The sequence below is a fragment of the Ruegeria sp. AG1 genome, from assembly GCF_056541705.1.
In genome coordinates this window covers 57,672-115,342 of record NZ_JBQFYU010000009.1, presented here as the reverse complement: position 1 = coordinate 115,342, position 57,671 = coordinate 57,672, and the positions used below count along the sequence as shown (strand labels likewise).

Sequence of the window (57,671 nt, the reverse complement as noted above, 5' to 3'; positions counted from 1 at the left end):
CGCGATGCCGACACACATTCGCAAGGGCACGGATTTCACCCTCATCGCCGCGCACGACAAGCAAGGGTTCATTCAGAAGCTGGACGGTGAAGAAATCACCGGGTTCCGGGATTTCATCAACCCGACCCAAGCAGTGCCACCCGCTGCGCAGCACAGTCTGCGCCTCGTGGTCAAATTGCTCTTGCGAGGTATAGAACGCGCCGGGCATACCCATCGGGCGATCCGCGGGCAAGGCGGCCAAGTCTTGAAGTTTCGTTCGCAAATGGGTCATCCCGGCCTCCCTTGTTGTTATGTCTTATGTGTCCCCCGGCACGCCATAGGAGGGCGCGGCGGAGGGATCGAGTGCGCGGCGCACGTAATCGTCCAGTTGTGGTTTGTAGACGTCCCAGGCGGTTGCAACCGCTTCAATGGGGCAATCCTCGGTCCAGTCGCAGCGCAGGTCGGCCACGGGCCAGCTGACTTTGTCGACCAGCATCAGACCCGCGGAATGCACGGGCCCGGCCTCGCCCCCGGCAGCAAGCCCAGCGCGGAGTGCCGCAATCAGCCGGTCACCCAAGTGACCCGTCGCATCTTCGAATGCGGACACGATGGCAGAGGGCACACCATCATGGGCCAGAAGATTGCCCCCCGATGCAACATCCCTGCCCTGAGCCTCGTTCCAGTTGCCCAGCACGTTTTGGCCAGAGTGGATGGCTGTGGTTCCGTTTCCGTCAATTGCCAGAAGCTGCCTGTACGCGATGTGCGCGGCCTCACCAGTGATTTGGCGCACCGCCGCCTCAGCCGAGGCGCCCTGTTCCATCAGATCGAGCGTCTTTGGACCAAGGCTCGGATCGGTGACATTCTGGCTTGCCACCGCACCAACGCCTGCACGCGCATAGGCGCAACGGGCTGCAACTGCCGGAGAAGAAGACGAGATCGCCATGCCAAACATGCCGGTCTGCGCGCATCGGGCCACAAGAGAGAAAGTCACGGGGCTAGTCCGGGATCACGGCGGTGGCGTCAATCTCCACCAGCCATTCGGGCCGTGCCAGAGCCTGCACCACCAGACCGGTTGAGACAGGATGCACGCCTTTGATGTATTCGCCCATGGTGCGATACACAGCCTCACGGTGACGGACATCGGTGATATAGACGACCACCTTGACGAGATGCTCCATTTCGCCGCCTGCTTCTTCGATCAATTGCTTGATGTTCTGCATCACCTTGTGGGTCTGCTCTGCCGGGTCGTGGCTGTCTATGTTCTTGGCATCGTCCAGGTTCTGCGGGCACTGCCCGCGCATCCAGACAGTACTCCCGCCACGAGTGACAACGGCTTGGCACAGGTCATTGTCGAGCGATTGTTCAGGGTAGGTATCGCCGGTATTGAAAGGACGGATGCGGGTGTGAGTCATATTTAGGACGCGCCTCCTGCGTCGATCTTTGACATCAGATATTGCGCAAAGTCGTAGTTCGGGCGTTCCAGATGGCTTAGGTGCCCAGGGGTTGCTGCTTCTGAACACAGGCCCCGAAACACCTTTTCGGTACAGCCGCGATCTTCGACATTCACGTCATCCAGAAGCGTCTTGAGCGCGGTGAAATTGTCTTGCGCATCCGGGTCATCCGCAAAGTCATTCGACATGCCACCGCCAAAGCGGATATGCACCTGACCCGGCCCTTTGGGATGCAATGACAAATACCAGAAATATCCTGGCGTCAGCGTGATCATCAGGCTTGGATAAAGCGCCAGAAGAAAGGTCGTGCGGCGTTCATCGCCTTTCAGCCGGTCATTGCTGGGGTGCGCCATGGCAATGCGCAGGGATTCATCCTTCAGAATCGTGTGGTAGTTGAAGGCCGCGCTGCCGGGCGGGCAAATCATGTCCTCCAGCCGCGACAAACCACCAATCGTGCCCGCGTGACACACCGGCAAATGGTAGCTTTCCATGAAATTCTCGGCCAACACCTTCCAGTTGGTGTCCCAGACGTGTTCTTCATAGAACGCCTCGGAATAGTTGGCCATGTCATAGCCTTCGATCATGGTCGCCACTTCGGACAGCTGCTCGGCCACGGGGGCTGCATTTGGATCAAGGCAGACAAAGACCCAGCCTAGCCATTCTTCGCAGCGGACCTGAGGCAGCGCGTAGTTATCTTTGCAAAACCCCTCATTCTGCTTCATCGCGGGCGCACCGCGCAGCTTGCCGTCGAGGTTGTAGGTCCAGGCGTGATAGGGGCAGACGATTGTCTTTGCATTCCCGCGCCCATGCAAAAGTGTCGACATGCGGTGCAGGCACACATTGCTCATCGCGCGCAGATCGCCGTCTCTGTCACGCAACACAACGATTGGCTGCCCGGCCAGTTCGCAAGCTACATAGTCTCCGACGGACGACAAGGCGTCCGCCCGGCCCACACAGTACCAGTCCTTTCGGAAGATGTGCTCAAGCTCTGCATCGACAAAGCTCTGCTCGGTATAGACCTCGGTCGGCATGGCCCGCGCACGTTCAAACGGGACCGAGGTATTCGCGCGCAGAGCTGCGATAGGATCAACGTGGTCTTTGGGCATGAACGAACCTCTTTGCCTGAGTCGCGGGCGGCCACCGCATTCACATACTGAGACGGCTTTTGCCGGAAACAAACCAAAAGTCTATCTTACCGGTGATTAGGTAAAATCTAATCGACATAAGATGATACAAAATTAGGGTTGCACAAGCAAAAGAAGCAACCGGGCCAACAGATACCCAGCACGGAAAAAAAGGTGACGCGATGGAAAACTTCGACACGGTGGTGATTGGCGCAGGTCAGGCGGGCATTGCCACAAGCGAGCATCTCCGTGCCCAAGGCATAGACCACGTCCTTTTAGAGCGGGGCCGCATTGCCGAACGTTGGCGATCCGAACGGTGGGATTCACTCGTTGCAAATGGTCCAGCATGGCATGATCGCTTCCCGGGCCTCGAGTTTTCCGGCGACCGCGACGCCTTTCCGCGCAAGGAATGCGTGGCCCAGTATTTTGAAGACTATGCCAAAATGATCGACGCGCCCGTGCGCACAGGCGTTACGGTGACGCGTGCGCGCCCGCATAAAAACCGCGCGGGCTTTTTGGTCGAAACCTCGCAAGGTCCCATAGAAGCGCGCCACCTCGTCTGTGCCACAGGGCCGTTTCAGAAACCGGCGATTCCGCCAATCATCCCCGAAACCTCTGACGTTCTGCAGATGCACTCCACCGCCTATCGCAATCCCGAGGCTTTGCCTGAGGGCGCCGTTCTGGTCATCGGCGGAGGTTCCTCCGGATCGCAGATCGCGGCCGAGTTGCACGATGCTGGGCGCGAAGTCTTCTTCTCCATTGGCCCCCATGACCGACCTCCGCGTCGCTATCGTGGGAGAGACAATGTCTGGTGGCTGGGCGTTCTCGGCATTTGGAATTTGGATACACCGGCGCCCGGCACCGAGCATGTCACGATCGCTGTCAGTGGCGCGCATGGCGGCAAAACCGTAGATTTCAGGAAGCTTGCCGAGCGCGGTATCACTTTGCTGGGGATGTCGTCGGGATATGAAAACGGCGTTCTCCATATCGCCGATGATCTCAAAGCCAATCTCGATGCGGGCGACGCAAACATGTTGTCCCTGCTCGAAGCCGCCGATGCCTACGTCGCGCGCACCGGCATCGACCTGCCAGAAGAGCCCGAGGCCTGGGTCATAGCAGACGATCCCGCCTGTGTGTCAGACCCCATTCGCGAGCTGGACCTTGAGCGTAACAATATCCGCACCGTGATCTGGGCAACCGGGTTCCAGTTTGACTATGACTGGCTGGAGGTAGACACGCTGGACGACCGGGGCAGACCAATCCACCAACGCGGTGTCTCTCCGGTGCCGGGTCTCTATTTCGTCGGGCTGCCGTGGCAATCGCGCCGCGGATCATCGTTTATCTGGGGCGTTTGGCATGATGCAAAGTTCATCGCGGACCAGATCTCTATTCAGAAAAACTATCTGGCCTATGCACCAAATTCTCCTTGAGAGGTGTTGATCAGCAAAAGAGAAAAAGGCCGTTCTCATGAGCGGCCTGATCTGCCTGGCTCGGTTTTAATTTGAAGTCGAAAGTCTGGCTGTGATTGCCTGACATGTTGAAACCGAATGAATCCGGGCGTGCGCATATCTAAACGTATCGCCCCACGCGGTACCCTCAATTGCAACGGGCCGATCAACTTCGAATACAGTTTCCAAACTCATTCAAAACGGTAGAACCTCTTTGCAGTATCTTGGAACACGCTGTTCTGATGCGCGTCAGGGATCAGTTCTTGAAGGCGCGACACCAGTTCATGGTAAGTCGAAGAAAGACTGTCGACCGGAAAGTTCGATCCGAACATGCAACGATCGGCGCCGAATTGCGACAAGCAGGTTGAAACGATTGGCGCGACGCTTTGGGCGCTCCAATTGTGATCAAACATGCCAAGCCCAGAGAGTTTGCAATGGACGTGAGGCAGTTTGGACAGGGAACTAAGCGCCTCTTCCCAGTGACTTAACCCCTCAGCGCTGCGGTCATGTGGTGAGCCTGCGTGGCAAAGAGCAACAGGCGTACTTGGTGCATGAGAAAGCACTTCGGCAGTTTGTTCCATCAGTTCAGGAAGCAATTGCAGGTCAAAGGAAAGGCCTCGCTCGCCCACGGCTTTCAGGCCGATCCGGAAATCCGGGTTTTCAAGCAATTTGTTTGTGCCGGTCTTGGCATCTTCGCCGGGCGCGCGCCCAACGATCTGACGAACACCCCGAACCGAGGGTAGCGATTGAAAGCGATCCAGCTGGTACTCTAGATCGTTGGCCGTCAGATCGCAAAATACGACCTGAACCAGCGGCCAGTCCGGATATTGGTCGGCCACGGATTGCACCCACTGCGCCTCGGCCCAGGGATCGGAGGCGCCGACCTGGATATGCACCGAGGCCGAGAAGCCCTGTGCGGACGCATCTGCACGAAATTCTGGTAGTAAATAGTCACGCTGGATCGGCGTGGGGTCGCCAAAAAACCGAACGGCGCCTTTTTCCATCAACCAAGGATACTCGACCGCGTTCAGATCCCACAGATGGTGATGTGCGTCTATCTTCATGGTGTTTCGATCCCAGCGGTGCGACCCAGTACGTCGACGCCCTGTTGTTTCCAGAAATGCAGCAGGTCTATGAAAATCCAGTTTTCGGCCAGTTTGTCCTTGGCACGGCGATAAATGTCGATCACCCTGAACTCGCCCGGTTTGCCAGTGGCCGGCATACCCATGAACCCTCCTGAGGGCGTTGCGGTGAAGTTAGGCCAGCCAAAGAAGCCGCCATAATGCCCTTCGGCTAGACGGCAGATATGCTTTGTCTTTGACCGGTCTTTGAAACCCGCGCGGAACGGTCCCGAGTGTTGCTTGGCATAGCGTTCGATCGTGTAGGTCGCGCCAATTCCCTCCGGCCCCCACCAGATCATGTCGTCGTGCCAGGTTCGGGCCAACTCTTCCTCAAGCGGTAGACCGCCTTGCCACTGGCCAAGGTCCGAGATCATCGCATTGATCAATGCCAGTGTTTTCTCACCCTCTGCAACCGGCTGTTCTGTAAGCAGCAGGCCATCATGCGGCATTGGGCCGGGTTGCACCAGATGCGCCGCTGTTTGCGGAGGAAACGGGTTCTGGCCGGCTTGTACCATCAGGTGCGGTATGTCGAAATACATCGCCGTTTCCGTGATCTTGCCATCGGCGACCTTGTAGAAGGCGCAATAGCGCAGAAACGCCAGCTTTCCGGTCGGGCGAATGCCTAGCCAGTGATGGTCGAACAGGCCCATCAAATGCCCCATGGTGACGACCCACACATCTGATTCATCGCGCAGCGAATTCTGCCCGGCGAACATGATATCCACCCGATTTTGCAGTCGAGTCAGACTGGATTTCAGGGGCATCCAGAATTGCTGGGCCACCTGTTCTGCATCATTGATCAAGTTGAACGGGTGAAAACCGCGCCACAGTGAATCAGGTGTACAGAAACGGCTCATGACGCTGGGAACGTCTTGGGGCGTCGCTGAATCCAATGCGGAATGAAAGTCAGAGATAACTTTTTTCTCTTTCTGGAAGGTCACGGTATTTTCCATTTGTGTCAGGGTGTTGCGCGTTTTGTGTCGCTGGAATGAATCAGGTATTTTCCACATTCTTGCATACGTATGCAAAAAAGTCTTGCCTGATTTGATATATGCGAATTACAGTTTTGCAAACGTATGCAAAACGAATCCTAGTTGGGGGCACCATGGCGGAAATTCAACTGCGTAACGTCGGCAAACGATGGGGTTCGTTTGTGGGGGTCCACAATTTTGACCTAACCATCGCAGATCGCGAGTTTCTGGTGCTGCTGGGTCCATCGGGCTGCGGCAAGACCACCACGATGCGGATGATCGCCGGGCTTGAGGACGTGACCGAGGGCGATATTTTGATCGACGGCAAGGTCGTAAACGATCTGGAACCCAAAGACCGCGACGTGGCGATGGTGTTCCAAAGCTATGCGCTCTACCCCAACATGAACGTCTATGAGAACATCCGCTTTCCGCTGAAAGTCCGCGGCATCGACCCGGCGACCCATGACGACAAGGTTCGTCGCGCCAGCGCGATGGTCGAGCTGGACGATTTTCTGCATCGCAAACCCGCCGAACTGTCGGGTGGACAGCGGCAGCGCGTGGCCCTGGCCCGCGCCATCGTACGTGAACCGAACGTGTTCCTGATGGACGAACCTCTGTCGAACCTGGATGCCAAGCTGCGGGTTTCAACCCGGGCGCAAATCAAGAACCTCAGCCATGAGCTGGCGGTGACGACGATCTATGTCACCCACGACCAGATCGAGGCGATGACACTGGCTGACCGCGTTGTGGTGATGAAACAGGGCGTGGTGCAGCAGGTCGGCAGCCCGACCGAAATCTATGACCGACCCGCGAATACATTTGTCGCCAGCTTTATCGGCTCACCCGCCATGAACCTGATGGAGGGAGAGGTCGCGGGCGGCGTGTTCCGTGCGGAGCACGTCGAGATCCCGGTCAACGCGCCCGATGGCCCCATGACACTGGGTTTCCGGGCCGAGGATGCCAGTCTTGCCGAAGGCGCAGGCCAGATCACCGCACCGATCTACACGCTGGAGCTTCTGGGCGACGCGACCATGATATCGGTCCGGGTCGGTGGGGCTTTGGTGTCGGTCAAGGCCGATAAATCTTTCCGCGCCGAGATCGGGGATGATGTCTCATTCTCGGTGCCTACAGAAATCTGTCACCTCTTCGAAGCTGGAAGCGGTGCGCGGATCGGGGAGTAACCCCGCCAACAGCCCTTCGGGGCATAACAGCGGTCCGGGCGTCGACGACGGACCCATCCTGACAGGGAGAAACGCATGAAACTCAAGACGATCCTAATGGCAGGCGCCATGGCCATCGCGGCAAGCGGTGCATCGGCAGCCTGTTCCTATGAAAACGAAGTGCCGCTGAAATCGCTGTCGGCAGGGTTCGAAGCCTGGAAAGCTGTGACGGACGCAATGGCCGAATGTGGCAATTTCAGCGCCTCGCTGGATCAGGAATTCCGCGAGAAGCAGCCCGAAGCTTTCGCTGCCAATCCCTCGCTCTATCAGATTGGTGGCGTTGCGAATGAAACCATGATCCCGCTTCTGAACGCGGGCACGATCCGCCCGCTGGATGATCTGGTTGCAAAATACGGGCAAGACCTGCTGCCCAATCAGCTGATCAAGGTCGACGGCAAGGTGATGGCGATCGCCATGATGGTGAACGCGCAGCACCTGATGTATCGCAATGATGTTCTGGCCGAGCTGGGCATCGAAGAACCTAAGACCTATGACGACGTTCTGGCAGCCGCCGCCAAGATCAAAGAGGCTGGCCTTATGGAATACCCCATCGGCGGCACCTTCAAAACCGGTTGGAACCTGGCTCAGGAATTCGTCAACATGTATATGGGCGAAGGCGGCACGTTCATCGGCGAAGGCAACATGCCCGCGATCAACAACGAAAAGGGCGTCAAGGCGCTTGAGACGATGAAGGCCATGACCGAGTTCATGGATCCCGAATACCTTGTGTCCGATTCCACCTATGTTCAGCAGCAGTTCCAACAGGGCAAGATCGCTATGGCGAACCTGTGGGCCAGCCGCGCCGCTGCTATGAATGACGAGGCCGAAAGCCAAGTGGTCGGCAAGGTCACCATGGCCTCAGCTCCGATGGGATCCGAGCGTCCCTCGACCACAATCTGGTGGGACGGCATCGTTCTGGCCTCGAACATGAGCGATGAAGAGGCCGACGCCGCCTTCCGTCTGGTCATGGAAGGAATCGACGGTGACATGGTCAGTGCGAACAATGACACTGCCGTCTGGCTGAACGCGGCCTACCAGCCTGGCGAACTGGCTGCAGGCGCTGCCGCCTCGGCGGAAAACGGTGCGGGGGCCTACCCGGCCAGCGCCGCCATGGGTGTTCTGCACAGCGCCCTGGGCAACGGTCTGGCCGATTACCTGACCGGCGCCAAGGACGCACAGACTGCGCTGGCCGATATCGAAGCGGACTACATCACCGCCGCGAAAGAAGCTGGTCTGATCAGCAACTGATCCTCCCTGGGGAGGGCTCCGTGCCCTCCCTATTTCCCCACCCGAGAACCATGAGAAAGGCAGAGCCATGAATTTCAGGACATTTGCCGCCTTTGTTGGCCCCTCTGTCTTTATGATGCTTCTCTTTATCGCTTTCCCGTTGGTCAGCGTGTTCAAGCAGAGCTTTTACATCACCCAACCCGTCTATGAGATGGTCGAGGTCGAAACCTGTACCCCTGGCTTCCTGACCCAGACCTGTGTGACCGAGCAGAAATCGCAGCCCAAGCTGGACGAACATGGCGAGGTGATCACCCAGACCGAATATGTCGGCCTGCAAAGTTATCGCAACGTGCTTGAACCCGAGCGGGCCTGGCGCGCGATCACCGAGGGCAACTGGTCCGTCCTGTCCACCATCAACTTCTGGAAGGCGCTGCGGTTTACGCTGACTTTCACGCTAATCACGCTGCCTCTGGTCATCGGGTTCGGGCTGGGCATCGCGGTTCTGATCAATAACGCCGCGGGGTCGATCCGCGGGCCGGTCATCTTCATCTCTCTGCTGCCCTTCATCATCACGCCGGTGATCGGCGCGCTTTCGATCAACTGGCTGTTCCGCGGTGACGGCATCCTGACCGCGTTACTGGAATGGTGGTTGAACCGAGACATCGCCCTGTTCGCGCAGGCCTGGACGATTGAAATACTGATGATGTTCTACCGCGTCTGGCACGTGGCCCCGTTTGCGGCCGTTGTGTTCTATGCCGGGCTGCAAACCGTCAATCAGGACAGTCTCGAAAGCGCCGTGATCGACGGGGCGACTCGCTGGCAGCGCATGAAATACATCGTCATTCCGCATCTGATGCCGCTGATCATCTTCGTGTCGATGATCCACCTGATGGACGCCTACCGGGTGTTCGAAGAGATCGTCGGTTTCTCCAGCCAGGCTTATGTCATCTCGCTGCAATGGCTGACCTTCGACTTCCTCGTGCCGGATCAGGCGGGCAACCGGTCGATCAGCCGGGCCTCGGCCAGCGCGATGCTAACCATGATCGGGATCGTCATTCTGCTGATCCTGCCGCTGCGCCGCACCTGGCGCGACCATAAAGGAGGCCACTGATATGTCCTCGCGCGCGCTTCGCCAACCTCTCAGCCTGCGGCTGACCTCGAACATCTTCCTGGCGTTCTGGTGCCTTGTCGCCGCCTTCCCGATCGTCTGGATTGCGATCATGAGCGTCAAATCCCCCGTTGACGCCTATGACAGCAACGCGCTGAACGTGATCTTTGGCCCGGCGACGCTGGCCACAGGGAACGGGTTGTCGGTTCTGGATATCATTCTCGGGATCGCGGTGATCTGGGGTGCGGCCATGGTCGTAACCAAGGTGCTGCCTGCGAAGATCAAGGAATACACCGCGCCGGGTCAGGCGTGGTTCGGTTGGGTGGTCGGAGTGCTTGTCGCCCTGATCGCCTTCCTGCTGGTGTTCTTTGTGGTTTTGCCTGCGGTTCTGAACGTGCTGAACCCGCTATTCGGCCCTCTGGGTCGCGACGTGCTGGGCGTGACGACCGAGCATTACAAAACCGTCTGGGTTGACCGGGGCTTTTCCAACAACTTCAAAAACTCTCTGATCGTGACCGCCGGAGTTGTGACGGTATCGCTGACCGTGGGCACGTTGGCCGGTTATGGTCTGGCACGGTCGGGCTCAACACTGGCCTTCTGGATTTTGCTGATTGCGCTGATCTTTCGCGCGTTGCCACATTCGGTTCTGGTGGCGGGCTATCTGCCGGTCTTCATCAACTCGGCCGAATGGCTGGCGCCTGTTCTGGGTGAGAACGCGCCGACGCTTTATGGCAAACCTTTCGCCGTGATCGCGGTGCTGGTTGCGATCAATCAGCCGTTCACGATCTGGATGCTGCGCTCGTTCTTCCAAAACATCCCGGCCGAACTGGACGAAGCCGCGCGGGTCGATGGCTGCAACCACTTTCAGGCCTTCCGCCGCGTGATCATGCCGGTGATGTGGCCGGGGGTGATTACCACCGGGCTGTTCAGTTTCCTGCTGGCCTATAACGACTTTCTAGTGACCTCGCTGCTGCTTGATGCACAGAACCAGACGATGGTCCCTGCCATTGCGGGCATGTTCAACCGCGAGACTACGACGACCGATCAGGTGGTCGCCGTGGCCGCTGCGGTATCGATCATCGCCCCGCTGTTCTTCCTTGTGATGATCTTCCAACGCCAAATCGTAAGCGGACTGACCGCTGGCGCAGTAAAAGGATAAAGAAATGAAGGGTTCCCGCCCGGAACAAGCCGTTCTGACCCGTGATACGGATCTGAGCAAAACCGAAGACACGCGCCGCGTGATCGAAACCATGGTGGACGGTCTGAACGACCACCGTATTGACGATATCGGCGAGTTCTTCTCAAAGGGGTTCCGCTGGATGGGCAATCAGGGCTGTGGCACCAAGACCGGCCTGAAGGAGTTTCAAGACAACTGGCAGCGCCCCTTCCAGGCCGCGTTTTCGGACAAAACCTGCATCGATGAGGCACGCCTCTATATGGGCGAATGGGCCGCCGCCTTTGGCCGACAAGAAGCCACCCATTCCGGCGAGTTTCTGGGCATCGCCCCCACCGGAAAGCGGGTTGAAATCCGTTACATGGATTTCTGGAAAGTTGTCGACGGCAAGATCGTCGATAACTGGGTGAATGTGGATTTCGCCCATGTGGCCGCGCAGCTGGGGGTCGATCTGTTTAACGGTGAGGGCTGGGAAGCCTATGACCGGGGTGACAAAACCGCGCCCCGCCCCGACAAGTAAGGATCAGGATTATGGCAATCGAGTATCTGAAACGCGGCAAATCCGACGCTGACCGGGCCGAAGATGACGCAAAGACCCGAGCCGTGGTCGAGGCCACGCTGAAAGACATCGAAACCCGCGGTGATGCCGCCGTGCGCGAGCTGAGCGAGAAGTTCGACAACTATTCCCCCGCCTCGTTCCGCTTGTCGCAGGAGCAGATCGACGATCTGATCGGCCAACTCACCGAGCGCGAGCTGGACGATATCAAATTCGCCCAGGAACAGGTGCGCAACTTTGCACAGGCGCAGCGGGACTCGATGCTGGATATAGAGGTTGAAACCCTGCCCGGCGTCATTTTAGGCCACAAAAATATCCCCGTGCAATCGGTGGGCTGTTACGTGCCCGGCGGCAAGTTCCCGATGGTGGCCTCGGCCCATATGTCGGTGGCGACGGCCAGCGTGGCGGGCGTGCCGCGCATTATCGCCTGCACACCTCCGTTTCAGGGCAAGCCGAACCCGGCGGTGATCGCAGCCATGCATCTGGGCGGCGCGCATGAGATCTATGTGATGGGCGGCATTCAGGCCATCGGCGCGATGGCGCTGGGAACCGAAACCATTGATCCCGTCCACATGCTGGTTGGCCCCGGCAACGCCTTTGTGGCCGAAGCCAAGCGCCAGCTGTTTGGCCGCGTGGGCATCGACCTGTTCGCCGGTCCGACCGAGACCATGGTGATCGCCGACGAGACCGCAGCAGACGCGGAACTCTGCGCAACCGACCTGTTGGGTCAGGCCGAGCATGGCTATAACAGCCCCTGCGTGTTGCTGACCAATTCGCGCAAACTGGCCGAGGATACTCTGGCCGAGGTCGACCGCCTGCTGGGCATCCTGCCCACCGCCGACACTGCGAAAGTGTCCTGGGCCGAGTATGGCGAGGTGATTGTCTGCGACACCTATGACGAAATGCTGAAAGTCGCCGACGACATCGCTTCCGAGCATGTGCAGGTGATGACCGATCGCGATGACTGGTTCCTTGAGAACATGACCTGCTACGGTGCGCTGTTCCTTGGCCCGCGCACCAATGTGTCGAATGGCGACAAGGTGATTGGCACCAACCACACGCTGCCGACCAAAAAGGCTGGGCGCTACACCGGCGGGCTATGGGTAGGGAAATACCTGAAAACCCACAGCTATCAGAAGGTTCTGACCGATGAAGCGGCGACGCTGATCGGCGAATATGGCTCGCGCCTGTGTATGCTGGAAGGCTTCGTGGGCCATGCCGAGCAATGCAACGTCCGCGTCCGCCGCTATGGCGGGATCAACGTCCCCTATGGCGAGGCAGCCCCCTATCGGGACGCCGCGGAATGAGTGACATCCATACGCAGCACAAAGCGCTGATCGCGCAAATCAGGGCGGCTATGTATGACTTCACAGAAACGGGTGTGCGGCAGGCGCTGGCAAATGTCAGCGCTCCGGATGCCCTGTTTCGGTTGTGCCACCCGTTCGGCGACAGCAACGGTAGTGATGCGTTTTATGACACCGCTTACAAAGGTTTGCTGAACGCGTGGCCTGATCTGGAACGGCGCGACTACATCGTCACAGCCGGGCCGGATGAACACGGCGCGGATTGGGTCGGTTGCGGCGGCTACTATACCGGTACCTTCACCGGACCGTGGCTGGATATCCCGCCGACCGGCCATCAGGTGACGATGCGGTTCCATGAATTCTATCGCTTCAGCGACGGCAAGATCGTCGAGATGCAGGCGCTGTGGGACATCCCCGAAGTGATGATGCAGGCCAACGCCTGGCCCATGGCCCCAAGTCTGGGGCTCGAATGGCATGTGCCGGGTCCCGCCACGCAGGATGGTCTGGTGCCGGGGCCATATGATGCCGCCAAAGGCCAGCAGACATGCCAGCACATCATCGACATGCTGGATCACCTCAAGAAACACCCTTCGGAAGGCGGGCCAGAGGTGATGGAGATGGAGAAGTTCTGGCACCCCCGCATGAACTGGTACGGTCCGGCGGGGATCGGCACCGGGCGCGGCTATGCTGGGTTTCGTAACTGGCACCAGATTCCGTTCCTGAACGGGATGCCGGATCGCGGGCAGTATGTGGATGACATCACCTATCACTTCTTCGGCGATGGCGAATATGCCGCCGTCACCGGCTGGCCGAACATGATCCAGACGGTAACCCATGACGGCTGGATGGGGATTGCGCCCTCGGGCCAGCGGATCACCATGCGCAGCCTTGATTTCTGGCGGCTCGAGAATGGCCTGATCCGCGAAAACTGGGTTCTGGTCGATCTTCTGGACGCTTATCGCCAACTTGGCGTTGACGTGTTCGCCCGTCTGCGGGAATTCAACAAGGCCCGGAATATGGGCCGAATTGAAATACCGGATGGAATGAGCTGATGACTGATCTGCCCCGCACCCCCTCTTTTTCGCTGAGCGGTAAAACCGCGCTGGTTACCGGTGCCTCCTCGGGTATCGGTCAGGGCTGTGCCGTCGCGCTTGCCGAAGCCGGGGCGCATGTGGTTTGTGCGGCGCGCGGGGCAGATCGACTGGCTGAGACTGTCGCCGCGCTGCAGGCGCAGGGCTGGTCGGCCGAGGCTGTGGTGGTGGATCAGGGTGACTTGCAGGCGCTGAAACAACTGTTCGAAGTCCGCCCTTTTGATGTGGTGGTCAATTCCGCCGGAACCGCCCGCCATAGCCCGGCAATCGACACCACGCCCGAGGATTTCGACGCGGTGACAGATATCAACCTGCGCTCGGCCTATTTTCTGTCATCCTACGCGGCCAAGGCGCTGCTTGAGGCCGGGCGGCCAGGATCGATCATCCATATCTCAAGCCAAATGGGCCACGTGGGCGGTGTGGACCGGGCGCTGTATTGTGCCACCAAACACGGGCTTGAGGGCATGGTCAAAGCCATGGCGATCGAATGGGGCAAACAGCGCATCCGCATCAACACGGTCTGCCCGACTTTCATCCGCACACCGCTGACACAATCCACCTTCGACAACCCAGAACGCGCCGCGTGGATCATGGACAAGATCAAGCTGGACCGCGTGGGCGAAGTCGAAGACATCATGGGCGCGGTCACCTATCTGGCCTCAGACGCCTCAGCGCTGGTGACGGGCACTTCGATGCTGATTGACGGCGGGTGGACGGCGGACTGATGGCTGAAAAAGTCACATCCCTGCAGGTTGCACAGCTGGCTGGTGTCAGCCAGTCGGCGGTCAGCCGAGTCTTCACGCCAGGTGCCTCGGTCAGCAAGAAGACCGAAGACAAAGTGCGCAAGGCGGCCGCCGAATTGGGGTACAGACCCAATGTTCTGGCCCGCGCCATGGTGTCGGGCAAAAGCCGGATCATTGGTCTGGTGGTGGGGTATCTCGAGAATTACTTCTACCCCGAGGCGTTAGAAAAGCTCTCCAACGCGCTGCAAGAACAAGGCTATCACGTGCTAATTTTCATGGCCTCACGCTCGGCCGGGAATATTGACGACGTGATGGACGAGATTCTGGATTATCAGGTTGACGGGGTTATTCTGGCATCGGTTCCGATGTCCTCGGATATTGCCACGCGCTGCCAGCAGGCCGGTGTTCCGGTTGTATTGTTCAACCGTACGCAGGATCTAGACGGGATCACCACGGTGGCCTCGGACAACTATGCGGGCGGGCGCAAAGTGGCCGAGTTTCTGCTGGCCGGAGGGCACAAGCGCATCGCCTATATCGCGGGTTGGCAGGGAGCCTCGACCCAGCGCGACCGCGAGGCCGGGTTCCGTGCGGCCCTGGCCGAAGGCGGGCATGACGTGTTCGCCCATGATGTCGGAGATTTCCATACCGAAGACGCCCGTGCCGCCGCCCGCCGGATGTTTGATGTTGCCCCCGGCAAAAGGCCCGACGCGGTATTTGTAGCCAATGATCACATGGCTTTGGCCGTGATGGACGTGATCCGCTTCGAATTGGGCCTGCGCGTACCCGAGGATGTCTCGGTCATCGGCTATGACGACGTGCCGCCCGCCGGGTGGCCCGCCTATAACCTGACGACAATCCGCCAGCGTGCAAATCTGATGGTGGCTGAAACCGTCACCGCATTGCTTGACCATATCGACACCCCGGCCACGGCCGAACCACGCAAAGTGGCCATTGACGGGCCGCTGATCGTGCGGACCTCGGCGCGTTTGCCGAAGGGGTGGAAACCACAAAGGACTGAAACATGAGGGGCTTTGATCCGAAATTCCGGGATTTCCCGGACTACATCATCGGGATCACCAAAGAGATCTGGGAAGATCGCGGCATCGCCACGCTGCATGACTATTACAGCAAGGATATCGTCGTGCGCTCGCCCGGTTCGGTGGTGCTGGGCAACCAGAACGTGATCGGCGCGACCATGGCGACGCTGGCCGAATTTCCCGACCGTCAATTGCTGGGCGAGGATGTTATCTGGTCCGGTACGCCGGAAGAGGGAATGCTGAGTTCGCACCGGATCATCTCGACCGCGACACATTTGGCCGAGGGTGTTTACGGTAAAGCGACCGGAACCAAATTGCGCTATAGGATTCTCGCCGACTGCCATGCCATCGACAACCAGATCAATGACGAATGGCTGATCCGCGATCAGGGGGCGATCGTGCGCCAGATGGGTTGGGACCCCAAGGAATACGCTGCCGATCTGATCGCGCGCGAAGGTGGACCTGAGAACTGCGTCAAACCGCTGACTCCCGAGATCGACCAGCCCGGCCCCTACAAGGGCACCGGCAACGACAATGAATGGGGGCAGCGTTACGCCGACATCCTGACCCGGATCATGAATGCCGATATGGGCACAATCGAAACCGAATATGATCGCGCTATACAGTCCGAGTATGTAGGCGGGGTCACCGGCCATGGCTGGGACTCGGTGGATCGGTTCTGGATGGGCTTGCGCGCCAGCTTCCCCAACGCCGAATTTAAGATCGAACACCAGATTGGCCGCGACGACCCGAACATGCCGCCCCGAGCCGCGATCCGCTGGAGCCTATGGGGCAAGCATGATGGCTGGGGTGTCTTTGGCGCGCCAACCGGTGCGCAGGTCTATGTTCTAGGCATCAGCCACGGCGAGTTCGGCGAGTTGATCAGCGGCCAGCCGCAGCTGCGCCGGGAATACACCCTGTTCGACGAGACCTCGGTCTGGAAACAGATTCTGCTGCAAGGACAGGAGGGCTGAGTGGCTGCGATGGGCCTCTCCCTGAACGCCAGTCAGGCGGCGCGGCGCTTTCACACGCATCGCGCGTCGCTGCGCGCACGGCGTTTGAACAACCGACCTCCCGGGGGACGGGATTGATCCCATCACCCCCATTTTCAAGGAGACCATCATGAGCACAATCCAACAACGCATCGTCCGCTACGGCGAGCTGCAGCCCTGCAAAACCGCTTTCATCGACGCCCATACGCCGGGCAGCGATCAGAAGGAAAACTTCACCATCATCGGCGGCGGCGTCTCGGAATCGCCTGACCAGCACGTCCACATCACCGACAAGATAGGCTTTAACATCGGCGCTGCGGGCCAGCCTCCGAAATGCCGGAACTCTCTGCACAGCCACACCACGGCCGAGGTGTTCTTTGTCGCCAAGGGCCGCTGGCGGTTCTTCTGGGGTCGCTATGGCACTGCGGGTGAGTTCATTGCCGAGGAAGGCGACATCTTCAACATTCCAACCGGCATCTTTCGCGGGTTCGAAAATGTGGGGCAGGACTATGGGATGATCATGTCGATCCTCGGCGGCGACGATGCCGGGGGTGGCGTGACCTGGGCGCCGCAGGTCATTCAGGACGCGCAGGCTCACGGGCTAATGCTGGGTGACAATGGCGTTCTGTATGACAGCAAGAAAGGCCAAGAACTGCCCCACAACGTGCGCCCGATGCCGCTGCTGACCGAGGAACAGTTGAAAGACTACCCCGAGGTACCGGTCGAGGATGTGGTGGGCAAATACGTCGCCCGCTACTGGGATCTGATGGCACTGTCGGCCAATAAACCAGCGCCGGTGATTGGCGAAAACGCTCTGATCAAAGATAAACCAGGGTTCGAGGTCGACTTCCTCGGGCGCGGCTCAAGCGTGACTGATCCGGTTATCGCTGAAAAACCGGTTGTTCTAATGCCCGCCAGCGGTCACTGGCGCATCTCGATTGATGGGTATGAAACCACTCTGTCAAATGGAGACACCGCCTTGGTTCTGCCAGGAGAACGCTATAGCGTTGAACCGTCGATGACCGGGCAGGCAGGTCTGTACCGGATTACAGCGACCAATGACCCGGCAGGAGCCACCTGGACAGGATGACCGCAGATCCAAACGACACGCATGCCATTTATGAACGGCAGGCGACCGACTATGACAAGCGCCGTTCAAAGGCCTTGTTCGAAGCGCGCTGGCTGGCGCGCTTCACTGCCAGCCTGAAGCCCGGCGATTGCGTTCTGGATTTAGGTTGCGGGACAGGCGATCCGATTGCGCGGTGGTTCAAAGCCGAAGGGTTTGACGTCACGGGTGTCGATTTCTCCGACGCGATGCTGGCCATTGCCCGGACCCGCTGGCCCGACGGGGATTGGCGTCATGGCGATATGCGCGATTTCGAACTGGATCAGACCTTCGATGGCATCATCGCCTGGAACAGCTTTTTCCATCTGACAGCGGAGGAGCAAAGGGATTGTATCGCCCGTATGTCCCGTCATTTGCGGCCCTGTGGAATGCTGATGCTGACCGTCGGTCCCCGCGCAGGAGAGGACAGTGGTACCGTTGGATCGGAACGCGTCTATCACGCCTCGCTGTCTCCGGCAGGCTATGCTGTTTGCCTTGAAGAGAACGGGCTGCAATTGACCGGGTTTCTGGCCGAAGACCCTGAAACCCAAAGCCACACAATCCTGATGGCTCACAAAATCTGAGGAGGCCCCGATGACCGTAAAGACCACGCATGTTGGATCCCTGCCCCGCTCGCAGGACGTGGTGGACTACATCTTCGCCCGTGAAAACGGCAAGCCCTATGATGCCGCAGGTTTTGATGCATGCATGACCAAAGCGGTCTCCGAGACGGTGCGCAAACAGGTCGAAGCCGGGGTGGATATCGTCAGCGATGGCGAGACCTCGAAGATTTCCTACGCCACCTATGTCAAGGACCGCTATACCGGGTTTTCCGGTGACAGCCCGCGCAATGCACCTGCGGATCTGAAGATGTTTCCCAGCTTTTTGCAGCGTCTGGCCGATGATGGAGGCACCCCGAAATATGCGCGCCCCATGTGTACGGGCGAGGTACGTTCAAAAGGGCAAGGCGAGTTGCAGAAGGACATCGAAAATCTTAAGTCGGCGATGTCCCAACATGGGATCGACCGAGGCTTCATGAATGCCGCGTCGCCGGGTGTGATTTCGCTGTTTTTGCAGAATGACCACTACCCAACGCGCGAGGCGTATCTGGCCGCGCTGGCCGATGCGATGAAAGAAGAATACGAAACCATCGTGGCCGCCGGTCTGGACCTGCAACTGGATTGCCCGGATCTGGCCCTGTCGCGACACATGTTGTTCACCGATCTGTCGGACGATGCGTTCGTGCAGATAGCCAATATGCATGTCGAGGCGTTAAACCATGCTCTGCAGAACGTCCCTCAGGACCGTGTGCGCGTGCATATCTGTTGGGGCAATTACGAGGGCCCGCATTGTTGCGACATTGCGATGGACAAAGTTTTCTCCACTCTGATGGCGACCAAATCGCGCTATGTGCTGTTTGAAACCTCGAACCCGCGACATGCTCATGAATGGACCGTGTTCCGTGACCGGAAAGATGAGATACCTGATGACAAGGTACTGGTGCCCGGAGTTGTCGACACCACCACCAACTTCATCGAACATCCCGAGCTTGTTGCGCAGCGCATCAACCAATTCTCGGGCATCGTTGGGGCGGATCGGGTGATCGCAGGCAGCGATTGCGGTTTTGGCACCTTCGCGGGCTTCGGAGCGGTTGATCCGCAGATCGCCTATGCCAAGTTGGAGGCGCTGTCGGCTGGGGCAAAGTTGGCCGCGTCATGACGCCTTTGATCTTGTTGCCCGGCATGATGTGCGATGCGCGCCTTTTTGGTCCGCAGATCGACGCGCTGTCAAATAGAGTGCCGTTGATGAGCTTCCCGCTAAGCCAGCAGGACAGCGTCGGGGACATGGCCGCCGAGATTCTGAACAACGCCCCTCCGCGCTTCGCTTTGGCGGGGCTGTCGATGGGTGGGATCGTCGCGATGGAAGTGCTGCGTCAGGCCCCGGATCGGGTGGAACGGCTGGCATTGCTCGACACCAATCCGCTGGCAGAGGCACCTGAAGTCAAGGCGCGCCGTGCGCCGCAGATGGCCGCCGTGCGCAACGGGCGCTTGCGGCAGGTAATGCGCGATGAGATGAAGCCCAACTATCTGGCGGATGGTCCGCGACAGGGCGCTATTCTGGACCTGTGCATGGCTATGGCCATGGATCTGGGACCAGAGGTCTTTCTACGCCAGTCGCAAGCGCTGATGGATCGTCCCGACCAACAATCGACCCTGTCAGCTTATACCGGCAAAACACTGGTTCTGTGCGGGCGCGCTGATGGCCTTTGCCCTGTCGAACGCCACCAGCTTATGCACGAATTACTACCAGACAGCGTACTGACAATCATCGAGGGCGCAGGACACTTGCCCACACTGGAACAACCACGAGAAACCACGGCGGCCCTGACCCGCTGGCTGGAGGACACATGACCCCGTCGCTTCTATCCCTGCTTCGCAAGGTCGACACGCCCACCGTCTGCAACGCCATCGAAGTGGCGCAGGGCAAACGGGGCTTTGATCAGTTCACCCGGGGCACCATGCTGTGCTCTGCCCCTGATGAGCCAGCAATTGTCGGCTATGCATGCACCGCCAAAATCGCAGCCATTCACGCGCCGACCGAGCCAGCAGATGTGATCCGGGCGCGGCGCATGGCCTATTACAAGTATATGGCCGACGCCCCAGAGCCATCTGTCGCGGTGATTGAGGATGTAGATTACCCTGACTGCATCGGCGCCTATTGGGGTGAGATCAACACGTCGGTCCACAAAGGGTTTGGAATGTCGGGGGTCGTAACCAATGGCGTGATGCGCGATCTTGGGGACCTACCCGAAGGATTTCCCGTCGTCGCAGGCTCGGTCGGCCCGAGCCATGGGTTCGTCCACATACGCGAGATTGATACACCGGTTTCAGTGTTCGGCATGACTGTGAGCCCAGGTGATTTGGTACACGCTGACCGTCACGGAGCACTGGTGATACCAAAGGATATCATTGTGCATCTGGAAGCGGCGATCCAGAAACTGTTTGTGACAGAGCGTATCGTCCTGGATGCTGCGCGCCAATCCGGGTTTGATTTTGAAACCTTTGAAACCGCATGGGCCGAGTTCGAAAAGGCAAGAGTTTGATTGCGGCCGACAATTGAAAGACCCCAGATAGGTAGGCTACGCTTGTTCTTTCGAGAGAAATCCAGATAAGACGAGTATCGCAACACTTGGCACTAGCGATAAAGTAGCGTTGAACTGCCTGTGGCTTAAGCAATAGGTGATTCAACCAACTTCCAACTATTGCGCTTGCTGCGAATGACAGAAGGTCTTCCCTTCTTCAATTGCACTGGCAGCGCTTGCCATCCAATTGCTTAGAGTCCAGGGCTCTGGAACATTCAGAACCAGAGCTCACTGCGCAACTCCTAGCTCTCGAATGTTGACCGGCCTTAGGAGTAGGATTCGCAGCGGCCTCTTTAGTCAAATTCGGGTGTGATAGGACTTCCCCTTTTGCCGAGCAGACTTACTCTGTTGCACCTAAGATGAGTATGCCAAGTTTCGAGTCAGACACTGCGCGAGTTCATGATCGGCCTCAGCCGGTTTGGCTTTGTCAGAAAGGACCATCAGCGCCGCTGGATCCTCAAGGTTTTCAAGCGCAAAGACGCGCTTGAGCTGCATAAAATCCGCATCATGTTCGACACCCGCGCTGTCGAAAAGGCATGCGAAGTACCCTTGGGTAACCCTATTTGGGGTGGGCTGCATCGGCTGAAGCAAAAGCATCCTGCGATCATATCTTCGCCTTACTTGCCAATTTCGGATTTCCCTGCGCTGGACACCGAGTTTCATCGCTTCGTGAACATATATGCCGACAACCGTTTGTTTGGCTAGCCAGCTAGGGTCTGGATGCATTGACTTCCCTCGCAGCGTGTACTTCACAGCTCGCAATACGGAGCGGCTAAATGCGCTATCTTGTCTAGCTTACTTTCGAGCGAATGGCCAAGCTGGACAATGCCACGCTCAAGAATCTCGCGACAAGATGAACTACTAACACCAAACGTGAAGCGACGGTCCGCATTGAACGAGATGGACCGGCACGACTTTTCTGAGCGTAGAGCGTGTGATCTGTCCGACCTGCACAGATCTGTCTTTCAATTCCAGAAACAGGATCGAATGATTCAAGCCTACGCAAGCAATTGTGTAAACGACGAAATAAAAGCTTAAGTTCGAACATCGGCGCACTAGTATCCCGCTCGTCAGAAAGGGGTGCGAAGTGAACCACTAGAAACTGTTCCGGCTCGGCACCGAAAAAAGTCGGATGTTCGAGAACGGTTCTGACGTAAGCGCGCACAGAGGACCAGGTCACAGATGGCGATCCTGCAAAGCCCGTACCAGCGATGGTCGGTCGGCCTCATTCCGGACTAATTGGTAGATGGTCGCCAGTCCCGCGTTGTGAGTTTTACTGACGATTTTACCGCGCCGCTGTTGTCAGCAATTCAATCGGTGGCGCACCTATCTCTCGTGAACTGGATCGTATCGCTGAACTGCGCAGCTCGGAGACATCCAGCCGCTACCGGCAATACCGCGGCGCGGCCCGTCGAAAACACCATTCGCTACGAGAGCGAAAACACGCGACAGTCTAGCTTTCGGTCTTTGGACACTTCGTTCTTTGGCGTTTTCGGCCTGAACAGCGGCTCTGAAACTTAGCATCGGCGGCAAAAGTACCCTAGTAGTAGAGCTGGCATTCGCAGCGCTTTCCAAAGTTTTTTGTGTGAACCTCAGCAATCGTTAGGCGTAAGCGTGATAGTGGCACAGATTGCCTGCTATCAGTGGTTAGTCGCCTTTGATTTGGCTCGAGATCGCTCAGCTCAGCATTCTTTCCGAAACGTCCTCAAGAAGGCTACGAAGATCGAACTCTTCGCCTTTCTCGGCAAGCCCTTTGTCATGCAGAATGAAGGACAGCCCGTGCACGAAACTCCACAACAAAAAACCACGGCGGCGAACTTCGTTTGTGATTCCCGGTTCACCGAGACATTTTGCTACCTCAGCCAAAAGAATCCCGAAGCTTTGCTGGCCGCCTTCCTCCAGTCGGGGATCCGCGATGCGGTCTGTGAAGCCGCCAAATTTCAATCTGAAGATACCGGGCTCATTTAACGCGAAGGCAATATACTCCATCCCTATGGCAGTGATGCGCTCGGGAGATCCTTCAGGAACGCCTTCCAGCGCAGCAAGCATATTGTCTCTGTGCCGCTCCATTCCCTCAAGGACAGTGGCGACCAGCATTTCTGTCTTGTCTTTGAAGTGCTTGTAAGGTGCCGCGGTTGACACGCCCGCGCGTCTGCAGGCCTCGGATACGGAAAAACTGTCCGGACCTTTTTCTTCGACCAACTGTCGGGTTGCTTCGATCAGTGCAGCACGGAGATCGCCGTGATGATAGGCTTTCTTGCTGACGGAAAGACCCGCCGTTTGACTGCTTGTCTGACGATTTTTTTCGGTGCTGCTCATGATCCAACATGTGCCAGATCACGTATCTCTTGTCAAAGTGAGAACTTCTAACATATGTTAGAGACACTAACTTGATGAGGTCCCCAAATGCCGAATCCTGCAGGTTCATCTACTGAAGCGACCAAACCGAGCCTATTTGCACGTGTGTTACGCGGCACTGCGCGTCTGGGAGTGACCGTCAGTTTTATCGCCGTCGCAGCGGCCGCTGTTCACTTTGGTGCATCCGAACTCACTCGTCGAGCGGAGGCGGTGCCCGCACCGGATGCCGCCGCTGTTACACCGGTGTCCGTGACACCGATCACGTCCGAGAGCGCTTACACAGTCGACCGTGAGTTCATTGGGCAGGTCGAACCTCAGCGTTCGGCAGATATCTCTTTCGAACTGAACGGGACGCTCGATCAAATTCTGGTGGATGAAGGTGACGAAGTTGCCAAGGGTCAACTTCTTGCGACACTGGACATTGCACTGCTGGAGGTCGAACGCGACCGTCTGACAGCATCACGTGATGCCATTGCAGCCCAGCTTGCATTTGCAAGAAAGACGGTCGAGCGAAACGCGAAACTCATTGAACAAGGCTTTACCAGTCAAGCTCGTTTGGACGAGGCCGTTTCTCAGCAAGATGAATTGTTGTCCAGAATTGGCGAACTGGATGCGGCCTTGCGCGATGTGACCGTTCGGATCGAGAAATCCAGTATCGAGGCCCCATTTGCCGGTCAAATAACCGCGCGACACGTGGACGGAGGTGAAACCCTGCGATCGGGCGAGCTGGTTCTGGGAATGGTCGAGGTCGTGTCGCCGCAGGTTCGGATCGGCATTCCTCTCGATGTTGATCCGGCGCTTCTGACTGATGTTGAGATCGAAATAGCAGGTCAAAGCTATCGGTCCGAGCTTGCAACTTTGCGACCCGATATTGACCCGGTGACCCGAACCCGTACCGCGCTGTTCAATCTGAAGAATGCGCCGGACGTTGCTTTCGGACAAACCGCACGTGTGCATGTCCTCGATCCAGTCCAAAGTGCCGGAACGTGGGTGCCCACAACATCACTGAAGGAGGGAACGCGCGGGCAATGGACACTGCTGGTTGCCGACGCGCAAAAGACTGTGCGCCTGGCGACGGTCGAAGTGCTGCATGCCGAAGACGACCGCGTCTTTGTGCGTGGCGCGTTCCCGGAAGGCACCGTCCTGATCGATCAGGGGCCGCAGCGGGTCAGCGTTGGTCAGCGCGTCGCTTTCAACACTGGCGAGTAACGGAGCGATCTGATGGAAACCCTTACCTTTCGCCATCCCCGGCTGGTTGCCCTGATCATTTTGGTGCTTGTATCTGCAGGTTTGTCTTCGTTCCTTTCGCTGGGGCGGCAAGAAGACCCAACTATCACCAACCTCTTCGCAACTGTAACCACGCAGTTTCCTGGCGCAGACCCCGAACGGGTCGAAGCACTAGTGACCGCAGAAATCGAAGAAGAGCTGCGGAAAATCGCCGAGGTGGATGAGATCAGTTCCGTATCCCGTTCGGGCGTATCTGTCGTTTCGGTAGAATTGCTGGAAACGCTAGACGAAGCCACCATTGAGCAGGTTTGGGCCGAGGCTCGGGACGCCGTCGAAGATGCGCGCCAGAACTTTCCGGCAGGTGTATTGCCACCGGAATTCGATGCCGAGGGTATTGCTGCCTATTCTGCTGTCATTGCAGTCGCGGCCGAGGACCCTGACTTCCCGTTAACTTTGCTGTCACGTCATGCCGAAGCCTTAGGTGACAGATTGCGCGCGATACCTGCGACACGAGCCGTCGACTATTTCGGTCAGCCGGAAGAAGAGGTGCTCGTAAGTGTCGATATGGACAAGGCCGCTGCGCTTGGGCTTGGCGCCACCGAGATTTCCCTGCGGATCGCCGAAGCAGATGGAAAGGTTCAGTCTGGGCGGCTGCAATCCGATGTCGACCTGACCATAGGCGTCAGTGGAGAAATTGAGAGTTTGGATCGCATTCGAAGCATCGTCCTGCGTGAAAACGCAGACGGTGCCGTGGTGCAGCTCGGCGATATTGCCAGCGTAGACCGGGGCGCACGCGAACCGCAGTCCTCAATCGCATTTGCCAACGGAAAGCCCTCCGTTTTGGTCGGGATTCTGGCGCAGGATGGCGTGCAGATCGACCGCTGGACAGGCTTTCTAAAGGATGAGCTTGAGGCCGGTGCCGCATCGGTACCCTTGGGAATTCAGGAAATACTGCTGTTTGATCAAAGCCAGTACACGACAGATCGTTTGTCAGAGGTCGGGATCAACATGGCCATTGGCGTGACTCTTGTCGTTGCAGTTTTGTTTGTCACGTTGGGCGTTCGCGCAGCTGCGATTGTGGCTTTGGTACTGCCAGTTGTCTCGTTGGCAACTCTGGCAACAATGAATATGATTGGATTGCCTATTCACCAGATGTCCGTGACAGGGCTGATTGTTGCCCTCGGCCTGCTCGTTGACGCAGCCATCGTGATGACGGATGAAATTCGACGTCGTCTGCAGGATGGGATGGAGAGACTTGCAGCCGTGCGAGATGCTGTGCGCCGGTTGGCTGCGCCGTTGCTGGCGTCGACAGTGACGACGGCACTTGCCTTCACGCCGATGATCTTGCTGCCTGGCCCCGCCGGCGACTTTGTCGGTGCCATCGCCATAGCCGTGGTGCTTATGCTTGTCTGGTCCCTGGTTGTGGCCTTGACGGTGACCCCTGCGATTGCGGGCTGGGTACTGTCCGACCGCCCCGACGCAGGAATGCTAAGCCGCGGTATCAGCATCCCGCCGCTTGCTCGAATGTTCGAGGCCTCAATTCGATTGTCAGTCACTAATCCGGTGCGCTCCATCGCGTTGGCAATGGTCTTGCCCGTGCTTGGCTTTGCGGCCTTTCCAACGCTGACCGCGCAATTCTTCCCGGGCGTCGACCGCAACCAATTCTATATCGAAGCCGACATGCCGGGTGGAACATCAATTGCCACCACCGAAGCAACCGCCCGCCAGATCGATGAGATGCTGCTAGCAGATGATGGCGTCGAAAGTGTCTATTGGACGGTGGGAGAATCTGGCCCGGCATTCTACTACAACATCGTCGGCAACCGTTCACGCGAGCCCGGGTTTGCGCAGGCGATGATCACGACCGACACGGCTGACGACGCGGCCCGCCTTGTTGGAGCGTTACAAAGTCGTCTGGATACCGACTTTCCTGACGCGCAGATCATCGTTCGCAGTCTTGTGCAGGGCCCTCCGGTCGACGCACCGGTTGAAGTCAAAATTCAGGGGCAGGACATCACGGTTTTGCGCGATCTGGGCGACGAGGTGCGTTCAGTTATGGCCAATCTCGACCTGGTGACGCAGGCGCGCGCCAGCGTGAACGGCGGCAACCCCCAAATCCGGTTCGAGATTGATGAGGTCAAAGCCCGTCTGCTGGGACTGGACGTGGCCGATATTGCTGGTCAGCTGGACGCAGCGCTTGTTGGCGTCACTGGTGGATCATTGATCGAAGGGACTGAACAGTTGCCGGTACGAGTTCGTCTAAGTGACGAGGTACGCTCAGATCTAAGCGCCATTATCAGTATGCCCATCCTGCTGCCCAATGCCGCCGCCATATCCGCCACTAGTGTTTTCCCCGCTGTGCCGTTGTCGGAACTCGCCAGACCGGTGATCGAACCAGCGGAGAGCGTAATAACCAGAACGGATGGCGTGCGCGAAAACACTATCCAAGCGTTTATCGTCCCCGGTGTTTTACCCGAAGAGGCGTTGCAGGACGTACTAGAGGCGCTTGATGCGTCCGGGTTTGTGCTACCGCAAGGCTATTCGATGTCCTTAGGCGGCGACAGTGATGCCCGATCCAACACCGTGGGCAATCTGCTTGCCTCTGTTGGTTTGATTGTCACACTCTCCATCGCGACCATCGTACTGACCTTCAATTCGTTCCGACTGACGCTCGTGACCTTGGTCGTGTGCGTGTTGTCTGCAGGCCTTTCGATGCTATCGCTGGCAGTTATGCAATTCCCGTTCGGAATAACGGCGATCATCGGAGTCATCGGCTCGATTGGAGTTTCAATCAACGCGGCGATCATAATTCTGACTGGGTTGCAACAAGACGTTGACGCAAGCCAAGGCGACCGAGCGGCCATGGCGCGCGTTGTGACTGGTTCAAGTCGGCACATCATCTCGACAACGATCACAACCTTTGGCGGCTTCCTACCCCTGATCATAGGTGGAGGAGCATTTTGGCCACCATTCGCCGTGGCCATCGCCGGAGGGGTTCTGTTGTCGACCGTCGTATCCTTCTATTTTACACCGCCCGTTTTCGCGTTGGTGTATCGTGGCAAGCTCGACAAACCGCTTGAGGCAAAGAACCAACCTTCCCAGCCTCGAGAAGCAATTGTCGCGCTTGTGGCAGAATGAGGATTGAGACTACTTCTTGACGCGAATTGCCATCCTTCAAAGTCGTTGTTGTGTAAAGAAAGGTCAAGGTCCGCTATCGGCCCATAGTTGGGTTTTGCAAGATCTACTTTTGCGCGAAGATGCTGCTCGTGGCTATCCTAAAGATAGCCGTCTTGGGTTCTCTGCAGACCTTGTCGTAGACGCATTTTTTGCTATGAACCTCCGGTCAATGTCGGGTTGTCGTTAGGACGGACATGGTCGATCGGAAGATCAACCATGGAAACACCAAACCAACCCGACTTTAGTGTCCTTATTACCGTTTGGAACAAGAGACGTATCGTCAGGCGAAACAACCATTGCAACCAAAGCATTTACGGACAATCCGCATCCGTCTTGAACTTGCCGAGAACCATCGCGACCTCTCACTGCTAAAAATAGTAGCCGACAGCAAGCTTCGTGGTTGCGACCTTTTCAAGATGAAAATCGTTGAGGTTGTGGCGTTTGCCAAATCTGAGAGTGGGCGTCCGTACTGCTAAGCAGAACACTGAAGCCCGTCCGACTAGAGAATTCTGAAGGTGCTAAAGCCTCTATCGAGAGGTGAATGGGAGACAAACGGATGGTCGGCTCTGACTACCTTTTGCCCGTTATTTTTACGAACACTTCGCTGCCGCTCACTGGGTGAGCAAATATGAACGCAACTTGGAATCAGATTGTGCGGCCAAAGTTGCCTTCCGTTGCGGCGATACAAAAGTCAAAGTCGCTTACATACCTCAGCTATCCAAAAAGTCGGATACAAGGTGTTGAAAAAGTTCGGATTTCTCCGCATGGAGAGCGTGGGCGCAGGCCGGTACGACAGCAAGCGATGTATTTGGGATCGCCTCCCAGAGCATATTGGTTTGGCTCCATGGATATGTCCGATCTTTGTCGCCCCAAAGGACGAGGGTCTCTTGCTGGATTTGGGGGAGGCTCTGTTCTCCTGACCAAACTTGCATCGCGTCTAAGCCCGCCTCCAGAGCCGGCAGCGCGGTTTGAGCGGCAATCGCGGCGCAGTGCTCATATCCGGGTGCAGCTTCGCGATCCAGAAACCAAGTTGCTGCGATCCGGCGTGTGGTGGCCGCTGCGCCGTCTTCCGCAGCGCGCTTTTTACTCTGTTCAATGGTCTCGAACCGCCCTGGTAAAACACCGATGGCACCAGTTGCGTAAAGCACCAGGCGTTTAATCCTTTCAGGGTCGCGCAAGGTAATTTCCTGAGCGATCATGCCGCCCATGGAGTGACCCAGCAGAAAATACTCCTCCACCCCAAGGCTGCGGAGGTGCCGGACGACCCAATCCGCATATCCGCCAATACTGTCGATTGGCGGCAGATGGGCATTTGCTCCGAACCCCGGCAGGTCAACGGCAATCACATCAGCGTGCTGCTGCAGGGTATCTCTACACCCATCCCATTGTGCGCTGCCCCCCATGAAACCATGAACCAGGACAAAGGGGGTCACTTTCGCTGCCCTTGAACGATCCGGTCAAGGATCATCGCGCAGAAGAGAATGGCAAAGCCTGCGAGGATACCCTGGCCCACATTGGCGTATTGCAGCGCCTCAAGGACGTCTTCGCCCAGTCCTTTCGCACCAATAAGCGAGGCCACCACGACCATGGCCAGTGAAAGCATGATTGTTTGGTTGATACCCGCGCGAATGGAGGGGCTGGCAAGCGGAAGATCGACCTTGGTGAGAAGGTACCACTTGTTGGCGCCAAAACTGATCGCGGCTTCACGTACGCTTTCAGGCACACCACGCAGGCCCAAAACGGTAAGGCGTACCACGGGTGTCCCACCGAAGATCATAGTGACAATGACTGCCGCTGGCTTACCAACCCCGAAAAAGGCAATCACAGGCACCATGAAGACAAAGGCAGGCATGGTCTGCATGAAATCCATGATCGGTTGGATGACCGCGTAGAACCGCGGTCGACGCGCAGAGAACATGCCCAAAGGAATGCCAATCAAGATGGAAAGCAGTGCCGCAGTGCCGAGAAGCGCTAACGTCGTCATAGCTTTTTCCCAAAAGCCGAGAAGGCCCATGTAGGCTAGAAAGGCACCTGACCAAATAGCCATACGCAAGCCAGCCGTGAGCCAGGTCAACAGAACGATCAGCGCGGCCACCACGATCCAAGGAGTCTGAACCAACGCCACCTCCATGGCATCCAGCAACCAGCGAATAGCTGCGGTGAGTCCGTCAAAGAACGCCACACTGTTGGTGACGCACCAGGCGATAAATGCCTCTACACTGTCAATACTAGCCAGGCGAATTGAGTTATCTGTCGGGAATTCACTAAGAAACGAAAAACGACCCGGGAAACTGTAGTGGATCATTGCGGTCGCGACCAAAAGGATCATGAAACCCGCGCTGAAGACTATCTGGCTGACCGGCATGCCAGAGCGAATTGTGCGATCTGAGAGCCAGTCAGAAAACCGGGCCTCCAGCGCCCAGTTGGCGACCACAGCCTGTATGAGCTTGGCCACAAGCAAGATGGCAACACCGGTGAGTGCAATCGACGGACCTTGTGCGGCGAGCAACTCTGCCTCGGCGCGGAAGCCTTCTATATTGGCTTCCAGGCCTTCGATCTGGCGTTGAATCGCCGCGGCTCGATCCGAGCCGCTCTCTTGGGCGGCCGCAAGCTGCTGGTAGCGCAAATCGAGCGTACCTTCAATCGAGGTCACACGGGCCAGCGCGTCTGCTCCCAGATCTCCGAATAAGCCCCGCGCGATTTGCACAAAGCCGATCGCCTCGACGACAAGAAAGGCCAATGCCCATGACCAAAGCCCGCGTGCACCGAACCAGATCGGACCAAAGAGCCCGGCCATCATATTGAAGGTTGCCGTAAAGCGCGCTGATGCCCCGATCTTGTCGAAATTGCGGATGTAGTAGTCGGGGCTTGTGCGCACAAAAGTGCGGATATTCTCGCGGCGTTCCTCGGCATAGGCCTGCGCGGCTTCGCTTTCTGTGTCTTCAAGGGGGTTCACACCAAGATCTTCGCTCATGACATTTCCGTCCCTTCAATCACGGTGCGCAACAGATCTGCGCGAGTGATGACACCTCTGTCCTCGCCGCCTTCGGACACCAGAACCGGCCGTTCGTCGTCGATGGCTCGTGTGATTAAAGCGGAAAGTGTCTCATTGTGGTCCACCCGGTCGATGTCAGCCGGCAGTGGCCCGTGCGTGGCGAGGTAGCTGTCCAAAGGCTGCATTGCCGCATGAGCATGCACCACCTTCAGCCGCGATATCCCGGCCACGAAATCAGCGACGTAGTCATCAGCGGGATGCATGACAATGTCCTCAGCCGAGCCGATCTGCACCATCTTGCCGTCACGCATGATCGCAATCCGGTCCCCGATGCGGACAGCCTCATCAAGGTCATGGGTGATGAAGATCGTTGTTTTCTTGAGTATTTTCGACAACCGGATGAACTCATCCTGTAACTGCCGTCGGATCAGGGGATCAAGTGCGGAGAATGGCTCATCCATCAACAGAACATCAGGATTGGCCGCGAGCGCACGGGCAAGCCCCACACGCTGCTGCATGCCGCCAGAGAGTTCGTGAGCGAATTTCGACCCCCACGCCCCCAATTCGACAATGTCGAGAATGGCGGCCGCCTGCCGCATACGCTCGTTCTTGGCGACCTGTCGGATTTCCAGCGGCATTGCCACGTTGTCGAGGACCGATCGGTGGGGCATCAACGCAAAATTCTGGAACACCATCCCGATTTTCCGGTTGCGGAAAGCCTGAAGTTCCTTTGTTCCCAGCGCCATGACGTCCGTGCCCTCGATCTCGATCTTGCCCGCCGTCGGTTCGAGCAGGCGATTGAAATGGCGCACGAGTGTGGATTTGCCGCTCCCTGATAGGCCCATGATACAGAAGATCTCACCGCGATTGACGTTGAGGCTGACATCGGCCACGCCCACCACCGCGTTGAATTCAGCAAGGACTTCAGCCTTGGTCAGCCCCCGCGCACGAATGGCTTCCAGAGCGGCCTCAGGTTTTGCCCCGAAGATTTTCCAGATATTGGAAATTTCGATTACAGTCTCGTCGCTCATCCGCCCACCCGTGCGTGCCTTCAAGTGGGGCGGCACCGCTAGGTGCTGCCCGTTGTTTATTGGTCTGGCTCAGAGACCCAGCATCGCATCTACGCGCTCGGAATTGGCGTTAACCCACTCGGCCGCAACTTCCTCAGCATCGCGCCCATTGGCACTGATCTCGAAGGCCAGCGAGCTCACGTCATCGGCGGTTAGGGAGAAGTTCGCGAAGAATTCCGCAATCGCCGGTGAGCGATCCCCAAGCGAGTTGGACCAGGCGATCTGAACTTCCTTCAGAGCATCCTTACTTGCTACCATAGACTTGTTGTACCAGTCAGGGTCGTCTGAGGGCTGCACCATGACGTATTTTTCAGGATCGTAAGTCGGTTCGGTCAGCATCACCACGTCAAACATGTACCAGACGGCATGCGGCTCATAGCAGTAGAAGGCATATCCTTCTTTTTTGGCGATACTGTCCTTGATGCGCGCAGTCTTCACAGCTTCTTCGGCGCGAATTGGATCGATGAAGTCCAACAGGCCGTAGTCGCGCACCTTTACCTCGTTCACATTGGCAGAGGCCCAGCCGGGTGCGCCGATCCACATCTCACCCTTACCATTGCCATCGCTGTCCATCGCAGCCGCCACATCGGGGCGTCCAAGATCCGCGATGTCGGTGATGTTCATCTCTGCGGCAAAGTCTTTGGAGACGCAGAAACCCTGATTGCCCTGATAGGGGTTCGATGACAACGTTACGGTGCCAGCACCATCAACATATTGCTTTGTGAAGGCCTCCTGATTAGGCAGCCATACATCAGGGTGCACATCGATATCACCCTTACCCTGATCCATCGCTTGAAAAATCGTGGCGTTGTTACCGGGCACATACTCCACCGTGCCGCCAATGCGGGTGGTCACGATTTCACCCAAGACATGGGCAATAGCCTGCGCTCCGGTCCAAGTAGGAACACCGATCTTAACCTCTTCAGCGGCAAGTGGTGCGCCGAGAGCTGAAACCAAAGCCGCGCTAATCAAGTATTTTTTTAGTTTCATTTGATATCTCCTTGTTGGTTTGTTGTTTATTTTCAGGCCACGTAGCCAGGAAGTTCGAAAGTTTCGGGATAGCCAAACAGGGCTGCGCTTCCGCCGGTATGCAGAAAGACGACATTGTCCATGCCGTCGAAATAGCCTTTGCGCGTTTGGTCGATGAGCCCATCCAAACCTTTACCTGAATAGACCGGGTCGAACAAAAGTCCTTCGGTACGGGCCAACAGCTTAAGCGCGTCAATCATCCCTGTGGTGGGAAGACCATATCCTGCACCGACGTAGTCGCAATTTGCGCGTACATTTTCGCGCGCAATGGGAGTACCCGTCTCCATATATTCGACAGTGCGCATAGCCAGATCATGGACCATGCCTTCCTGTTTGTCTTTTGGAGCCCGCACGCCGATGCCTAAAAGGTGAATGTCGCTTTCCAGTGCGGCAAGACCGGCGACCAATCCGGCTTGCGTGCCGGAGCTGCCGGTCGCATGGACCAGCGCGTCGATTTTTAAGCCGGCATGGGCGGCCTGTTCGCTTAACTCGCGCGCGCAATTCACGTAGCCCAAAGCCCCGATCGGGTTCGATCCACCGCCGGGAATGATGTAAGGGGTTTTGCCTTCTGTCTTCATCTGCGCAGCGCAGGCTTCCATCTCGGCCTTCATGTCCGCACCACCGGGACGCTTGGAGACACTGGCGCCATGCAAACGATCCAACAGGACATTTCCATTCAGAATATAGTTCGGATCATTGGAACCGGTGCGATCCTCAAGCAGGATATGGCACGCAAGGCCGAGTTTTGCGGCCGCCGCTGCTGTTTGACGCGCGTGATTGGATTGCGTCGCCCCTTGCGTGATGATTGTATCTGCGCCTTTCTGGACTGCGTCAGCCATCAGAAACTCCAGCTTACGGGTCTTATTCCCACCCGACGAGAGGCCGGTGCAATCATCCCGTTTGACCCACAAACGCGGACCACCCAAAACCTCACTCAGGCGATCCATCGGCTCCAAAGGCGTAGGAAGATGACCAAGCGATACCCGGGGAAATTTCGCCAGCGTCAGCGATAGCTCCTTGCACAAGCTCAAAACCATCTCCGGTGCGACCATCGCGTCACCGCCGGTCATCTGAATTGTCTCAGCCACCACACTCTCCCTGCTTTTGCCTACAGCCAAACACTTTCAAAAGAAAAAGAATAAAAACAGTGCATATTTCGCAGGCTGCTCATACATTTTCTTTGGGTATAACGGAGATGCGGATGAATATGCTGTGGTTTGACGATGTTCTGGCCCTTCTGGAAGAGCGGAACATGACACGGGCTGCAGCCCGCAGAAACATCACGCAACCCGCATTCTCAAGGCGTATTCGCAGCTTTGAGGAGTGGCTGGGGATTGAAGTTCTCGATCGCAAATCGAACCGGGTCGAGATCAGTCCGGCACTGGCCTCGAACGAAGCCGAAATCCGCTCTTTAATCGCTAGATTAAATGACCTGCGCACAAAAATTGCGCAACATGGCCCCACCGTTTCGATTGTGACGATCGCGGCAACTCATGCATCGGTCGTCTCGACCTTCCCTGATATGGCATTGCGTGCACGTGCCACTTTCAAGGGGCTCCGGTTTCGTCTTAGAACGGCCAATCTGAACGATTGTGTCACTCTGTTCCTGCGCGGCGATACCAACATGCTGCTATGCTACGAGGCGCAAACCGTCTCCCCAATGCCGTTCGGAGCAGGCATTCGTCGCGGCACTTGGGGGCACGACTACCTTATTCCGGTCATCGGTGGCGGTTTACGCTATGCGGTGCGCGGAAACGGTGACGTGCCTTTAGACACGCCGGCCATCGTCTATCCCGAAAACAGCTACTTCGGCGAAGCATTGAACAAGAGCAAACTTCCCTTCGGAACCGCCGATTTTAGCAAAAACCCCGTTTGCCAGACGGCCTTTTCAAGTGGAGCAAAGGAAATGATCCTGAACGGTCTCGGTGTTGGTTGGCTGCCGTTCAGCATGGTGCACAAGGAAATTGAAAGCGGCGAACTGATCTCCCTACGCAACCAATTGGGTCAGGAAAAGCTCGACGTGGTGGTCTATGCCCACCACCAGACCGAGATAGCGAAAACGTTGCTTGATTTCTGGACAAACAAGCCGTCTTCAAAGTCTTGAGACTATGAAGCGCAAGCTCTGGCCAGAAACCAAGACAATCCACTGGAACCGAATTTTGAGTGACGGAAGCCTTTAAAATGAAGCCGTAACCCTGTGGCGTCTTGGCAGCAGCCGGACCAGTCTTGGATGTGGACGGCCCTACTCCCAGGCAGCACACAGAAGACCGTCTTCCTCAATTGTGCGGCGGATTGCGACTCGCTTGCATTTCCTGAACGCGATCGGGCCAAGTTGACCTGATATAAGCCAGAATATCCCAAATCTCATTTTCGGTGAGTTCATCCCTAAATCCCGGCATGCCGCTTGCGAAGCCAGTGACCCCGCGTACGGCTAGCGCCGCTTCGCCACCAAGTCGGGTGTACTCAAAAAGAAGCTGATTATCATGGTGCCAAGTGTGCCCAGTCTCATCATGCGGTGGTGCAGGCAGAACTCCATTGTCATCAGGAGTCTGCCAATTTGGCTGTCCTTCCAGATTGATGCCATGGCAGGACGCGCAGTGTTCGCCGTAAAGAACACGCCCATTGGTCAAATCTCGGTCTTCCATTTCGTGGCTGGCAATTGCCTCGGTCGCAACGCCACATAGAGCCACTACCAGCACGCGTTTCATACGACTTCCACCCACGTTTTCATGCCAGCTGCCTGATGCCCTAGCATGTGACAGTGCAAAAGCCATTTACCGGGATTGTCGAACACGCAAACTATTTCGCGCGTCTCACCAGGCTTGATCAGCGCCGTATCCCGGAAAGCACCTAAGCTGCTGTCCACCCCGACTTCAAAGAAATGATGCCCGTGCAGATGGATACCATGCGGGAAACGGGTGTCGTTCACCAGACTGATGCGCGCCGTTTGGCCACGTTCAAACTTGTGGAGCGGCGTATCCGATAAGCCAGATTGCCCGTTAAACGCCCAAATGTCGGTTTGCGTGCTTGCGGGGCGGCTCATCGCTCCACCTTGCATGGTCAGCGACAAGGCCACCGCATTGTCCAAATCCGGCTGCTTCCGCTCGTTTGGTGGCAGTGTTGGAATCGCGGACGGTTGCCGCGTGCTGTTCACCCCTTCAACCGGAATTTCACCCAACAGGTAAGGATCGTCGCGCGTTGGGAAAACAAAGGCGATGTGATCAGCTGATGTTACGTCAGCAATGATATCCAAGCGTTGAGCCGGTGAGAGAATGAGGTTCGAAACCTCTTGCGGGTCCGGCAGTGGCATGCCGTCGAACGCAACGATTTTGCCGTCGATGCCTTCAAGTTCAATCGGGAATATCCGGTCTGTTGCGACATTGATCAACCGCAAGCGCACGCGATCACCGCGCCGGACCGGCGTATTTGGTTCTACAAGCGCGCGGGCGTAGTTCCCCAACCGCCCTTGATGCGCCTGATCGTGCCTGTTCTCAAAGCCGTCGACGAGCGCTCCGCCTTCGGTGATGCGCCAGTCGTCAATCATCACAATAAGATCGTGATCCAAATCGGGCGGGCTTAGCTCCTCAACAATCAGCGGCCCGTAGAGACCTCTGGCGACCTGTTCCCAAGATCGGTTGTGGGAGTGATACCAGAACGTCCCCGCATCGGGTGCTCGGAAGCTGTATTCAAACTCAGCACCCTTCTCGACTATGTGTTGGGTCATCCCCGGCACGCCATCCATCGCATTTTCGATGCGCAGCCCGTGCCAATGCACCGCCGAGCCTTCACCAATCTGGTTCAGGAACCGAATATCAAATGTATCACCCTGACGGGCGCGAAGCACCGGACCGGGCGTACTGCCATTAAAGCCAAGCATCGGAGTTGCCGGATCACCTTCGGGCAGAATTTGCGCATTGACCGGCTGTGCGACCAGTTCAAAGGGTGCTGATGCAAGAGTAATGCGCGGTGCCAGTGCCGCCGCGCATGTTGTGATCAGAAAGTCTCGCCTTTTCATAGAATGCCTCAATTCGGTAGGGTCAGAACGCTGGTGAGCGTCGCGGTGGCGACAAGCACCATCAGTATGACCGTAGTTTCGATTTCAATCGAGCGCGCTAGATGACGCGCCGCCTTATCGTCCCCTGCTTGCATGGCTGGAACGAAGCGGAGTTTGTTTGCGGCCGCCAACGTCAGGACCACTACTACAAGTGCAATTTTGATCAGAAGGGTTTGCCCGTAACCGGTAGTCGTCAGCGCCCTCACATCGCCCAACAACATCCAAGCCATTATTATTCCAGCCAAAATCATTGCAGGGACAACTATCGAAGCCATCTGTCCAAAACGATGGCCCAACTTTGCTGCGTTGCTCAGATATTCTTGCCGTAGCGACAGGGTGCGCAACGGTCCGAGGATGCCGATCCAAAACGCGAACCCAAAAAGGTGCAAGAGCAAGAGCAAACGAACACCTATTGGTTCCAGTTCAGGAATATGCCCGATCTGAGCAAAGGACCACAGAGCGAGCAATCCCCCCGCGAGGGCGATCCATTGCCCAACGAGGGGAATGAACACTCCGGTGATGATTAGTATGGCCCCAAAGATCCGATAAACGAGAACGTCGCCAACCGAGGTCTGCCACAACAGACCGAGCATTTCAGGATCGGTCATCCCAACGGCTCCGCCCGTCAGGGCAGCGCCACGCAGCATGAACCCGAGGACAGAGGCAACAAGCGCAAGCACCGCCAACAGCGCGACCTGAAGACGCATCCTATCGCTGAGAGGCGACACAAGGTCGGTGAAAGCAATCCGAGTGATCAAAAGCCCAGTCGAACCGCCAATACCGACATAGAGTATTAGCTTGGACAGTATTGCGCCTATTCCCCAGATATCGGGCATACTCAGTCCACTGTAAATGTGAATTCACCCTGCATGACGTGCCCGTCCACACCCAAGCCCCGCCATTCAATTCGATAGATGCCTTCACCCATGCCTTGAAGCGGGAGCGCGAACGCGCGGCTAAAACTTGTCTGGTCTCCCAAGTCGAGCGTGACTGTATGCGCATCCTGATGGATCATGTTAACCTTTGTCAGGCGAATATCATCCGTGAAATTAAAGCTGATCTCAGAGGGCACCTCAGTAACTGTCGCGCCGTCTTCGGGTGTGGTGGTGTCCACTTTCGAATGGGCAAAAGCGTTTGTGGCAAGCGCGGAAATCAATGCAACTATGGTGAGCATTTTCATCGGTGGGTTCCTCAGTTTATTCGATTGGCGCGCTGTATGTTGCGGATGTAGTCTATGACCATGGCCAAGTCACCATGGGTTTAGCCTTCAACCTGGGACGTTGCGCAAAACTTACAGCGGTGACCTCTGTCAACCATTGCCACAACCCATTGAAAGGACTCGTCTGCATGATGGCTGGGTTCATAGATAACATGGATCAGCGCTGGCCCCGCGCCCTCGACGCCAAACGCCCTGCGTCCTCAACTGGGGCGGAACGAAGAGCGGTACAGGCAGCGAAGGCTTCCACGGCGAATACGCCGATTGGGAGAAGTTTTCGGTTCATGTACCAATTCTAATTTTCTATTACAGAATAGTGCCGCAAAAAAATCTGCACACTAGAACGTGTTCGCTACCATGAACAATGCCCGAAATCTGTTTCAGCTGTTGGGAGGCCTTTCCGGGTTGCCCGGTTTGTTGAGTTTAGAGAGGCTTTTGACCTGCAATACCATTGCAATCACGGATCGGTTAGGTGTCATTTGGAAATTCTGATACATGAGCGCAACGGCGTTGCATAGTAAACGATAACATCCTTAGTGCCCCCGCTCGAACTGATTCATGTGGTGCTATTTTGCGTGGCGCAATTGAGGTGTAGCCAGCGTGGAACTCTTCTGCAGACGTATGAAAGTGGTCGTAGCAATGCCCACCATCACAATTCTGTAGCATCGCATGTACTCAATTCACGAGACCTACTATCAGGCCCAGCAAAACAACAAGCAGCATCGTAGCTATGGTTCGAGCGAACTTTGAAGTTGGTACCTAAACTAGGCTCCTATTGATGAAAAGCCGACATTGTTAGGCAAGTTGATATGCCCACGGCAACGCGTCCGATATACGGGCAAACTTAGTGGGGCCAACCTCATGTTTCACGTCAATTCGGCGTTCGTGCAAAAACTCTTCGACCTTCTGCAGAGAAAACAGGAAACAGATGAGCCCGTTTTTGACACGTAAAGGGTTCGTGCCAAACCGCCGACGTTCTGACCCTCGCGACAGGATTTATAGTAGGCCAGCGCGCGCCGGACTTCAGGCGTCAGCCCTGGATGCGATCATTTGAACGTTGTGTTCTGCAGCGCATCAAAGGTGGTCAACTAGCGGGCACCTGTAGAAAACTTGATAGCCACCGGGTTTGCACCTTTTGCGCGCAGTTCTGCTACATGCTCACCGGGTTTGAGTGCGTCGACCCAGGCATCCAGATCTTTCGCGACCTTTTTACCGTCCAGATACCATTCAACAGATTCTACTGCGGTTCGCCCTGTGAATGTGCCCCAGAGGTGTAGCGGTCGGTCTGCGCGCACCACCTGACCCTCCAAGGGATGAATGATGGCAAGCTCGGGCGGCGCCACGGGCAGTTTGACTGGCTTGGTGTCGGCCGTCGCGGTGGAATAGCCGTCATGCGCCAGAACCCTGATCCTGACTTTGTCGGCTGGGATGATGGCTGGGTCGATCTCCACAGTGTTGCCTGTCACGCCAACCGTCAGGCCGTTCCAGCGTTCGCCATCAGCGGACCATTGCAGCCAGACATCAGGGGCATAACCTCGTTTGGCTCCATTCGTTTTCCAGGAAACCTTTAGACCAGATTTGCCAATACTGGCTTCGGCCGATGCTACTTGGATGGGCCGCGCCGGGCGTTTGCGTTCCCATAGGGTCGTATCACCCTGGCAAATTCGAATTGCAGTTCCAAGGTCGACATCACCCATTGCTGCTATGAAGTTGTAGGGCGGTTCAGCCGGATCCTTTTTGCCGCCTCCGCCGCAACCGCAGCCATCTCCATTGGCGTCGTGCGTATCCATTGTAAAGACCGGCGCGAATGAGATTACCTCGTCGTTGTCGCCGATCAATTGGATGACAAGATCAGTGCGCGCGCCAGACATCCGTAGGGGCCGCGTTGGAACCCGCACGAGGCTCGCGACCGATGCTTGCATATCTTTGTCAATCGCTCCGACAATCGTCACGAATGGACGTATCTGGTCTTCCCGGTCGACTTCCATGTCACCTGCCCCTGTCGCATTGCCGCCAGAGACGCCCGTTGCCAGTGCGACAGGGTCAAATTCGGCACGGTTCAGCATGTAGTTATGCGTAAAGATCGAAACCCAACGCGGGCCGCAATAGCCCATCAGATCCTCGCTGTTGGCCGGTCGATGTATAGTCCCGTCATTTGTGTCCAGACCGTATTCGCCGATACTCGCATCCGAATAGACTGTATTGCCGCTGGAATTGGTTGTTGTCATACCGGTATCGTAGGGCTCGTACAGCGGATAGCTCGCGTTCGGTGTGCCAACCGCACCGCATGGGGCATGCGGCAGGCCCGCCTGATGGCCTAATTCATGCGCGAGCGTGACCGGATTGTTGGACAGGCCAGCACCGTTGCCGCCGCTGGCACATCCTGTGTTGCCATGCGAGCGCGGGATCGCCGCATTCACCAAACCATAGTAAAGCCAGTCGCCCTGATTGCCGTCATTCGTGCGCGCATTGGCCACGAAATTCAGGATTGGTGTCCAGTTGGGATCGCATCCACCTGCCGGGAACATGTTATTTGTCAGCCCCTGCGTTGTGGTCTGACTGTCGATGATACGCACGTTGGGTGTACTGCCCACCGGGAAGACCCGAAGCGCAAAACTGGTGTCAGCGGCCACCTGTGCTGCGTTAGGGGCTGGCAACGTAATATTCGCTCCACCACCCATTGGTGGGCCTTGATAGCCGATCGTGACGGCTGCAACGCGCAACTCTTGTTCAAGGTCGACATCGACGAGCTGTTGGGCTTTATCACTACCGCCATAGCAATCATCTGGCGAAGAGACGGTGATCGAAAGACGCAATAGCCCTGTCATAACATTGGCCGGGATGATGAAGTTCAAAGTTGCGTCGATATCGCGCCGCTCTGCGTCATAGCTGGAGAAACTGTCCTGGGCCGTCATCGGGGCGTTGAACGGAGGGATGTTGGCCACCGTGGACCAAACTCCGCCGACCCGGCGTTCCACTTGAAGGGTACCGCCGACATTGCCGAGCTGCCCGTTGTCGAAATTCGGATCTTGCCCGCTGCGCAAATATGTCCGAACCCAAGCCGATTTGTTTGCCACTAGTTGCAACGAATTGTCCGGGCCCCGATCGGCGGGATCCGTCAGATGCTGGGCGGCACGGTAATACTGGATCGCTTGCGTTACCTCTATCCCGTCAATGGACAGGTCCGGCGGGTTCTGGAAAACGAGGTCCAGACCCTGACTGACGGTAGCTGGTTTGCATTGCCCGGTCGCGACGATTTCAACACGCACCTTTGTCGTCTGATTGAAATCGGTTTGATCAAAGTCCCAACGCCCCAGATCGGGGGCTGGTGCAATCTGCGCGATGACGGCACCGGTTTCGGTGTTCACGATGCGAACTGTCACAGTGTCTGCGGCACAGACTTTCCAGCGGATTTTGAGGACCTCGCCAGGCAACAGACAGTCGTCATTTTGATGCCCTTTGACGATGAACTTGAGGATATCAGCGCTTGTTCCTTCGAACTCAGCCAACATCTTTCCGCTTATGCGGTAGTCCAGAAAACGATCACAGACGTTGATGGTCTGAGCAGGCGGGATGATCGTCAATCCGCACCCCGCACTGGTGGGCACGACCACGCAGATGCGTTTGCCCGACCATGAGGTCGGCTCCACGATTGGGCCGGGATTCATCGTTCCATGCTGAGTGAACTGCACTTTCCCAGCTGTTTCGCCAAAGCCGCATCCGCAAATAGCGACAGTATCACCAGGGCAAGCACGCTCGGGGTTGATCTCGGTCACGGTGTAGCAGTCGATACCGCACCAGTTCCGATGGGCATCTGTGATGCAATCCAAAATGGGCTGACGGACACAGAGGTGGGAGCAAGGCACCTGACCGCAGTGGGCCTGACCAGTGCAGATACACAGCACGTATTCTAACAAATCAATAAAGTGCCGCTCTGAATGAGGCTTTTTGCAGATCAGGTTGACGGCTGCTTGGTGTAGCGCGGTTAACACTTGGAAACGACATAGTTGCTCCAACAACGCACCGACATACTTGACCATTGTTGGACGGTGACCGCAGGACACATGCAGCGCAGCGAATACCATCAGGCTCATGTCTTCGTCGGCGATCAGGGATTTTCCCGTCGGACAGACATGGTCGGAACAGCAGGCCGACTTATGTCTGGATTTGACTGGTTTGCAGTCGTCGTTGTTGCAATCTTCGTCAAAAATATCCTGCAACACGGTTCCTGCGTCCTCGCCGGACGCGCCGTTACAGCTGCAACCCATTGACGACGTGGCGCAAAGGGCATTTAGCACATCCACAAATCGCCCCTTGGCAGCAATATTTCCGTTCATAACGTGCCATGCGTCATCAAGCGCATTACCGAAGATCGCAAGCGTAGGTCGAACGCACTCAAAGAGGTCCACGCGCTTTCGCTGCAACCGACCGGCATCGGCAAGCTCAAATGCTTCCTCTATGTCATCCAAGATACTGTCTGGCAAAAACGGCTTGTCAGGTGCGACCCAGCTTAGCGGGCGGTTCAGGTGGCAGATGAGCTCTTCTGCCGGAACCGCAACGTCGAAATTTATGCCTTCGCTACAGGAACAATCTTCTAACTTGAGCCGAGCCTTGTGAATGCGCCTTCCATCGCGATCGCGCAGCTTCAACCGAAGTTCCATGGGGCCTTCGCATTTGCAATCCTCACGGATTTTCGACGGATCTACAGTGAGCACAAACCGGCCATCAGCGGCCGTCAATACACACCCCAAGTCGATCTTACAGTCATCTCGCTTGTGCCAGACGTTGCCAAAAACGGCGCGAATACTAACCAGTAGTCCGTGTACGGGTTGGCCGTTTTCCTTCTGAGTGACACGACCGAAAACAAATTGAAAGCGACTAGGCATAGCTGAAACAAGCCTCCGAATTAAATATGAACATCTGCTAGTTTCACTTGGGAATTGCGTCAAAAAGGACGCTTTGCACCAATGGCGACCAAGTGTGATATGCAAATTTCAAATAGGTTTAATGTTAATTAAATATGACATTATTCTGCGCCAAAATCCCCAAAATGTCAATCAAATGTCGCCCCCGGCGGCGCTCTGGGCGGCATTTGGAGCCGAGGAGACGGCACCCCTTCCGAACGGTGACATTTCTGCAATATCGCTCAGCTCTAAGGTGAAGGTCGCGTTTTTGACGCAATTTTGCTGTACACGCGACCAAAAGCACCTACGGCCCATAAGATAAATTCGCCACCCACCTGAATTTATACAGACTCTGCCCGGTTGCAGACATTAGCCGCGAGCGCAAATCATCGGCTCGCCGAACTCAAACATCGCGGGAAAAGTAGCTCTTTAGTTACGTTACTCAGTGGCTACCTTTCAAAAAAATTTGCCCACCTTATCGTAGTGTACTTCTTTAATGGTTATTAGATAGCCCACTCGCTGCCCTCCAGCCGAACCGGACTTCATATTTCCAAGGAGGTTGATTAAATTCGTTCAAGTGCGGTTTCGACTTGGCCGCACTCACCAGACCTTCGGTATTGATCGAATTCACATATCCAGTGCCCGAAGCCAAGACTTGGCGCTTGTCTCCCTCTTCAGGGACTGCCTCTGAAGATGGAGTATCTGCGCTGTTTTCGATTGCGGTGCTGACTTGGCGATCCAAGGCCTCAGAAATCCGCGCTGCCTCCTGATCAATTGTAACGCGTCGATACAGTATGAACGAAGAGCAACAGCAAGAGAACTGAGATGATCGAATAGATTTTTCCAATCGCTATAGCCAAATTAAAGGATGTGTTATCGCGTATCAGCCACAAAACTATCAAGCTGTATAAAAACGTTGCTCCAAGTGAGCCAACTGCAAGCTGATTTACCCTGTCTTCGCCGAAGCGCTGCAAGAGCCTGGGCCCAATGGATCCTGCAGCCAAAGTGTAAACCAGCAGAACAATGGAATAGACCATGACCAACGCGGACATGGATGCTGCCGAGATTGCGCTGAGCACATTGCTCGCAGTGTGATTGAAAACACTGAGCCAATCAGAAGAGGACCAACCCCAATTTATGAGCACTTGCTCCGTCTTGAAGACAATCCCAGCCACCAAAAGCCCTGAGAGGCTTATGGCAGCAGGGATGGTTAGGAACCCGCGAAAGTACCTCACTAATTCTCTAGGTGTTTGCATTCCGGTCCCCATTCACGACACGAGCATTGTTCACAAACCCAGCTTTACGCGAACCGGTCCGCCGCTTCTTTCAAAGCACTCTGCATATCGCCCCATGCAGCCTCGTAGCCCTCTTTGACGTCTTCCCAGGCCTCGTCGCTGGTCGACTTCAAGTCATTCAGTTGAGCCTCTGCGTCAGACCTAGCCTTGTAGAGCTTACTGAGCTGCTCCTTGAGCTCGAGTTTGGCGTCCGCTTCGGCCACCTTCAGCTTGGCTTCGAGAACATCAATTTGAGCATTCCAGCTATCCAGTTGCAGCTGCGCCTTTGTCTCGTACCCAACGCGTGTCATCAAATTTTCCTTTCGTCTCAAACTTTGGTTCATATCAATGGGAGCTGCCAATTAGGCCGCAACAATTGCCTTGAGCATCCAGACCGCTTCCTCATGCTTCGCCATCCTAGCGTTCATCAAATCCTCTGTAGCCCCATCGCCATAACGGGCAGCTGTCGCGGCAGTCTCACGCAGGTTCCGGGCAATCGCTTCGTGGTCCGCAACCAACTGGTTGATCATACCCTCTGCGTTTTTTACTGTTTCTTCTTCGGTCAACTTGGCTTGGCTAACCATGTCCGTGAACGAGATCGGGGCCACCTGACCCAGAGCGCGCACACGCTCGGCCAAATCATCCGCAGCTTCAAACAGGGCGCGATACTGACGCTCTGTCAGTTCATGGATCGGCAGGAAGAGTGGGCCTACGACGTTCCAATGTGCGCCTTGCGTTTTCACCATCAGAACCATGGTATCGGCCAGCACTTCTGTCACCGCGTTGGCGATCCAGGCGTTTTTGTCGATACCTGTGTCGTTGGTTTCTTCCTGAACTTCAGACTTCAAAACTTGCTGTATCGTTTTCACTCCGTTTCGTTTCTTGTGGAGTAGAACCTAAGAGCGAAAAGATTTTTCAAATAAAATCATAAACTTATTATATGTATCCAACGCATCATGCGGCGTTTCATGATCCTGGGTATCCAGCCCAACATGCCAACATTGCTGTAGACACGCAGGCCCAATGCCATACATGCTTGGAGTAACTGACGTAAGCTACTGAGGTCATTCCAGTGTCCGATCAAAAACGACCACCAAAGCGCACAGAAAGACTGGAACTGATGCTCGACCTCAAGGAGCTTAAAGCCATCGATGATTGGGGTTCGAGAACAGATTGCCATCCAGAGCGGCCGCCATTCGAGAACTCATCCGTCGTGGTCTGATTTCCAACCAGTTCGAAGAGCCACCTACTGACGCGCCTTCCGGTGAGTTTCGTGTTGTGGATGAGTGACAGGAAACCCCACAGAGCATCCTAGCAAAGTCCTTGGTCGTTTTGCAGTACTGCGCGCTCATTAATTTGGTGGTGCAAACTATTTGGCCTATTGCTCGCGCAACCATGTCATCAGGTTTGTACTCATACCGGATCCCGGTACCATTACAGCATAGGCTCGTAACGTGCCGTCAGCAGATCACGCAGACTGCCTAAACCGGCCGTTGATCAAGCGGGAGCAAAACTGCGTATTCACACGTGTTTTGCGCCGTTCGCTGCACATGCGCACCCAAGCAACCACAGAGATCTACATTATGCTTTAACTTTGTGTTTAATAAAGGTAAGGGAAACGATCAGCGGAAGGCTGTGTTCTTTTATGGAATCAGGCCATCGTTCAAAGCACACATTATCATTCAACCGGCGGACGCGGGGCTAAGCGCCCAGCTTGAAAAAATTGCAATTCGAACTCATAATGTGCGTTATCGGAAGATTTTGATTACATTCGGAGGGTCATCCGTTTTTCGCTGCTTGCTAGAGATCAAACGGCGAAGGCTTCTGGCTCCAGATCTTCCCAAAACTCGAAAATAGCTTTGGCGTTCAAGCCCGAGCGCCAGCCATGAGATCGAAAATGCTCTCGATCTAGATCATTGTCCAAACCAGCTAAGAACAGCCGCTTGTCTGCATCTCGCTGTGTAGGGTTTCGCCGCGAAACCAGGTCTTCTACGATAGCAAGCTTGCGTGCCCTTGCCTGCCTTTCGGCTGTTCGGGCAGCATATGCCTTTTCTTCCGACGCTTTTTTCGCGACCCGCTTACGCGCGGCCTCGATGGCTTCGGGACTAGACTCGGGTTTTGGAATTTCCTTCGGATCTTCGTAGTCATCTCGCAGAGCAGCCGACAAGTACCCGACAGTCGATTTTACGCCGCCCTGCCCTTTTACGTAATCGAGCTTCTTCTGGACATAGTCTTCGCCGTGCTCCGCGATCCATTGCCGCGCCAAGCGATCTGACACACCCTGCTTCCTCAGAGTTTTGTACACGGCGAGATTGCGCACCCCATCACTATCGTCGATCTCAAACATCGCCTTTTGCGGATTACCTTTGATCAGAAAACGAATGTCAGTGACGGTTCGACCTTTCTTTTGGAATTCAGGCTCGATCAAAATGTCCGAGCTTTTGTTCACCTCCGTGACTGCTGGCTTGATGATCTTCGCGTTGAGGTGTTTGAAACTGGCGTAATAGTCACTGCCATCAACACCCATCAGTTTACGGAATACGTCCAGGGGCCACCAACCTGTCGAGCCCGTCCGCACAAATCGGTAGCAGTTTTCATACAAAGCAAGCCCATGCCCGGAACTGAAATTTCGCTGTATCTGCACGTTGATCAGCGCATAGATCTTCGGATCGTAAAGTTTTTGCGCCAGCGCGGGTGAGTATGAATACTCGCAAACCCCCCCCTTCAGTTTGGCAAAACTCAGCAGGGATGAGACGCCCCATTCCTGGCGCCCCTGCTCATCCAGCATGTCCCATTCCGCGACTGTTTCCGCCAATGCCCGCAGACTGGATCGCAGAGTGTCGAAGTCGTTTGAATTGTACCCGACCATCATAGCAAGCGTCCGCGCATCAATCGTGTGGGTCTGCGCGGTCGTCAGTGCATCATAGGCGTTCATCAACAAAACATTCGAAAGCTTTCTCTGCAGCAGAGAAAGTTTGCCGCTGATGTGTATCGCTGCGACATTCTTCTTAACAGTCTCTCGACGCAATGCGCCCGAAAGCTGATCCATGTTCAATTGTGTATCCGGCATGATTCTGCCTGGCTGCTCATTTTGCAAAAACCCTGACACAAAAGGTACCTTTGCTTCAATAGTTTTTGGGTACCCAAACACAGGATGAAGGCAATCCCGTATTCAGGTACCTTAAGAATCACGCACGCAAGTTATCCACAGAAATTGAATCAATCCGAGTCCGTTCCCGACTTCGCCCCCGGTCCTCAGCGAGAAATCACTTAGAAATAGTGTCTGTTTTCCGGAGATTTTCAGTATCCCGAGAATCAGTCCCCTACTTCCTGATCTTGGGTGCCTGGTGTCCTGTAAACGGATACCCATGATCCCGTAAAATGGTTCTTTTGGAACCGTATTTGGATACTCAAGTATATCTATTACATTGTTTTTATTACGTTCTTCTACGCTAAAGGTTCTAAAACATCTAAAAAAATAAAACGTTTTTTGTGCTGATTTCCTTTCATTATGTTTAGTTTCGTCACGAAACCGCCTCTTACTGCAATCAACTGTGGAAAAAACACCGGAAGAGGATAGTCATCTCCAACAATGTTCGCTACATTTCCCGATATACGTCGCAAAGACGAACATTTTCTGAGGCATCGACAGTGAGTAAAACCAACCAACCTCCCCTGCCCCCATATCTGAACCTCGATCCGGAAATCGCAGCGACGAAGTTGCCTAATCCTATCGGGACATCTCGATTCGCAAAAGCAGCGGCTTTCTGTGCAAAAGGACGCGAAGACCTTGCCCGTAGAGGCTATGCGCCGGATGGTGAAAAGCGACTGCGCCGATTTTCAATTTGGGAAATCACAAAATATCTGATTCCGGTTGCTCCGGCTCATCTGCGGCGTGTTTTAAAAGCGAACCCAGATTTGCCACAAGGCGAAGGTGAGGCGGGCTCTAAGTGGTTCACCCTTGAAGATGTACTAACGCTGCGCAAGCACTTTGCGGCGGAAGGTGTAAGCACGAAGGAATACCTGCCCTACCGACCCGAAGGCCTGCCGGCCAAGGTCGTGGCCGTGGCCAATTTCAAGGGAGGTGTTGGCAAAACGTCCACTGCCGCGCATCTGGCGATGTCCGCAGCCTTGGATGGGTATAAGGTGTTGGTTATCGACCTGGATAGCCAAGGTTCGATGACGTCCATACTCGGAGGCCAGGTTGCTGATGAGTGGCAAACTGTCTTCCCTCTGGTCGCTAAAGACTATGCGCGCGCGGTGCAGGAGGAAAATCGCGTCCGATCGGCTGCGGCGCAACCCGAAATTCCTCTGGATGAAACTCTGCAGGAGGCTTTGAAAACCACACCTCAGGACGTTATCCAAAAAACGCACTGGCCCAATATCGACCTGATCGGCGCGCAGCTGAACCTATATTGGGCCGAGTTCCAGATCCCCGTCTGGCGTATGGGCCTGAGAAGCTGGCCCTTATGGGACGGTCTGACAAACTTCCTTCAGGATGAAGGGGTGTTGAATGACTACGACGTTGTTTTCCTCGATACGCCTCCTGCTCTTGGGTACCTAACGATCAATGCGCTGGCTGCGGCGGACATTTTGTTGGTGCCGCTTGGGGCTTCGTTCCTTGAATTCGATTCCACCGGTCGTTTCTTCGATATGCTCTATACGACATTCGCCAGCATCGAAGATGGTGAGAACGCAGCGCAACGTGCGGCGGGTTTACCGGAACTGAAGTTCGAATGGGATGTAGTACGCGCGATCATCACGCGGTTTGACGCGAGCCAGCAGACCGATATGGCCAATGTCATTCAGGCGTATTTCGGGGATTTCATGAATGCCTACAGGCAGGACTACACGGCGCTGGTTGGGCAGGCGGGCGAACAAGTGAACGGCATATACGAAGCGGATTATCGCGATTTCAACCGTGAGACATATGTGCGCGGACGTGAGACTTTCGACAGAACTTATGCCGAATTCAAAGAGGTTCTGATCGGATGCTGGTGGCGCGATGCGCAGATGGGAGGACAGGCAGATGGCTAAACGCAGAAGACTGATTGCACCGGATACAGAGGCGCTTGAACAACTGGAGGCCGGTTTCGCGGCGAAACCCTCCGTCAGCCCGTTTGAGACCAAATCCGCCCCGCCGCCTATCGCCCAAGTCGCGGCCGAGGCAGCATCGCTTGGGGGAATGGCAGCTGTTACAGACCGTGTTGCGCTGGCTCAGGACCAGGGCGATGCTGCACGGTGGCGGGATGCACAAGAGGCCGGGTTGGTGGCCCAGATGCTGCCACTTGACCAGATCGACGCAGATTTCATTCGACGTGACCGCATGGTCGAAGATGAAGAAGCCATGGCAGAGCTCCTGGAATCCCTTCGCGTCAATGGGCTGAGAACACCGATCGAAGTCACTCCCGAAGGGGATGGCTTCGGTCTGATTTCCGGATTTCGGCGGCTTGAAGCGTTCCGACGGCTGGCGAGCACGGATCCTCGGTTCGCCGAAATCCCAGCTTTTGTTCGCAACGCGGGGACGGGGCAGGGCGCCTATGTCTCCATGGTCGAAGAGAACGAGCTTCGCGCCAATCTCACACCATATGAGAGAGGACGCATAGCCGTTCTGGCGGCAGGGCAGGGGGTTTTCCCGTCGACTGAAGCGGCTGTTGATGTGCTGTTCGCCGCTGCGTCAAAAGCAAAGCGTTCAAAGGTCCGAAGCTTTGCAATGGTCCATGAAAGCCTGGGCGATCTTCTCCAGCACCCGGTCGCCTTGTCAGAGAAGGCGGGCCTAAAGCTGGCATCGGCCATTCGAAGTGGGGCGCAAGCGGTACTTCGCGACGCTTTGGCAGGAGTAGGTCCACTGGATGCTAAGGCCGAATGGGGTATCCTTGAAAAAGCAATGAGTGACTCGTCGGATGCGTCTCAGAGCAAAAGCCGAGGTGGTCGCCCGACAGAAGTTCTACGCCTCCCAAAGAAACCGTTGAAAGGTGGAGGAGAGGTATTGGCAGAAGTCGCATCCGGTGAATTGCGGCTAAAAATCAAGGGGCGTGAACTGGCGCTGGCGGATGCGGAAGCCTTGGTGAACCAACTTTGTGAGCAATTTGAATAGATAATGGTTCAGGAATCTTTCAGTGCAAGAGGCTGGCAGAGAGAGGAAAACGAAATCATAGATGTGCGCATAAAGCTGAAATAATGAGCATTGAGTTCCATAGGGTTATTCTGCTTTGGTCCGTCAGGTGACGTTGCAAATGGCTCTGTCGCAAACTCTGTAGTCTGTAAGTCTATCTGATCGATAGCCTGTTGACGGACGATCCAAGACAGAGAGCAGTATACAGCGCCAATTTCATTTTAGGGCGTGCATTTCCCAAATGCTGTGGTCTTTTTGGCGGTTTTTTGTCCGATACGGATGTCACACAGCGATTCTGAGTAGATCAAGACGAGGTCGGCAATGATCATCCAATCGGGTCCGGTCAGAAGTATTTCAATGCTGAGCTTGAACAAAAGGTTTTTAATCCGGAAAAGGCAAAATACTATCTCAAACAGGCTGGGTTGGAGTCGCTGAACGTCGAACTCTCGTCCTCTGACGTGTTGGGAACAAAGAATTTATGAAACTTTTCATTGCGGCACTTTCGACAGAAACGAACACGTTTTGCACGATGCCGATTGCGATGTCGGGTTTTGAGGACTATTTCCTGCGACATGGTACGGCGACCCAGGAGCCTCCAAACCTTATGACGGAGGCGCTTCATCTGTGGCGCGATAAGGCCGAAACTCTGGGTTGGCAGGTTGTCGGTTTCATTGAGTCACGGTTTTCCCTGGGCAGATGTCGAAGATGTCGGCGCGCGGATGTTGGTAGTAGCAGATGGCCGGGCACAACTGGCCGAGGAGTTGGGGCGGCGCTTCGTTGAATTGCGAAACGAAGTAACCACGCGGTATCTACCGATCTCCGAGGCACTGGATCACATTGGTACACGGTCCGGTCTATGCGTTCTGGCGGACATGGGTGACAATTCCGGCGGCGGAGCTCCGGGCGACGCCACCCACTTGCTGAAAGCCATGCTGGCGCGAGGAATGACAAATTTTGCCAGCGGTCTGTTTTGGGATCCCGGAGTAGTGCGTATTTGTCAGGATGCGGGTATTGGAAGCAGATTGAAGCTTCGGCTTGGTGGAAAAACCGGTGTGGTTTCAGGGGATCCAATCGACCTGACTGCAAGGGTTATGAATATCGAGATGGGCCTGGGTCAGCATCTCGGCACTGGTCTTGAACCCATGGGCACCGTGGTCTGGCTCCGCCTGGATGGAGAAATCGACTTGTTGGTCAACGATCTGCGTGTTCAGGTTTACCATCCTGAAGCCTTCGAGCAGATCGGCATCCGGCTGGCCGAAAAATCAGCGGTGGCGGTGAAATCCCTGTTCCATTTCTACGGCCCGTTCAGCCAGATTTCGGACCACATCCTGCAGGTTGCCAGCCCCGGAGGAACACAGCCTGCGTTCCGCGACCTCGCGCTCACCAAACGAAAATTTCCGTTCTGGCCTGCGGTTGCGCAACCATTTTTAGATGAAGGCCTTGTGGACGCCGGATAGCGGTTTCAACCAATAGGTCTAGCGGTCGGAACCCAATCGCAAACAAACACAGCATCCGATGCTATGTCGTGGGATTGGAGTCACGCCAGATAAAACCCATTTCGAACTATTCATGTCCTTTCCCCTCGCACCGCCTGTTCGGCTTGCTGAATCAAGCTTTGGCCAATGAAGTGTCAACCTCTGCGGGGCGTGATCTCTGTGATGCTAGCACGCGGGGTTGAGCTTAAGGTTAGAGGATATCTGACGCTGTTCATCCGGCCAGAATGCCCCGTGCTTTAGAACGAGAACCAACTGGCCAAATGAACCCGGCATCGCCGAGGTTCTCGCCTGGTTGGGTCTAGCCGGTCAAACGATTCATCGGACGCTATCCCGAACCTGTTCCCTTGGGCTGCGTCGCATCGCTCCAATAAGACCCTTCTTTCCTGTCTATGTGGAGTTTCAGTATATCCAAGGCTTGTGGAACGTCACCATCCCGGACGCATTGAAGCAACTCAATGTGCTCCCGATAGGATTTAGCCATGTGATCAGGGTGATGCCCCAACCGGCTGCGCAACGCCGCCATTTTCAATGCAATCGTCTGATAGGCATCGTTCAGAAACCGATTGTCCGCACAGTCGAAAAGGCATTGGTGAAATAGAGTATCCAGATAAAGATATTCTGCATCATCCGCGGCCTCACGGGCCGCTGTCATCCGATCAACGCATTTTTCAAGCGCGGCATGAAGCGCCTGCGGGTTCGCCTGCATGGCCGAGGTCAAAGCGGTTGTTTCAAGGCAGACTCGTGCATCGCAAAGTTTTGCCAGTTCCTCTGGCTCCAGGTTGAACACGAATGAGCCTCTTTGCGGTTCGACGACCAACAGGCCTTCCATCTCAAGCCGATTGATTGCCTCACGCACCGGGGTGCGGCTGACCTCAAGATTTTTGGCGATTCGAGCTTCAGACAGTTGCTCACCCAGTTCGAACTCGCCTTTGATAATCCGCTCGCGCAGGTTTTCGGTCACCAATTCCGTCAATGATTTCGGTCTGTTGAATGGGCTCATGTCGCTCTCCTCAATGCGACAGTAGCAGGCCTGTTTCTAGCATACAATGTGTTAGCGTTGACAGATTGGCATACTGTATGCCAGCGTGATTCTCACGAGGAGACGGCATTGGGAGGGGCGTCTTTGCAAACTGTGGAAACATGGATTGTTGCGTTGAACCGGGCGCTGGTGGCTTTGGCGCTGGCTACGGTCTTTGCAATCGTCTTCGCCAATGTGGTGGGGCGGTACGGTTTTGGTACCTCCCTGGCTTGGGTTGAAGAGGTCGCCAGACATCTGATGATCCTCGTCGCGTTTTGCGGGGCCGGTCTTGCCTTGCGCGAAGGACGCTTGGTCGCGATCACCACAATTCCGGATTTGCTGCCCGAAGCTCTGGCCCGAATGCTGCGCTGGGGCATCGTCTTCGTCATGTTTGCCTTCATGGCGACGATGCTGTGGCTGGGCGTCAAATTCGTTGAATTCGGCTGGAACAAGGAAACCATGTCCACCGGCATTTCGCGTGGCATCCCCTATCTCGCCATCCCGATCGGGTGCGCGTTGTTCCTGATCCAGTTAACCTTTTTCGCAAAACGTTTCGTAAGCCAAGAGTTTGAACACGGTCCCAGCGCCAAAAGCGAAGAGGCAGAGGTCTGAGCCGTGGCAAAAACCCTGATCATCCTGTTCTTTGCCACTTTGTTTCTGGGCGTTCCCGTAGCCTTCACGATGGGGATCGCCGGCCTGTCCGCGATTTTTATCGACGGTTCGTTGAACCCACTGGTCGCAACCCAACGCATGTTCGCTGGGATCGACAGTTTCCCGCTGATGGCAGTTCCGTTCTTCATTCTCGCGTCTGAACTGATGACGGCCTGCGGGCTAACAAACGCTTTGTTGCGCTTTGCCAACGCTCTGGTTGGCCATGTGCGTGGCGGGCTGGGGCATGTGAACATCCTTGTGTCGATGCTGTTCGCGGGGATCAGCGGCTCTGCTCTGGCGGATGCAGCAGGGCCTTCTGCCATCGTCATGCGGATGATGCGTGAGGCCGGGTATGAGAAGAATTACGCCGGTGCCCTGTCCGCTGCGACGGCCACCATCGGCCCGATCATCCCGCCCTCCATTCTGGCCGTGATTTTTGCGATCTCAACCAATGGAGTGACGGTTGCGGGACTGTTTCTGGCCGGAATTGTGCCTGGCGTTCTGCTGGGCGTTGCGCTGGCCATCGCGAACCATATCGTGTCCACTCGCAACGGCTATCGCGGGCGTGAACATCGCGCCACAATGGTTGAATTGCGCGGTGCAACCCTGTCGGCCATTCCGGCTCTGATCATGCCAGCAATCATTCTGGGCGGCATCCTTTTTGGTGTGTTTACTCCCACCGAGGCGGGTGCGGTGGCCTCAGCCTACGCTCTGTTTCTTGGTTTCATCCTGCGCGCCTTCACGGTCCGCGCCCTGTACGCCGCTTTTGTGCGGGCTGCTGTGGTGACGTCCTCGGTCTTCCTGATCGTGGCGATGGCGTCGATCTTTGCCTGGCTGCTGACCTACCTGCAAATCCCACAGGAACTGGCGAAGCTGATTACCCAGATCACCGACAACCGTCTGGGTATTCTGTTCATTCTGGCGACTTTTGCCCTGATCTGCGGCTTCTTCATCGACACGCTGCCCGCGCTGATCATTCTGACGCCGATCCTCGGTCCTATTGCCTATTCCGCCGGGATCGACCCGCTGCAATTCGGGATGATGCTGGTGCTGAACCTGACCATCGGGATGATCACCCCTCCGGTTGGTCCGGTGCTGTTCGTGATCGCCACGGTCGGACAATTGAAAATCGAACGCCTGTCAAAAGCGGTTCTGCCGCTGCTGCTGGCTGAACTCGTGGTGCTGCTTCTGGTCATTCTTGTGCCGGGCGTCAGCACCTTCATCCCCAACTTCTTTGGATTTGCGAACTGACATGAAAGGGAGGAACCTCATGAAAACCATGTCGAAACTGATGACGGCAACAGCCGTTGTTGCAATGACCGCCGCCAGTGCGGCCTCAGCTAAAGAGCTGAAATACGCACATTTTCAAGCCGCTGACCTGAGCTCGCCCAAACACGCCGCAGCGCTGGCGTTTGAGGCCTGCGTCGAGGGCAAAACCTCGGGTTCGATTGATGTTCAGATCTTCCCTGCATCGCAGCTGGGAGGCGGGTCCGAGATCATGGAAGGGCTGCAGCTGGGCACCGTTCAGATGGCGGCGATCCATGACGGCCCGATCTCGGCTGTCTATAAACCCTTCTCGGTTTTGGCGATGCCCTATCTGTTCGACGATCAGGCGATGGCCTGGGCGGTGATGGACGGTGAATTCGGTGACGCGCTGGCTGAAGACATGCGGGCGAAAACCGGCATCCGCAGCTTTGGCGTGGCCGACAACGGGGTGCGCAATTTCACCAACAACGTGAAGCCCGTGGCCGAGCCTGCCGATATGGAAGGCCTGAAAATGCGCGTGATGACCGCGCCTGTCTGGGTGACTCTGGTCGAAAGCCTCGGCGCATCGGCAACACCCGTTCCGTGGCCGGAACTGCCCGGCGCTCTGCAACAGGGTGTCGTGGACGGTCAGGAAAACGGCGTGACGAATATCGTCAACGCGTCGCTCTACCAGCACCAGAAATACGTCTCGCTCGATGGCCACGTGTTCAGCTGGCACGCCTATCTGATGTCGGACATGTTCTTCGAAGGCCTGACGGCTGACGAGAAGAAAGCCGTCGAGCAATGCGTTGAGATCTCGAAAACGATCCACCGTGGCATGACCGCTGCTCAGGACGCGAATGCGACCGCGATCCTGTCGGAAAAAGGCATGGAAGTGGTCCCCGTCAGCCCCGAGCAGAAGGCCCTGTTCCGCGAAGCCGCGCAGCCTGCCGTGCGCGAATACATCGTGGGAGAGATCGGCGAGGAGTGGCCCGATCGCCTCGACGCCGCCGTCGAAGCCTACAAGGCGCAATAACCCATGCCGAGGGACCGTCACATGACCCACCAAACCATCGCAATTCTTGAACCCGGCTATGCCGCCTATGACACCGAGGCTTCGGTGTTGGCCGAGCAGGATGTTCAGATCGCGCCGGTCGGGCCGGAAACGGAGGCGGTCCCGGCCCTGCAGGCACTCGATCCGGTTGCCATCCTTGTGCGGGAACGCATTGTGGATGCGGCTGTGATCGATGCCTGCCCGAACCTGAAAGTCGTCGTCCGCTATGGGGTGGGCGTCGACAATATCGACTTGGACTACGCGCAATCGCGCGGCATCTATGTTGCGAATGTACCAGACTATGGTGCGGAAACCGAAGTCAGCGAACATGCGCTGGCACTGTATTTGGCCGTGCAGCGGCGCATTCCGTCCCGGGATGCCGAAGTGCGGCAGGGTCAATGGGGAGTAGGGCAGGCGGCGTTGATCCCCAGTCGCGAAAACGCCACCCTTGGCCTGATTGGCTGCGGAAAGATCGGCCTGCAAGCTGCACGGAAGTTCCGGGCCCTGGGGTTCGCTTCGGTTCTGGTTTTCGACCCCTACCTTAGCGACGACGCAGCCCAAGCGGCGGATGTGCAAAAGGTGGATTTGATCAACCTCTGCAAGGCGTCCGACGTCATCAGTCTGCATGCTCCTCTCACGCCCGAAACACGGCATATTCTGAACGCTGAGCGTATCGCACAGATGAAGCCAACCTCGATCGTGATCAACGTGTCGCGCGGCGGATTGGTGGACGAAGCCGCGTTGGCTCAGGCCCTCCACCAAGGCCGCATTTTCGGGGCAGGGATCGACGTGTTCGAACAGGAACCGGTCGATCCGACCAACCCCCTTTTGCATAGCCCCAACACCATCGTCTCAGACCACGCTGCCTGGTACTCTGAACGCTCGGTTGCGGTGCTGCAGCGTTGCGCTGCGCGTGAAGTCGCGAGAGTTCTTGAGCACGAGCAACCCGATCACTGGGTGAACAAATGGTAGATTTCGTCAGCACTTTGCGATCTGCGCAAATTGTCCCGGTGATCCGCCATAGCGACCCCGAGATCGCTTTGACGGCCTGTGACCTGCTGGCCGAGGCCGGAATCCGCGCGTTGGAGATCACCACTACGGTTCCGGATGCCGCAGCTCTGATCGCTGAGCTGTGCCAACGCTATCCTGAAATTCACACCGGCGCCGGAACGGTTCTTGACGCTGATCAGGCTGACGCAGTGTTGGCCGCTGGTGCCAAATTTGTTGTCTCTCCGTGCTGGAGCGATGCTGCTGCGCGCGAAGCCGGTGCTGCGAAAGTGCCCTATCTGCCCGGAGCAATGACACCGGGCGAGGTTCACCATCATGCGGAAAACGGTGCTGCGGTGATCAAGATTTTTCCGGCCGATGCTGCCGGAGGGCCCGGCTTCCTGAAGGCTGTCAAATCCGTGTTTCCCAATCTCGCCCTGATGCCGACTGGTGGCGTGTCTCCTGACACTGCGCAAACCTATCTGAACGCCGGTGCGCTTTGCGTTGGCATGGGTGGAAATCTGCTGCCCGCCCAGGCGCTCGAGGCCGGTCACATAGACTTGGCTCGCGCACAAATCAACGCGGCTCTCACGGCCGCATCTTTTCAATCTTCCCAACGTAAGAGGATACTCTCATGAACACCCAAGAACTCGTCGCCGGGTTTCGCGACGTGGCCACCGCATCCGTCGCGGATGCTGTGGACAAGGTGTCCGGCAAGACCGGATTTCTGCCGGCCTCGATCAAGCCGCGCATCAATGAAAAGAAGATCGTTGGCCCGGCCGTAACAATTCTGGAAGGCCCTACCGATGAATTCCTGCCTCCGCAGCACGCGCTTGACGCAATCGACGAATCCGAGGCCGGTTCGGTCATCGTGATCTCGACCAATGGCACCACCGATGTGGCGCTGTGGGGTGGTCTGATGACCGCCGGAGCCGTTGCCAACAAACACGAAGGTGCCGTTCTGGACGGTGGCGTGAGGGATCTGGTCGAGATCAAGCGCGACTATGA

At 56.3% G+C, this 57,671-nt stretch carries 52 protein-coding genes and 1 pseudogene (2 of these 53 cut by a window edge); 31 read left to right on the top strand and 22 right to left on the bottom strand.

The window, feature by feature from the left end:
- The 4 genes in view from ACR0B5_RS15050 to ACR0B5_RS15035 are tightly spaced (at most 24 nt apart) and all read right to left on the bottom strand, a layout consistent with a single transcriptional unit that may run on beyond the window.
- Positions 1-271 carry the 5' portion of an aromatic ring-hydroxylating oxygenase subunit alpha gene (locus tag ACR0B5_RS15050; RefSeq protein ID WP_170641211.1) on the bottom strand. Its footprint begins 839 nt before the window's first position, so only the first 271 of its 1,110 coding nucleotides appear in the window; its start codon is at positions 269-271; its stop codon lies off the left edge, out of view.
- Between the two features lie 24 nt (positions 272-295).
- Entirely contained in the window at positions 296-970 is a 675-nt protein-coding gene (locus ACR0B5_RS15045) for a DUF1028 domain-containing protein (protein WP_480541460.1), read from the bottom strand.
- Between the two features lie 4 nt (positions 971-974).
- On the bottom strand, positions 975-1,391 hold the full coding sequence (locus ACR0B5_RS15040; protein ID WP_170722487.1) for a RidA family protein: 417 nt from the start codon (positions 1,389-1,391) through the stop codon (positions 975-977).
- Positions 1,392-1,393: 2 nt separating this feature from the next.
- Positions 1,394-2,536: an aromatic ring-hydroxylating oxygenase subunit alpha gene (locus tag ACR0B5_RS15035; RefSeq protein ID WP_480541458.1), complete on the bottom strand. Its 1,143-nt coding sequence runs from the start codon at positions 2,534-2,536 to the stop codon at positions 1,394-1,396.
- A gap of 200 nt (positions 2,537-2,736) precedes the next feature.
- Here ACR0B5_RS15035 and ACR0B5_RS15030 point away from each other — a divergent pair, with 200 nt between their 5' ends.
- Positions 2,737-3,984: a flavin-containing monooxygenase gene (locus ACR0B5_RS15030; protein WP_480541456.1), complete on the top strand. Its 1,248-nt coding sequence runs from the start codon at positions 2,737-2,739 to the stop codon at positions 3,982-3,984.
- Positions 3,985-4,193: 209 nt separating this feature from the next.
- Here the strand turns inward: ACR0B5_RS15030 and ACR0B5_RS15025 are convergent, their stop codons facing one another.
- Both ACR0B5_RS15025 and ACR0B5_RS15020 read right to left on the bottom strand, forming a co-directional pair.
- Positions 4,194-5,066, bottom strand: coding sequence for an amidohydrolase family protein (locus ACR0B5_RS15025; RefSeq protein ID WP_480541454.1), 873 nt, complete (start codon positions 5,064-5,066; stop codon positions 4,194-4,196).
- Positions 5,063-6,076 carry a nuclear transport factor 2 family protein gene (locus ACR0B5_RS15020; protein ID WP_480541452.1) on the bottom strand — a complete coding sequence of 338 codons (1,014 nt, stop codon included), beginning with the start codon at positions 6,074-6,076 and terminating at the stop codon, positions 5,063-5,065. Before ACR0B5_RS15020 ends, ACR0B5_RS15025 begins: the two co-directional genes overlap by 4 nt.
- 152 nt (positions 6,077-6,228) lie before the next feature.
- Between ACR0B5_RS15020 and ACR0B5_RS15015 the strand changes: the two genes are divergently transcribed.
- The 16 genes from ACR0B5_RS15015 to ACR0B5_RS14940 all read left to right on the top strand — a co-directional run bounded on the left by ACR0B5_RS15015 (position 6,229) and on the right by ACR0B5_RS14940 (position 21,498).
- Positions 6,229-7,275: an ABC transporter ATP-binding protein gene (locus tag ACR0B5_RS15015; protein WP_170641200.1), complete on the top strand. Its 1,047-nt coding sequence runs from the start codon at positions 6,229-6,231 to the stop codon at positions 7,273-7,275.
- A gap of 75 nt (positions 7,276-7,350) precedes the next feature.
- Positions 7,351-8,562: an ABC transporter substrate-binding protein gene (locus tag ACR0B5_RS15010; RefSeq protein WP_480541450.1), complete on the top strand. Its 1,212-nt coding sequence runs from the start codon at positions 7,351-7,353 to the stop codon at positions 8,560-8,562.
- A 67-nt stretch (positions 8,563-8,629) separates the two neighbouring features.
- On the top strand, positions 8,630-9,652 hold the full coding sequence (locus ACR0B5_RS15005) for a carbohydrate ABC transporter permease (protein WP_170380322.1): 1,023 nt from the start codon (positions 8,630-8,632) through the stop codon (positions 9,650-9,652).
- Position 9,653: 1 nt separating this feature from the next.
- Positions 9,654-10,808 carry a carbohydrate ABC transporter permease gene (locus ACR0B5_RS15000; RefSeq protein ID WP_480541448.1) on the top strand — a complete coding sequence of 385 codons (1,155 nt, stop codon included), beginning with the start codon at positions 9,654-9,656 and terminating at the stop codon, positions 10,806-10,808.
- A 4-nt stretch (positions 10,809-10,812) separates the two neighbouring features.
- A complete protein-coding gene (locus ACR0B5_RS14995; protein WP_170692619.1) occupies positions 10,813-11,343 on the top strand; it encodes an ester cyclase in 531 nt (176 codons plus the stop codon).
- 11 nt (positions 11,344-11,354) lie between these two features.
- Positions 11,355-12,686, top strand: a complete 1,332-nt coding sequence (hisD, locus tag ACR0B5_RS14990; protein WP_170380319.1) for a histidinol dehydrogenase — start codon at positions 11,355-11,357, stop codon at positions 12,684-12,686.
- Positions 12,683-13,735 carry an ester cyclase gene (locus tag ACR0B5_RS14985; RefSeq protein ID WP_170692616.1) on the top strand — a complete coding sequence of 351 codons (1,053 nt, stop codon included), beginning with the start codon at positions 12,683-12,685 and terminating at the stop codon, positions 13,733-13,735. Before hisD ends, ACR0B5_RS14985 begins: the two co-directional genes overlap by 4 nt.
- On the top strand, positions 13,735-14,499 hold the full coding sequence (locus ACR0B5_RS14980) for an SDR family oxidoreductase (protein WP_170661410.1): 765 nt from the start codon (positions 13,735-13,737) through the stop codon (positions 14,497-14,499). Before ACR0B5_RS14985 ends, ACR0B5_RS14980 begins: the two co-directional genes overlap by 1 nt.
- Positions 14,499-15,542 carry a LacI family DNA-binding transcriptional regulator gene (locus tag ACR0B5_RS14975; RefSeq protein WP_480541446.1) on the top strand — a complete coding sequence of 348 codons (1,044 nt, stop codon included), beginning with the start codon at positions 14,499-14,501 and terminating at the stop codon, positions 15,540-15,542. The genes ACR0B5_RS14980 and ACR0B5_RS14975 overlap by 1 nt, the downstream gene beginning before the upstream one ends.
- Positions 15,539-16,528: a nuclear transport factor 2 family protein gene (locus ACR0B5_RS14970; RefSeq protein WP_480541444.1), complete on the top strand. Its 990-nt coding sequence runs from the start codon at positions 15,539-15,541 to the stop codon at positions 16,526-16,528. The genes ACR0B5_RS14975 and ACR0B5_RS14970 overlap by 4 nt, the downstream gene beginning before the upstream one ends.
- A gap of 148 nt (positions 16,529-16,676) precedes the next feature.
- Entirely contained in the window at positions 16,677-17,636 is a 960-nt protein-coding gene (locus ACR0B5_RS14965; protein WP_480541442.1) for a cupin domain-containing protein, read from the top strand.
- Complete coding sequence (locus ACR0B5_RS14960; protein WP_480541440.1) at positions 17,633-18,235, top strand: class I SAM-dependent DNA methyltransferase; 603 nt, start codon at positions 17,633-17,635, stop codon at positions 18,233-18,235. The genes ACR0B5_RS14965 and ACR0B5_RS14960 overlap by 4 nt, the downstream gene beginning before the upstream one ends.
- A gap of 10 nt (positions 18,236-18,245) precedes the next feature.
- Positions 18,246-19,370: a cobalamin-independent methionine synthase II family protein gene (locus tag ACR0B5_RS14955; protein WP_480541438.1), complete on the top strand. Its 1,125-nt coding sequence runs from the start codon at positions 18,246-18,248 to the stop codon at positions 19,368-19,370.
- Entirely contained in the window at positions 19,367-20,062 is a 696-nt protein-coding gene (locus ACR0B5_RS14950) for an alpha/beta fold hydrolase (RefSeq protein ID WP_480541436.1), read from the top strand. Before ACR0B5_RS14955 ends, ACR0B5_RS14950 begins: the two co-directional genes overlap by 4 nt.
- The gene (locus ACR0B5_RS14945) at positions 20,059-20,754 is read left to right on the top strand and encodes an RraA family protein (protein ID WP_480541434.1); all 696 of its coding nucleotides are present in this window, start codon (positions 20,059-20,061) and stop codon (positions 20,752-20,754) included. The genes ACR0B5_RS14950 and ACR0B5_RS14945 overlap by 4 nt, the downstream gene beginning before the upstream one ends.
- Positions 20,755-21,192: 438 nt before the next feature.
- Complete coding sequence (locus tag ACR0B5_RS14940; RefSeq protein ID WP_480541432.1) at positions 21,193-21,498, top strand: GntR family transcriptional regulator; 306 nt, start codon at positions 21,193-21,195, stop codon at positions 21,496-21,498.
- A 972-nt stretch (positions 21,499-22,470) separates the two neighbouring features.
- Here ACR0B5_RS14940 and ACR0B5_RS14935 read toward each other — a convergent pair.
- On the bottom strand, positions 22,471-23,112 hold the full coding sequence (locus ACR0B5_RS14935) for a TetR/AcrR family transcriptional regulator (protein ID WP_480541430.1): 642 nt from the start codon (positions 23,110-23,112) through the stop codon (positions 22,471-22,473).
- Between the two features lie 171 nt (positions 23,113-23,283).
- On the opposite strand from ACR0B5_RS14935, the gene ACR0B5_RS14930 reads away from it, so the two are divergent.
- Positions 23,284-24,360 carry an efflux RND transporter periplasmic adaptor subunit gene (locus ACR0B5_RS14930; RefSeq protein WP_480541428.1) on the top strand — a complete coding sequence of 359 codons (1,077 nt, stop codon included), beginning with the start codon at positions 23,284-23,286 and terminating at the stop codon, positions 24,358-24,360.
- Positions 24,361-24,372: 12 nt separating this feature from the next.
- Positions 24,373-27,516: an efflux RND transporter permease subunit gene (locus ACR0B5_RS14925; RefSeq protein ID WP_480541426.1), complete on the top strand. Its 3,144-nt coding sequence runs from the start codon at positions 24,373-24,375 to the stop codon at positions 27,514-27,516.
- Between the two features lie 749 nt (positions 27,517-28,265).
- Here the strand turns inward: ACR0B5_RS14925 and ACR0B5_RS14920 are convergent.
- The 5 genes from ACR0B5_RS14920 to cuyA all read right to left on the bottom strand — a co-directional run bounded on the left by ACR0B5_RS14920 (position 28,266) and on the right by cuyA (position 33,656).
- Positions 28,266-28,988 carry an alpha/beta fold hydrolase gene (locus ACR0B5_RS14920; RefSeq protein ID WP_480541424.1) on the bottom strand — a complete coding sequence of 241 codons (723 nt, stop codon included), beginning with the start codon at positions 28,986-28,988 and terminating at the stop codon, positions 28,266-28,268.
- On the bottom strand, positions 28,985-30,529 hold the full coding sequence (locus ACR0B5_RS14915) for an ABC transporter permease subunit (RefSeq protein WP_480541422.1): 1,545 nt from the start codon (positions 30,527-30,529) through the stop codon (positions 28,985-28,987). Before ACR0B5_RS14915 ends, ACR0B5_RS14920 begins: the two co-directional genes overlap by 4 nt.
- Complete coding sequence (locus tag ACR0B5_RS14910; protein ID WP_170377013.1) at positions 30,526-31,581, bottom strand: betaine/proline/choline family ABC transporter ATP-binding protein; 1,056 nt, start codon at positions 31,579-31,581, stop codon at positions 30,526-30,528. Before ACR0B5_RS14910 ends, ACR0B5_RS14915 begins: the two co-directional genes overlap by 4 nt.
- Positions 31,582-31,650: 69 nt before the next feature.
- Complete coding sequence (locus ACR0B5_RS14905; RefSeq protein WP_170377011.1) at positions 31,651-32,610, bottom strand: ABC transporter substrate-binding protein; 960 nt, start codon at positions 32,608-32,610, stop codon at positions 31,651-31,653.
- 32 nt (positions 32,611-32,642) lie between these two features.
- Complete coding sequence (cuyA, locus tag ACR0B5_RS14900) at positions 32,643-33,656, bottom strand: D-cysteate sulfo-lyase (protein WP_480541587.1); 1,014 nt, start codon at positions 33,654-33,656, stop codon at positions 32,643-32,645.
- Between the two features lie 140 nt (positions 33,657-33,796).
- Between cuyA and ACR0B5_RS14895 the strand changes: the two genes are divergently transcribed.
- Positions 33,797-34,753: a LysR family transcriptional regulator gene (locus ACR0B5_RS14895; RefSeq protein ID WP_480541419.1), complete on the top strand. Its 957-nt coding sequence runs from the start codon at positions 33,797-33,799 to the stop codon at positions 34,751-34,753.
- A 172-nt stretch (positions 34,754-34,925) separates the two neighbouring features.
- Here the strand turns inward: ACR0B5_RS14895 and ACR0B5_RS14890 are convergent, their stop codons facing one another.
- The 8 genes from ACR0B5_RS14890 to ACR0B5_RS14855 form a co-directional block, all read right to left on the bottom strand.
- Positions 34,926-35,357 carry a c-type cytochrome gene (locus ACR0B5_RS14890; RefSeq protein ID WP_480541417.1) on the bottom strand — a complete coding sequence of 144 codons (432 nt, stop codon included), beginning with the start codon at positions 35,355-35,357 and terminating at the stop codon, positions 34,926-34,928.
- Positions 35,354-36,664, bottom strand: coding sequence for a multicopper oxidase family protein (locus tag ACR0B5_RS14885; protein WP_480541415.1), 1,311 nt, complete (start codon positions 36,662-36,664; stop codon positions 35,354-35,356). Before ACR0B5_RS14885 ends, ACR0B5_RS14890 begins: the two co-directional genes overlap by 4 nt.
- 8 nt (positions 36,665-36,672) lie before the next feature.
- Positions 36,673-37,539 (bottom strand): copper resistance D family protein, encoded by an 867-nt coding sequence (locus ACR0B5_RS14880; RefSeq protein ID WP_480541413.1) that lies wholly within the window; start codon positions 37,537-37,539, stop codon positions 36,673-36,675.
- A 2-nt stretch (positions 37,540-37,541) separates the two neighbouring features.
- Positions 37,542-37,883, bottom strand: coding sequence for a copper resistance CopC family protein (locus ACR0B5_RS14875; protein ID WP_480541411.1), 342 nt, complete (start codon positions 37,881-37,883; stop codon positions 37,542-37,544).
- Positions 37,884-39,007: 1,124 nt separating this feature from the next.
- A complete protein-coding gene (locus ACR0B5_RS14870; protein WP_480541409.1) occupies positions 39,008-42,580 on the bottom strand; it encodes a hypothetical protein in 3,573 nt (1,190 codons plus the stop codon).
- Positions 42,581-43,593: 1,013 nt separating this feature from the next.
- Positions 43,594-44,079, bottom strand: a complete 486-nt coding sequence (locus tag ACR0B5_RS14865; RefSeq protein WP_480541407.1) for a DUF2254 family protein — start codon at positions 44,077-44,079, stop codon at positions 43,594-43,596.
- Positions 44,080-44,123: 44 nt separating this feature from the next.
- Positions 44,124-44,408: a sll1863 family stress response protein gene (locus ACR0B5_RS14860; RefSeq protein WP_480541405.1), complete on the bottom strand. Its 285-nt coding sequence runs from the start codon at positions 44,406-44,408 to the stop codon at positions 44,124-44,126.
- Between the two features lie 51 nt (positions 44,409-44,459).
- Positions 44,460-44,945, bottom strand: a complete 486-nt coding sequence (locus tag ACR0B5_RS14855) for a Dps family protein (protein WP_480541403.1) — start codon at positions 44,943-44,945, stop codon at positions 44,460-44,462.
- A gap of 224 nt (positions 44,946-45,169) precedes the next feature.
- Between ACR0B5_RS14855 and ACR0B5_RS14850 the strand changes: the two genes are divergently transcribed.
- Complete coding sequence (locus ACR0B5_RS14850; protein ID WP_480541401.1) at positions 45,170-45,319, top strand: hypothetical protein; 150 nt, start codon at positions 45,170-45,172, stop codon at positions 45,317-45,319.
- Positions 45,320-45,904: 585 nt separating this feature from the next.
- Here ACR0B5_RS14850 and ACR0B5_RS14845 read toward each other — a convergent pair.
- Entirely contained in the window at positions 45,905-47,167 is a 1,263-nt protein-coding gene (locus ACR0B5_RS14845) for a replication initiation protein (protein WP_480541585.1), read from the bottom strand.
- 581 nt (positions 47,168-47,748) lie between these two features.
- On the opposite strand from ACR0B5_RS14845, the gene ACR0B5_RS14840 reads away from it, so the two are divergent.
- From ACR0B5_RS14840 to ACR0B5_RS14825, 4 genes and pseudogenes are all read left to right on the top strand, one after another.
- Positions 47,749-49,134, top strand: coding sequence for an AAA family ATPase (locus ACR0B5_RS14840; RefSeq protein WP_170380699.1), 1,386 nt, complete (start codon positions 47,749-47,751; stop codon positions 49,132-49,134).
- Positions 49,127-50,194: a ParB/RepB/Spo0J family partition protein gene (locus ACR0B5_RS14835; protein ID WP_480541399.1), complete on the top strand. Its 1,068-nt coding sequence runs from the start codon at positions 49,127-49,129 to the stop codon at positions 50,192-50,194. The genes ACR0B5_RS14840 and ACR0B5_RS14835 overlap by 8 nt, the downstream gene beginning before the upstream one ends.
- Before the next feature lie 677 nt (positions 50,195-50,871).
- Positions 50,872-51,036 (top strand): annotated as a pseudogene (locus ACR0B5_RS14830) (M81 family metallopeptidase); the annotation flags it as partial.
- A gap of 48 nt (positions 51,037-51,084) precedes the next feature.
- Positions 51,085-51,669: an MlrC C-terminal domain-containing protein gene (locus tag ACR0B5_RS14825; RefSeq protein WP_480541583.1), complete on the top strand. Its 585-nt coding sequence runs from the start codon at positions 51,085-51,087 to the stop codon at positions 51,667-51,669.
- Positions 51,670-52,033: 364 nt separating this feature from the next.
- Here the strand turns inward: ACR0B5_RS14825 and ACR0B5_RS14820 are convergent, their stop codons facing one another.
- Positions 52,034-52,708, bottom strand: a complete 675-nt coding sequence (locus ACR0B5_RS14820) for a GntR family transcriptional regulator (protein WP_480541397.1) — start codon at positions 52,706-52,708, stop codon at positions 52,034-52,036.
- 132 nt (positions 52,709-52,840) lie between these two features.
- Between ACR0B5_RS14820 and ACR0B5_RS14815 the strand changes: the two genes are divergently transcribed.
- The 6 genes in view from ACR0B5_RS14815 to ACR0B5_RS14790 are tightly spaced (at most 21 nt apart) and all read left to right on the top strand, a layout consistent with a single transcriptional unit that may run on beyond the window.
- On the top strand, positions 52,841-53,338 hold the full coding sequence (locus ACR0B5_RS14815; RefSeq protein ID WP_480541581.1) for a TRAP transporter small permease: 498 nt from the start codon (positions 52,841-52,843) through the stop codon (positions 53,336-53,338).
- A gap of 3 nt (positions 53,339-53,341) precedes the next feature.
- Complete coding sequence (locus ACR0B5_RS14810; protein ID WP_480541395.1) at positions 53,342-54,628, top strand: TRAP transporter large permease; 1,287 nt, start codon at positions 53,342-53,344, stop codon at positions 54,626-54,628.
- A gap of 19 nt (positions 54,629-54,647) precedes the next feature.
- Positions 54,648-55,658, top strand: coding sequence for a DctP family TRAP transporter solute-binding subunit (locus tag ACR0B5_RS14805; RefSeq protein WP_480541393.1), 1,011 nt, complete (start codon positions 54,648-54,650; stop codon positions 55,656-55,658).
- A 21-nt stretch (positions 55,659-55,679) separates the two neighbouring features.
- The gene (locus tag ACR0B5_RS14800) at positions 55,680-56,648 is read left to right on the top strand and encodes a C-terminal binding protein (protein WP_170474905.1); all 969 of its coding nucleotides are present in this window, start codon (positions 55,680-55,682) and stop codon (positions 56,646-56,648) included.
- Positions 56,642-57,301 (top strand): bifunctional 4-hydroxy-2-oxoglutarate aldolase/2-dehydro-3-deoxy-phosphogluconate aldolase, encoded by a 660-nt coding sequence (locus ACR0B5_RS14795; RefSeq protein WP_480541391.1) that lies wholly within the window; start codon positions 56,642-56,644, stop codon positions 57,299-57,301. Before ACR0B5_RS14800 ends, ACR0B5_RS14795 begins: the two co-directional genes overlap by 7 nt.
- Positions 57,298-57,671, top strand: partial view of an RraA family protein gene (locus ACR0B5_RS14790; RefSeq protein ID WP_425085520.1) — the 5' portion only. The gene runs 277 nt beyond the window's last position; only the first 374 of its 651 coding nucleotides appear in the window; it begins with the start codon at positions 57,298-57,300; its stop codon lies off the right edge, out of view. Before ACR0B5_RS14795 ends, ACR0B5_RS14790 begins: the two co-directional genes overlap by 4 nt.

Bases quoted from the DNA above. Each gene is read 5' to 3' on its own strand.
- ACR0B5_RS14985 (WP_170692616.1), top strand. From the start codon at position 12,683: ATGAGTGACATCCATACGCAGCACAAAGCGCTGATCGCGCAAATCAGG.
- ACR0B5_RS14795 (WP_480541391.1), top strand. From the start codon at position 56,642: ATGGTAGATTTCGTCAGCACTTTGCGATCTGCGCAAATTGTCCCGGTG.
- ACR0B5_RS14940 (WP_480541432.1), top strand. From the start codon at position 21,193: ATGATCGGCCTCAGCCGGTTTGGCTTTGTCAGAAAGGACCATCAGCGC.
- ACR0B5_RS15020 (WP_480541452.1), bottom strand. From the start codon at position 6,076: ATGGAAAATACCGTGACCTTCCAGAAAGAGAAAAAAGTTATCTCTGAC.
- ACR0B5_RS14945 (WP_480541434.1), top strand. From the start codon at position 20,059: ATGACCCCGTCGCTTCTATCCCTGCTTCGCAAGGTCGACACGCCCACC.
- ACR0B5_RS14805 (WP_480541393.1), top strand. From the start codon at position 54,648: ATGAAAACCATGTCGAAACTGATGACGGCAACAGCCGTTGTTGCAATG.
- ACR0B5_RS14820 (WP_480541397.1), bottom strand. From the start codon at position 52,708: ATGAGCCCATTCAACAGACCGAAATCATTGACGGAATTGGTGACCGAA.
- ACR0B5_RS15040 (WP_170722487.1), bottom strand. From the start codon at position 1,391: ATGACTCACACCCGCATCCGTCCTTTCAATACCGGCGATACCTACCCT.
- ACR0B5_RS14925 (WP_480541426.1), top strand. From the start codon at position 24,373: ATGGAAACCCTTACCTTTCGCCATCCCCGGCTGGTTGCCCTGATCATT.
- ACR0B5_RS14905 (WP_170377011.1), bottom strand. From the start codon at position 32,610: ATGAAACTAAAAAAATACTTGATTAGCGCGGCTTTGGTTTCAGCTCTC.
- ACR0B5_RS14865 (WP_480541407.1), bottom strand. From the start codon at position 44,079: ATGCAAACACCTAGAGAATTAGTGAGGTACTTTCGCGGGTTCCTAACC.
- ACR0B5_RS15015 (WP_170641200.1), top strand. From the start codon at position 6,229: ATGGCGGAAATTCAACTGCGTAACGTCGGCAAACGATGGGGTTCGTTT.
- hisD (WP_170380319.1), top strand. From the start codon at position 11,355: ATGGCAATCGAGTATCTGAAACGCGGCAAATCCGACGCTGACCGGGCC.
- ACR0B5_RS15010 (WP_480541450.1), top strand. From the start codon at position 7,351: ATGAAACTCAAGACGATCCTAATGGCAGGCGCCATGGCCATCGCGGCA.
- ACR0B5_RS14910 (WP_170377013.1), bottom strand. From the start codon at position 31,581: ATGAGCGACGAGACTGTAATCGAAATTTCCAATATCTGGAAAATCTTC.
- ACR0B5_RS14960 (WP_480541440.1), top strand. From the start codon at position 17,633: ATGACCGCAGATCCAAACGACACGCATGCCATTTATGAACGGCAGGCG.
- ACR0B5_RS15035 (WP_480541458.1), bottom strand. From the start codon at position 2,536: ATGCCCAAAGACCACGTTGATCCTATCGCAGCTCTGCGCGCGAATACC.
- ACR0B5_RS15005 (WP_170380322.1), top strand. From the start codon at position 8,630: ATGAATTTCAGGACATTTGCCGCCTTTGTTGGCCCCTCTGTCTTTATG.
- ACR0B5_RS14880 (WP_480541413.1), bottom strand. From the start codon at position 37,539: ATGCCCGATATCTGGGGAATAGGCGCAATACTGTCCAAGCTAATACTC.
- ACR0B5_RS14965 (WP_480541442.1), top strand. From the start codon at position 16,677: ATGAGCACAATCCAACAACGCATCGTCCGCTACGGCGAGCTGCAGCCC.
- ACR0B5_RS14935 (WP_480541430.1), bottom strand. From the start codon at position 23,112: ATGAGCAGCACCGAAAAAAATCGTCAGACAAGCAGTCAAACGGCGGGT.
- ACR0B5_RS14975 (WP_480541446.1), top strand. From the start codon at position 14,499: ATGGCTGAAAAAGTCACATCCCTGCAGGTTGCACAGCTGGCTGGTGTC.
- ACR0B5_RS14980 (WP_170661410.1), top strand. From the start codon at position 13,735: ATGACTGATCTGCCCCGCACCCCCTCTTTTTCGCTGAGCGGTAAAACC.
- ACR0B5_RS14995 (WP_170692619.1), top strand. From the start codon at position 10,813: ATGAAGGGTTCCCGCCCGGAACAAGCCGTTCTGACCCGTGATACGGAT.
- ACR0B5_RS14800 (WP_170474905.1), top strand. From the start codon at position 55,680: ATGACCCACCAAACCATCGCAATTCTTGAACCCGGCTATGCCGCCTAT.
- ACR0B5_RS15000 (WP_480541448.1), top strand. From the start codon at position 9,654: ATGTCCTCGCGCGCGCTTCGCCAACCTCTCAGCCTGCGGCTGACCTCG.
- ACR0B5_RS15030 (WP_480541456.1), top strand. From the start codon at position 2,737: ATGGAAAACTTCGACACGGTGGTGATTGGCGCAGGTCAGGCGGGCATT.
- ACR0B5_RS14955 (WP_480541438.1), top strand. From the start codon at position 18,246: ATGACCGTAAAGACCACGCATGTTGGATCCCTGCCCCGCTCGCAGGAC.
- ACR0B5_RS14835 (WP_480541399.1), top strand. From the start codon at position 49,127: ATGGCTAAACGCAGAAGACTGATTGCACCGGATACAGAGGCGCTTGAA.
- ACR0B5_RS14890 (WP_480541417.1), bottom strand. From the start codon at position 35,357: ATGAAACGCGTGCTGGTAGTGGCTCTATGTGGCGTTGCGACCGAGGCA.
- ACR0B5_RS14860 (WP_480541405.1), bottom strand. From the start codon at position 44,408: ATGACACGCGTTGGGTACGAGACAAAGGCGCAGCTGCAACTGGATAGC.
- ACR0B5_RS14970 (WP_480541444.1), top strand. From the start codon at position 15,539: ATGAGGGGCTTTGATCCGAAATTCCGGGATTTCCCGGACTACATCATC.
- ACR0B5_RS14915 (WP_480541422.1), bottom strand. From the start codon at position 30,529: ATGAGCGAAGATCTTGGTGTGAACCCCCTTGAAGACACAGAAAGCGAA.
- ACR0B5_RS14885 (WP_480541415.1), bottom strand. From the start codon at position 36,664: ATGAAAAGGCGAGACTTTCTGATCACAACATGCGCGGCGGCACTGGCA.
- ACR0B5_RS14870 (WP_480541409.1), bottom strand. From the start codon at position 42,580: ATGGAACTTCGGTTGAAGCTGCGCGATCGCGATGGAAGGCGCATTCAC.
- ACR0B5_RS14845 (WP_480541585.1), bottom strand. From the start codon at position 47,167: ATGCCGGATACACAATTGAACATGGATCAGCTTTCGGGCGCATTGCGT.
- ACR0B5_RS14875 (WP_480541411.1), bottom strand. From the start codon at position 37,883: ATGAAAATGCTCACCATAGTTGCATTGATTTCCGCGCTTGCCACAAAC.
- ACR0B5_RS14825 (WP_480541583.1), top strand. From the start codon at position 51,085: ATGGGTGACAATTCCGGCGGCGGAGCTCCGGGCGACGCCACCCACTTG.
- ACR0B5_RS15025 (WP_480541454.1), bottom strand. From the start codon at position 5,066: ATGAAGATAGACGCACATCACCATCTGTGGGATCTGAACGCGGTCGAG.
- ACR0B5_RS14950 (WP_480541436.1), top strand. From the start codon at position 19,367: ATGACGCCTTTGATCTTGTTGCCCGGCATGATGTGCGATGCGCGCCTT.